Annotated in this window: 25 protein-coding genes, 1 tRNA gene and 2 pseudogenes (1 of these 28 running past the window's edge); 5 read left to right on the top strand and 23 right to left on the bottom strand. The window is 40.2% G+C overall.

Annotation, left to right across the window (positions count from 1 at the left end):
* Window positions 1–379: the 3' portion of a TetR/AcrR family transcriptional regulator gene (locus tag DVJ99_RS11995; RefSeq protein ID WP_114604410.1), read on the top strand. 191 nt of this gene lie to the left of the window's left edge; 379 of the gene's 570 nt are visible here — the last part of the coding sequence; its start codon lies off the left edge, out of view; its stop codon occupies window positions 377–379.
* Window positions 380–454: 75 nt separating this feature from the next.
* Here the strand turns inward: DVJ99_RS11995 and DVJ99_RS13190 are convergent, their stop codons facing one another.
* The gene (locus DVJ99_RS13190) at window positions 455–2,023 is read right to left on the bottom strand and encodes a DUF6056 family protein (protein WP_114604409.1); all 1,569 of its coding nucleotides are present in this window, start codon (window positions 2,021–2,023) and stop codon (window positions 455–457) included.
* Between the two features lie 163 nt (window positions 2,024–2,186).
* On the opposite strand from DVJ99_RS13190, the gene DVJ99_RS11985 reads away from it, so the two are divergent.
* Window positions 2,187–2,909: a hypothetical protein gene (locus tag DVJ99_RS11985; RefSeq protein ID WP_114604408.1), complete on the top strand. Its 723-nt coding sequence runs from the start codon at window positions 2,187–2,189 to the stop codon at window positions 2,907–2,909.
* A 91-nt stretch (window positions 2,910–3,000) separates the two neighbouring features.
* Here the strand turns inward: DVJ99_RS11985 and DVJ99_RS11980 are convergent, their stop codons facing one another.
* The 14 genes and pseudogenes from DVJ99_RS11980 to betB all read right to left on the bottom strand — a co-directional run bounded on the left by DVJ99_RS11980 (window position 3,001) and on the right by betB (window position 36,255).
* On the bottom strand, window positions 3,001–4,536 hold the full coding sequence (locus DVJ99_RS11980; RefSeq protein ID WP_114604407.1) for an oligosaccharide flippase family protein: 1,536 nt from the start codon (window positions 4,534–4,536) through the stop codon (window positions 3,001–3,003).
* Window positions 4,537–4,538: 2 nt separating this feature from the next.
* Window positions 4,539–5,996, bottom strand: a complete 1,458-nt coding sequence (locus tag DVJ99_RS11975) for an O-antigen polysaccharide polymerase Wzy family protein (protein WP_114604406.1) — start codon at window positions 5,994–5,996, stop codon at window positions 4,539–4,541.
* 173 nt (window positions 5,997–6,169) lie between these two features.
* Window positions 6,170–7,426, bottom strand: a complete 1,257-nt coding sequence (locus DVJ99_RS11970; protein WP_114604405.1) for a glycosyltransferase — start codon at window positions 7,424–7,426, stop codon at window positions 6,170–6,172.
* Between the two features lie 16 nt (window positions 7,427–7,442).
* Window positions 7,443–8,033, bottom strand: coding sequence for a sugar transferase (locus DVJ99_RS11965; RefSeq protein WP_114604404.1), 591 nt, complete (start codon window positions 8,031–8,033; stop codon window positions 7,443–7,445).
* Window positions 8,011–8,913 carry an NAD-dependent epimerase/dehydratase family protein gene (locus DVJ99_RS11960; RefSeq protein WP_114604403.1) on the bottom strand — a complete coding sequence of 301 codons (903 nt, stop codon included), beginning with the start codon at window positions 8,911–8,913 and terminating at the stop codon, window positions 8,011–8,013. Before DVJ99_RS11960 ends, DVJ99_RS11965 begins: the two co-directional genes overlap by 23 nt.
* Entirely contained in the window at window positions 8,914–10,023 is a 1,110-nt protein-coding gene (locus DVJ99_RS11955; RefSeq protein WP_114604402.1) for an ATP-grasp domain-containing protein, read from the bottom strand.
* Complete coding sequence (locus tag DVJ99_RS11950) at window positions 10,020–11,225, bottom strand: DegT/DnrJ/EryC1/StrS family aminotransferase (protein WP_105994099.1); 1,206 nt, start codon at window positions 11,223–11,225, stop codon at window positions 10,020–10,022. The genes DVJ99_RS11955 and DVJ99_RS11950 overlap by 4 nt, the downstream gene beginning before the upstream one ends.
* A 451-nt stretch (window positions 11,226–11,676) precedes the next feature.
* Window positions 11,677–25,086, bottom strand: a complete 13,410-nt coding sequence (locus DVJ99_RS11945; RefSeq protein ID WP_481900536.1) for a G5 domain-containing protein — start codon at window positions 25,084–25,086, stop codon at window positions 11,677–11,679.
* Between the two features lie 915 nt (window positions 25,087–26,001).
* A pseudogene (locus DVJ99_RS13510) lies at window positions 26,002–26,310 on the bottom strand (pectate lyase-like adhesive domain-containing protein); the annotation flags it as partial.
* A 962-nt stretch (window positions 26,311–27,272) separates the two neighbouring features.
* A pseudogene (locus DVJ99_RS13505) lies at window positions 27,273–27,408 on the bottom strand (YSIRK-type signal peptide-containing protein); the annotation flags it as partial.
* Between the two features lie 376 nt (window positions 27,409–27,784).
* Complete coding sequence (locus DVJ99_RS11940) at window positions 27,785–31,267, bottom strand: G5 domain-containing protein (protein ID WP_114604400.1); 3,483 nt, start codon at window positions 31,265–31,267, stop codon at window positions 27,785–27,787.
* Window positions 31,222–32,508, bottom strand: a complete 1,287-nt coding sequence (locus DVJ99_RS11935) for a YSIRK-type signal peptide-containing protein (RefSeq protein WP_114604399.1) — start codon at window positions 32,506–32,508, stop codon at window positions 31,222–31,224. Before DVJ99_RS11935 ends, DVJ99_RS11940 begins: the two co-directional genes overlap by 46 nt.
* 459 nt (window positions 32,509–32,967) lie before the next feature.
* On the bottom strand, window positions 32,968–34,653 hold the full coding sequence (betA, locus tag DVJ99_RS11930) for a choline dehydrogenase (RefSeq protein ID WP_114604398.1): 1,686 nt from the start codon (window positions 34,651–34,653) through the stop codon (window positions 32,968–32,970).
* A gap of 111 nt (window positions 34,654–34,764) precedes the next feature.
* Window positions 34,765–36,255: a betaine-aldehyde dehydrogenase gene (gene betB / locus DVJ99_RS11925; protein ID WP_114604397.1), complete on the bottom strand. Its 1,491-nt coding sequence runs from the start codon at window positions 36,253–36,255 to the stop codon at window positions 34,765–34,767.
* 244 nt (window positions 36,256–36,499) lie between these two features.
* On the opposite strand from betB, the gene cudC reads away from it, so the two are divergent.
* A complete protein-coding gene (cudC, locus tag DVJ99_RS11920; protein ID WP_114604396.1) occupies window positions 36,500–37,057 on the top strand; it encodes a choline uptake/conversion transcriptional regulator CudC in 558 nt (185 codons plus the stop codon).
* Window positions 37,058–37,152: 95 nt separating this feature from the next.
* On the opposite strand, the gene DVJ99_RS11915 is transcribed toward cudC, so the two are convergent.
* The 3 genes from DVJ99_RS11915 to DVJ99_RS11900 form a co-directional block, all read right to left on the bottom strand.
* Entirely contained in the window at window positions 37,153–38,772 is a 1,620-nt protein-coding gene (locus tag DVJ99_RS11915) for a BCCT family transporter (protein WP_114604501.1), read from the bottom strand.
* A gap of 493 nt (window positions 38,773–39,265) precedes the next feature.
* Window positions 39,266–40,909 carry an alpha-keto acid decarboxylase family protein gene (locus DVJ99_RS11905; protein WP_114604394.1) on the bottom strand — a complete coding sequence of 548 codons (1,644 nt, stop codon included), beginning with the start codon at window positions 40,907–40,909 and terminating at the stop codon, window positions 39,266–39,268.
* A 349-nt stretch (window positions 40,910–41,258) separates the two neighbouring features.
* Window positions 41,259–41,714, bottom strand: a complete 456-nt coding sequence (locus tag DVJ99_RS11900; protein WP_114604393.1) for a MarR family winged helix-turn-helix transcriptional regulator — start codon at window positions 41,712–41,714, stop codon at window positions 41,259–41,261.
* 430 nt (window positions 41,715–42,144) lie between these two features.
* On the opposite strand from DVJ99_RS11900, the gene DVJ99_RS11890 reads away from it, so the two are divergent.
* A complete protein-coding gene (locus tag DVJ99_RS11890) occupies window positions 42,145–43,263 on the top strand; it encodes a DsrE/DsrF/DrsH-like family protein (RefSeq protein WP_114604391.1) in 1,119 nt (372 codons plus the stop codon).
* A gap of 548 nt (window positions 43,264–43,811) precedes the next feature.
* Here the strand turns inward: DVJ99_RS11890 and DVJ99_RS11885 are convergent.
* The 3 genes from DVJ99_RS11885 to DVJ99_RS11875 all read right to left on the bottom strand — a co-directional run bounded on the left by DVJ99_RS11885 (window position 43,812) and on the right by DVJ99_RS11875 (window position 47,137).
* On the bottom strand, window positions 43,812–44,768 hold the full coding sequence (locus DVJ99_RS11885) for a carbohydrate kinase family protein (protein ID WP_114604390.1): 957 nt from the start codon (window positions 44,766–44,768) through the stop codon (window positions 43,812–43,814).
* 244 nt (window positions 44,769–45,012) lie between these two features.
* Window positions 45,013–46,080 carry a hypothetical protein gene (locus DVJ99_RS11880; RefSeq protein WP_114604389.1) on the bottom strand — a complete coding sequence of 356 codons (1,068 nt, stop codon included), beginning with the start codon at window positions 46,078–46,080 and terminating at the stop codon, window positions 45,013–45,015.
* Window positions 46,081–46,306: 226 nt separating this feature from the next.
* Window positions 46,307–47,137 (bottom strand): helix-turn-helix domain-containing protein, encoded by an 831-nt coding sequence (locus DVJ99_RS11875; RefSeq protein WP_114604388.1) that lies wholly within the window; start codon window positions 47,135–47,137, stop codon window positions 46,307–46,309.
* 368 nt (window positions 47,138–47,505) lie between these two features.
* Here DVJ99_RS11875 and DVJ99_RS11870 point away from each other — a divergent pair.
* Window positions 47,506–47,595, top strand: a tRNA-Ser gene (locus tag DVJ99_RS11870).
* Between the two features lie 172 nt (window positions 47,596–47,767).
* Here the strand turns inward: DVJ99_RS11870 and DVJ99_RS11865 are convergent.
* A complete protein-coding gene (locus DVJ99_RS11865) occupies window positions 47,768–57,058 on the bottom strand; it encodes a GA-like domain-containing protein (protein ID WP_114604387.1) in 9,291 nt (3,096 codons plus the stop codon).
* Between the two features lie 206 nt (window positions 57,059–57,264).
* Entirely contained in the window at window positions 57,265–57,591 is a 327-nt protein-coding gene (locus DVJ99_RS11860) for a helix-turn-helix domain-containing protein (protein ID WP_276118013.1), read from the bottom strand.
* Window positions 57,592–57,671: the final 80 nt, after the last annotated feature.

The following is a 57,671-nucleotide window of genomic DNA, read 5'->3' as shown; positions in this document are numbered from 1 at the left end:
TATTACACAAGACTACTTTGAAACAGACATCAGAGAACGTATCAGACAGCCTTTCCAATCACTCAATATTTTCATGAGCCACCCTGTAGACAAAATCGACATCAAACAGCGTCATGACAAAGAATTCTTTGAAACGGTCACATCTTTATTTATTCAAAAATTGCGCCAAGATATTATCGATAACGAAGATAAAATCGATATTCCGAATGAAGTCCCGATTGAACTTGTCGCACGCGTCTTCGATTCAGTGATTACAGCTATCGGAGAATGGAATTATCAAAGCGATTTCGATGAAAACTGCAGCTTATTTTTTATGGAGTATCCAGAAAAACTCGATAAAATCTTTAACCAACTCGTCAATATCAAGTTAAAACAATAAAAAAATCAGAACGCACATTATGACATTGTTCATCATCATGCGTTCTGATTTTTCTCTTTATTTCATTTTCTTTTTTTATTCTGCCTTCTTTTCTTGTTCGGCTTTCTTTTGTTCTTTTGCTTTCTTTATCTTTTCTTCTTTCTCTTGTTTGTACGTTTCACCGTAAGTTACAAACTTCAATTGAACCGTATTTGGAATGTGCCAATATTGTTTAAAGACACGCTGTGTTTCTTCAGACCATGGCGAAGTATGCTGCGTATATGCTTCAAAGGGCAAGTTTTCGACAGTAATGACTTGTCCTTTTTGTGCATGTGCCGCTTCATCTTTCAGCTTTTCAATACGTTGATGATTCGTATAGGTCATAAATGAAAAGACGCTTAAGAATAAGAGACTCGAAACCAATGCGATACTGCCGAAAATCACAGTGGTTCTTCGCATCGGCAGATGTATTTGTTTCAACAATGTCAGTAAGACAATCAGCCATAATAAATAGACAAAATAAAAGCTTCTTGGTCCGACCGGAGAAACGACAAATAACGGCAGTTCCACTATAACAATCGAGGCGAAACAAAAATACACCGTCAATAATGCCGGTCTCGGCAAACCGACAAAATAAACACCGATTGCCATTGCACAAAAGTAAATCAAACATACACTGCTGTTCAACAAAGCAATCCATGGCACATGTACCATGTCAGCCAGTTTAAAGCCGTCATAAACAATGTATTTATAAACCGTAAAACATACAATTCCAAGTGTCAGTATGATTTTATAGCGTGCTGCCAAATTCATAAACTTCGGACTATGGTAAAGGACATAAAGCAATACCAAAGCTAGTACCGTTAAGAAGACTGCACTCGTGAAATAGCCATGATACGGAATCGTTCTCAGCATCGTTTCTATCACTTTATCAGACAGCGACGTCGCAGCCCCTACTTTTTGATAAGACGTATTGCCGCTTAACATGTTTAAATAATTCGGATTACTGAACATGATGACTGATCCAATACAAGCAAAGCCTAATCCTATTAATAACTTGGTATTGATTTTACGATACATCATCCAATATACAATTAATCCCACACCGATAATCGCCATATTATAAAGTGTCACTGATTCCATTAATAACTGCCCTGCAAGACAAGCGAGATAAAACAAAATAAGTTCAGTCTGTTGATAATGCTTAGGCTGCTGGCCGCGATAGGTCACAATTTGAATCACCATGCCTAAAATTACTAAAGCAGATAATGCACTGGTCACATAGTTATTGAATCCGGCAAACCAAGCGTATGTTTGTTTGAAAATCGGATTCGGCATCAATAATAACGCTGTAAAGGTCATGACTAAAAAAGCACGGCTGTTCTCTTTATGTATCAGCCGCAAAATCATCCATAATACCAGCATTGAGACGACTGTATACACAACCATCCGCAGCAATAAATTTCTGACGACTATAATTTCTAATATATTACCGATATAGCGGCCGTTCAAATCTTCAAAATGACGATTGAACCATTGATCAAATCCCGTCACATACCATTCCCAATCGTCTTGTGCTAATGGAATCACTGACGCAAATACAAAATAAAAAGCTGCAATTAAAATAATGATGACATATTGTTTTTGCTGTTTTAAAAAATTCATGATGCCATGCTCCTTGTTGTTTTAATAAAATCAAATACTGAAGTGAAATTCATACTGGGAACACTTCCTTACTGACAATTTTTGTTTTTAATAGTAAAATTATTTATTATCAATAGAGTCAACTAAAAAACATCATTTTCAACCTATAAGGAGCCAACACATCATGATTATACAAATCAGTTTATATCTCTTCATCGGCCTTATCTTTACTATTTTGGATTTATACTTCATCCGGCGCGAAACGCGTATTGTGAAATGGATAACTGCCTTTTTATTTTATACTGTGCTGATCAACACAGTGTTATTAGGGACACTGATACTGTTATTACATAAACCTAATGCCTTATTGCCGAAACTCTATCATAGTTTCTTTGCGTTAGAATATAGCGCAGCAGCCTGTGCCATCGGATGCCTGCTTTGTCTGATTCAGCTCCTTTTGACACAGCGTCTCGTTTTGAAAGCATCCGCTGTCAAACGTCCATGGGCTGATTTTGTCATCCGTCTGGTGATTGTACTTTCTGCTTTTATCGGATGCTTTGCGATTTTCTTTGTGGATTGGTGGCTGGAAAGTTTCGGTCAAACAAATCCGGATGCCTTCTTGCATCAGCTGCATAACTTGATAACAGGCCAGCAAAAAGATGCTTTGAAAGGCTTGTTGCTGAGTCCTATGTTTAGAGCACTGTATGTCACAATGCCTTTCTTGTTCATTGTGTACTTCAACCGCTTCAACATTAATTGGAACGGCCGTACCCGCTGTTTCACTTTAATTCCAAGCAAATGGATTCAAAACGGTTTAGCCGCCATCGCATTTGCCTTATGCATCTCAGGTATCTGGTATATCTGTTATGCACTTCACTTCATACAAGTTCTGAAAAGCATGTTCTGATGAATCGGTTTTCCAGGTCGCAAAAGGTCGTTGCAGTACTTTACTTACAACGACCTTTTTCATTTGTCATAACAGCTATGAAATTAATAAATTATGCTTGTTTGCGTTTAAAACGCTTCAAGATATTCTTTGCGATCTGCTGCTCGCTTTGATTCATAATCACCAGCCATAAGACTGCTGAATACAGCATAGAATATATAATGATATTGATACCTAAAATTACTAAGCCTTTGCCTAAAGCTTCCGCTATCCATTGATAAATGAAATAATATACCGCTGTCACAATTAACATCGGCAGCCATATTTTACCCATCTCAAACCAGAAGCGATACATATTCAAACCGATTTTATAGTGATAATACCAGTTCATAATCAGCGTATAACCGATAAAACTGAAACCAGCAATCGAAATCGATACACCGTAACCGCTGTATTTCGGTGCTAATAATGCGGCGGCACCCATCGCTAAAACAAGTGTGACCGCAAGTGCAATGAATCGAAATGTTTGGCGGTTATGTGCTTGAATAATACTGACAGCCGGCAGTTGCGAAAGTTGGAACGTAATCGTAAACATTAAGAGTACTGTCATAATATAGGCCGGACGAAAATCAGGTCCTGCCCAAATGACAATGAAATTCTCACCGAAAATCACAAATCCAGATAAAATAAAGGATAGAACGATTAACTGAATCCGGCTGATTCTGACCATTTGTTTCAATAAGCGATCATTATCTGCACCTTCTACGACCAGCATTGAAAATCCTGGAAACGTGACGTTATTGATAGAAGTTGCGAACTGTTGGAAGATCTTAACAAACTGTACGGCAATTACATATATTGCAACTGCGACAGTACCATTAATCGCACCTAAAATCATTTGTCCTGAATTCAGTGTTAATTGCTCGATAGCAATTGAAAACAATACTAAACCTAAATACAGATTCAATTGTTTCTGCTGGCTTAAGTGCGAGATAGAGAGTGCGCCTTTCCAATCAAAGCGGATAGCGACTTTGCGTTTGCATAAAATCATACCTAAGAAGATACATGCAAAGTTCACGATTAAAGTGATTAAAATAATCGTAACGGCACCATAGCCCATCAATAAGAAAGGTGTCGCTAAAATCGATGGTGTCACGACACGAATCAGCAGCATACTCTTTGCGATTACGAAGTATTCATATGCTTGCAAGATACCGTTAAAGATACCCGGATAAAATGAAATCATAATATTGATGATAATAAAGATTAACATCAGTTTTAATTCAGAGAGCTGCTTAGGTGCTAAAGCATTGCCGAAGACTGCCTCTGCATTAAAGTACAGCACGATACCCATTAATCCGACTATTAATGAACACAAGAAATAGATATTCAAGATATTACCAAGAATACGTGCTTCTTGTGCTTTCGAGCCTTTCACTCGATTTTGCGATAGGAATTTCGCAATGGTATTACCAAAAGCCAAGTCCATAATATTCAAATAGACTAAGAAAGATAATACTAAGTTATACAATCCATATTCCGAAGTACCGAGTGTTCTGATAAAGAAAGGTGTATACAGTACTGCGACTAAAATATTTCCGAATATAGATATGTAGGATAAAACCGCTCCAGCTCTTCTTTGATTCATACTCATAACTCCTGTTTACGGTGATTGCGGCGTCGATTGAGATACGGACGCAAGACACGTTCTAAACCAAAGATGACAATCACTGTGAAAATGTTCGCGGGTGAAAAAGTATCAATAATAAATGCGATAGTACTCGCACGCGGAATGAATAACATCATACGCGCCATGATCAGTGCTGCCGCAATAAACATAATATGTTTAGCAGTAAGCATGCGTGTAAATAAAGCGATGAGAATCCCGATTATCAAACTCGCAAACATCATGCCGACATAACCGAAATCATGATACGTTTCCGCAACGAAACTTGAACCATAGCCTACACCCTTTAAATACAAATCCTTCATAATGACATAGGAAATAGTATGAGAATATTGGTAGCCGTCTAAAGCACGTTCAACAGATTGGCCTGACCAACCGCCTTGGCCGCCCGTCAAATTGCCCCAAATATTAAACACCGCATATTCTGTCAAAGGACCGATGGAATAAATCTTATCTGGAATTTCTTTAGCTTTTTCAATCGTATAACCGATAACATTCACACTGATACCTTGTGAGAAGAAGAATGACAGCAATGCATCAAAGAAACCGCCTTCTGTTTTAGTACCGCCGCGATTGTTTCCGACAAAGTTCATAACCGCAAGCAAAATCGGTGCCAATACGACGCCAGTAATAATCGTCTTCTTGCCGAACCATTTGTCCGTCTGTGTATCTTTAGCTAAACGGTTGCGGTAACAGAAATAGATAAAGAGTATCAGCACATCCAGCATAAAGTCAGATCTTGAACCTGTCATAACGGATAAACCATCTACAAGCAAAAAGGCCGCAATCGCAAGCCATGCTTTCTTCTTTGCCGGTAAAGTCGCAAGATAGATAAAGAATGCGACCGGGAACATTCTGCTGATTAATACAAATGCGCCTGGCAAATTAGACTTAAAGTTAGAAAAGAATGCATAGTACCCTTGTGCTTGCGATGCTTGAATAGCTTCAGCTAAATAAACCAATTTGAAGACAATCGCAACCGCAAACACAAACAAGCTGATGGTTCTGATATTTTGTTTGTACTTTGTCTCTATCGGTTGGAACTGATCGAATCCGCGATGTACTTCGCGATCTAACAGTGCATAGCCTAAGAAGAGACAAAACAGACTTAAACTCAACATGATTAAAATATTGAAGATAATGGATTGATCTGTAAAATATGTTCCCAGCAACTTAAAGTCTTTCTCATGATAATGGAAGAGTTTGCTTACGACCATTCTTCCCATTAAGAAGACAAAGAAGGTCACATTAAACATAAAGAAGATGACCCGCTGGTTGAAGGATTCCAATCCATATATGATATTGTTCAGAAAAAATAATAAGAGCGCACTGAATAACAGCGTAATATTCGAGAAAATAATGCCCAAGGCGAGCATAATTACCGCAATGCCCAGTATGCTCCATCTTAATAATCTGGCCAAACTTCCACCTACTCACTCATTCATTACTTATTTGTGATTGATTACCTCATTAAAGTCTTGCCTCTCGTTGTGTCATAGGTGTAGTTCTGATACATCTCACAAAAATGCATAGACTTCTTTCCACCAATTATCCCAACCTGCCTCTCCAAGTACTGTATCGCCGTACTTTCGCGTTACCTTTGTGCCAATGCATGTGCAAACGCTGTATATAATGTTTCAGAATCACTGAGTGTCTGCCATGATTGATACGCACCTTGTGCATAATTGTAATATGCTTCATCTGAAAGGTTGATGAAATATTCAATTGCTTCAGCCGCATCATCTGGATTTAAAGCGTCGCTGATCAACAAACCATTTTGTTCAGGTTTTACAATTTCTGATGTACCGCCTACATCTGACGCAACGACAGGAATCGCATTCGCCATCGCTTCCATCACAGACACCGGCACACCTTCAGATTCAGACGTGTTTAAGAACAGTGTCGGGTTTTGGTCATGATACCATTTTCTGACTTCAGTGTTAGGCAAACGCCCGATTAATTCATATTGTTCAGGCTTTAATTTTTCCTTTGCCAGTTCCGCAATCTTATCTGCATCAGGGCCGTCTCCGATATGTACCCACTTAAAGTCGTAACCATTTTCGCTTAATTGTGCGAGTGCATCAATAATGACATCTAAGCGTTTCAGTTTGCGGATTGTGGAACAGCTGACAAACAAGTTAGGCTTGCGTTCTGAGACTTGGAAATCCCCTTCTCCGACTCCTAACCGTCTTGTTTCGATTTTATCCGCATACTTCGGAAACTTTTCTCTCAAGTAGCGTGTGCTCGTATCTGAAACAGGAAAGAGTGCATCGACACGTGCCAGCATGCTTTGGCGCATCGGCAAGAAGCTGAAAGGTTTAATATAATCATTAACATCATAGCCGTGGCCTCTGGAAACAAACGGAATCGATGCATCGCCGTAATAATCATGTTTCAGCTTCGCACCTAAATTGGCTGTAATGTAAAACCAGTAACTATAAATATACAACTGCGTAGTGCCGTTATTTTCAGGCAGCAGATGCGAACGTACTAAATCTTGATAGATAGCATCTGTTCTCGCTTCGAAATAAAGATTGTACGTCCACTTATAGGGATTTAAAGACCCAGCATTTTCACCGATGCCTAACACACGATGATGTTTCAGCAGAATATTCGGTGCTGTTTTGAAAAAATTGACCGCTTTATCTTTTAAACCTTGCGGGAAAGGCAAGTCTAATACCGTTGCCTCATCCGGCACCTCGCGTGTTAACTTCATCTTAGGGCTGACCATTGTGGGAATAATAATAATATGATCAAATGCTTCAGCAAGATAATCTATTTCTTCTTCTAAATACTCCTCGCCTTTATAATACGGGAAGTAATTGGTTAACAGAATCAATTCTTTTCGCATGGGTTCTATTCCTTTCTTACTTCTGATTAATATTCTTTTGAAGCAGCACAGTTGAAATCGTCTTGTAAATCACAAACGCATCCATTGTAAAGCTGATATTCGCGGCATAAAAAGCATCTAAACGCATGCGTTCTTCCATTGATGCACTATTGCGCAGTAACGCTTGTGTTAAGCCAGTAATACCGGGTTTCACATGAAACTTTGTCTTATAGTAATCCGGGTAGCGGTGTTCATTGCCTAACGGACTTGGACGCGGGCCGACAAAGCTCATGTCGCCTTTTAACACATTCAATAATTGCGGTAATTCATCAATACTTGATTTGCGCAAGAATTGTCCAATCTTTGTGACACGCGGATCTTGGTCGCTGTTGAACGTACTGCCGTCTGCGTTTCTGATATCTTCAGCGTTTTCTTTCATCGTTCTGAATTTATGCATCTTAAACGGCAGCATCCCTACCCCCAGACGTTGCCCGTTATATAAAATACTGCCTTTATCTTCTTTCTTAATCGCAAGACTGACAGGCAATGCGACAACAATCAGAATCGGCAATAACGCAATAAACAAAGCTACATCCAGGATTCTTTTAATATTTTTCTGGTAACTCATCGCTTAGTCGCTCCATTTCTTGATAAATTTCTTGCTGCGCCTGTAAGAAACTATATTGCGGCACAAAGCTGATTTCAGCTTGTGCTTTTGTCCCATCCATATAAGACGGTGTAAAGAAATCAGGCACATCTTCATCTTTACGTTCTATGCCGGCTGGATTATGAAAGGCTTCATTAATCTGCTGGGCTGCTTCTAAGTTGGTTAAAGCTTCGCTGCCTTTGACATTAAGGACTAAGGATGACGGCGGTTGTACTGCAGTCTGCCAAATGGCTTGTGCAGCATCTTTTGCATATAAGAATCCACGCGGCACTGTACTTTCTCCCATCACTGTCAATGGTTTGTCTAAACAAGCCAAGCGCATAAAATAATTAATCATATAATTATTCTTTTCATTCGCACCGAATAAATGCGAGAAACGCAGACAAGTCGTATTGAGCTGCTTACGTTCTCTATAGTACGCCGCAAGTGCCTCAACATACCCCTTGTTTAAACCATACAATGATTTAGGCACATCTTGTTTCGCATCTGACTCTTTCCACGGCAGTGTTGTTTCATCTGCGTACACTGAAATCGAAGATGCGACAATAACGTGCCGGCATTTTTTAGCTATTGCGGCTTCAAAAATATTCTGTGCCATTTGAAGTTCAGATGTATACGTGCTGATTTCAGCGGTCGGTCCTCTGTTTCCGGCTAAATGTACAATGACATCGCCTTCTTGAAAGACCATTTCAAGCGAACCTTTTGAATAGTCTGTTTGAATACGCTGTGCATCATCATTGCCTTGGCGAGACAATACTGTATAGTCTTCGCCTTTTTCTTCAAGCAATGTTGTGAAGTATCTGCCTAATAAACCTGTCCCGCCTGTAATTCTGAATGCCATTTAATTGTCCTCCTTTTTAAGAGGATAGATATAAAAACCTACCTTGTCATAAACGCCATTGACCGGTCGGATGTGGTCGCCTTGATGATAATAGCGATAACTTTCTAATGTCCCATCCGGTGTGGTGAATTGGTCGTAATCAATCGCTTGATTCGGCGTTTCGCACATGAATTCCAGCACAATCGGCTGTACCGTATCCGGCGTTGTAAATTTTGGTGTCTCTCCATCCAGCAAATGTTTGAATGTCTTTTCCAGCAATTCGTCTTGATTATAGTATTGAATTAATTTATGCATATGGCAACCATCAAAGCGCGGTGTGATTTCAATAATGAATGCTTCATCATCCATGACTTTCACTTGCGCATAGACGGGTCCATTATCTATTTTCAAAGTTTCAAGATGCGCTTGGATAGCTTGTTGAATAGAATCCAGCGGATAATCATAATCCGGATCAATAATATGCTTATGAATCAATCCTGGATGCTGCGGCCAAGTTTCGCGCATAGATACTAATGTAAATTCCAGCTTTCCATTAACAACATAACCATTGACGGAAATTTCATACCCATCAATATAACGTTCGATAATTGCCGCACCTTCTCTTGAATGCTCCACCGCAAATTGAATCGCATCCAGTAAATCTGATGGCTGTTCAACAAGAGTAATACCGCGTTGGCCTTGACCATCTGTCGGTTTGACGAACACGGGATAGTCTATTTGTGTTTGATGTTTTGTATCTGTAGTAATTTCAAAAGGTACAGACCCTTTGATTCCCTTTGTCTGCGCACGCATTTCATCTTTATGGTTACAAGCATAAGCTGTTTCATAGCTTACAAAATGCGGTAAATCCAATGCTTCAGATAATTGATTAGCGACAGGCATTGCTAAATCAGAACCGACAGAATATACTGCATCGATACCATGTTCAGTGATATACGCTTTGACTGCTGGCTGATCAATGATATTAATTTCGCTGAAGTAATCTGCTTGATCTGCACCTGGGCCATCTTTCTTCATCGCAATCGCATGTGTTTCATAACCTAAGTCATTCAGCTTTTCAATCGCTTCTGCTTGTACAGGTGCCACACCTAAAATTAAGACCTTCTTCATACTAATACCCCGCCGACTGCTTCATTGACTTGCTGAACGATAAATTCTACTTGTTCATCTGTCAGCTGCGGATATAATGGCAGCGTCAATTCGTTAACATAGTGCGCATAAGCATTCGGATAGTCTTCAATATTGAAGCCATAGGCTTGATACGCTGAAAACATCGGTAAAGGTTTGTAGTGTACATTCGTTGCGATACCTTGTTCTGCCAAACGCTGAATAATATCATTGCGCTGTGCTTCAGTTGCGCCTTTAATCCAAGTGATATAAAGGTGGCAGCTGGACTCTTTATCATTATCAAAATGCTTTAATGTCTGAATAAATTCAGGATTCAAATGCGCTTCATACAAACGTACGATTTCTTTACGGCGGGATAAATTATCCTCGTATTTGCTCAACTGGTCCAATCCGATTGCCGCATTAATATCTGTCATATTGAATTTATAGCCAAGTTCAGTAATATCATATTCCCAGTTGCCTTTTTGCATTTTAGATAACGCATCTTTGCTTTGACCGTGCAGAATAGATGTTTTGAACAATTTAGGCAGATTGTAGCCATCTGCTTCATAATCTCTCGTCCAAGTCACGGCACCGCCTTCAGCTGTTGTCAGGTTCTTCACCGCATGGAATGAAAACGTAGTGAAGTCCGCAAAACTGCCGCTGCATCTTGTGCCTTTTCTCGCGCCGAATGAATGTGCACCGTCATCAATAATCGCAATGCGGTTTAATAAAGCATGTACAGGATTTTCAGTGCTGAACAAGTCTTGTTTGCGTTGTACAATTTCAAAAATTTTATCATAATCGCACAATTGTCCTGCAATATCTACAGGAATAATGGCTTTTGTACGCGAAGTGATTTTAGATGCTAACTGCTCATAGTCCATTTCTAATGAGTCTTCTTGCGTATCGACTAATACAATCTTCGCACCAACATGCGCAATGATAGATGCTGAAGCTGTATACGTATACGCTGATGTAATCACCTCATCACCCGCTCCGATGCCTAACAAACGTAACGTGACTTCTAAAGCTGCTGTCGCAGAATTCATTGCGACTGTACCTGATGTTCCCATGTAGTCAGTCAAAGCCTCTTCAAATGCTTGTGTCTTAGGACCCGTTGTGATCCATCCGCTTCTTAATGTTTCAACGACACTTTCAATTGCCTCTTCAGAAATTTGTGGCGGGCTAAATGGTATTTGCATATCTATCTTCTCCTTTATCCTCTAACTATTATCTCTTGCAAACAATAAGAAGAAATAATACTCCGAACATTTGCCAATGAGGTGCTTCATATCTATGTACATATATCAGCGACTGTTTTCAAATCTGTCTCTTTTATTAAGATTTGTACTCATTTTCGTAATAACTCCGCAAATATTCTGATTAGATATTATGTTCCAATTTAGTAACAGTATAATCCACCAACTAAAAAGTATTCAATCAATATTCGTAATCAAAATTATTATTTAACAATCCTAAATTTAGAATTACATGACATTAATAAACTAATTATAAAATCAATATTCACTTAACAAACTTTACATGCAATTAACAAAACCGCACAACATTTTCCAGTATCATAAAACCAAAAGAAGACGCCCTTTGAATACAAAGGACGCCTCGGCTTATTTATTCGATTTTACTACTATTATCTTACTGATCTTTATTATCTTTCTTGCGGCGTTTGCCTAATAACAACCAAGCACCTAGTCCTGCAAATAATGTTCCGAATAATGTTTTCTTCACATCATCTTGACCAGTATCAGGCAATACCTTATCTTTCGCTTTCTCGATTACACTGCCTGCACCCTTAGATTGTGCTTTACGATCACCTTTTGAAGGTGTGTCTTCTTTTTCAACATGACCTTCTTGCACCTCTGTCTGTTGCTCAGTTGTTTGAGGTTCAGTTGGTACTTTAGGTGTATCGATAGTGCCTTCGCTTTCACTTGGCGGTGTCACACTTGGTGCAGATGGCTGCTCTGGTGTACTTGGTACTTCTGGTTGTTGTGGTATACCCGGCTCTTCCGGTTGTTCTGGTGTGCCCGGCTCTTCTGGTTGTTGTGGTGTACCTGGCTCTTCCGGTTGTTCCGGTGTACTTGGCTCTTCTGGTTGCTCTGGCGTACCCGGTTCCTCCGGTTGTTGTGGTGTACCCGGCTCCTCTGGTTGTTGTGGTGTACCTGGTTCTTCTGGTTCTTCTGGTTGTTCTGGCGTACCCGGTTCTTCTGGTTGTTCTGGTGTGCCTGGTTCTTCTGGTTGTTCAGGTACTGCACCTGTACCGCGTTCAATAATTCTGTCTGTTTTCTCAATCACGATAATAGATGTTGTATCCGGATTGATCAGTTCTCCAGTCTTAGGATCTACACCGTAAACTGTTGTTGTTTGTTTTTGACCTGTCTTACCGATTTGAACTTCGTATTCTGTGCCGACCGGCAAGTTCGGATTATCTCTGTAGATTGTTTCAAATGGTATATCTTCTACGACTACCACTTTTGTTCCGACACTGATAACTCTGTCTTTAGGCAGGTTGTTCGGATCATTCGGGTCGCCTGGTGTGCCTTCTTCTATAACTTGTGTTTCGCCTACTGGTAAATCAGGGTTCGGTTTATAAGTTACAGAAGGTGCGACAGGGCCGTATTCTACAATGCGATTCACCGGTGCTTGTGTGATTGTTTCTTTCGTTGTCGGATTGATTAATGCACCTGTAGTTGGATTGACTTCGTACGTTGTCGTTGTTTGACTTGTACCAGTTTGGCCTTCTTGTGCAACATGGTTCACTGTGCCGACAGGCAAGTTTGGATTGTATCGAACTTCCGTTTCAAATGGAATCGCTGTCGTTGTCTGTTCAACATTATTGATACCAATAACTTCATTAACCGGCGGTGTAGTGATTTCGGTAACCGCTTCTTTGCCAGGTGCTTTCGTTGTTGTTTCAATACCTGGCTGTCCTGGTGTTGTCACTGTTTGTGTACCAATCGGTTGTGATAGGTCTGGTTTCGGTTCGTAAGTTGTTTCTGGCGGGATTTCTGTTGTGACTGTAGATGTCGTTCCTACACCGATTTCGATAATTCTGTTTTGTGCTGGTATGCGTGTTGTTGTATTTGAAACAGGATTTTCTAATATGCCCGTTTCAGGATTTACTGTATACGTTGTTGTTGTTTCTGTTTGTCCTGTCACACCTGCTTGTATTTCATTTTGTGCACCTTGCGGCAAGTCTGGATTTTCAACATAAATCGTTTCAAATGGTACATCATTCATTGTTGTTTGTGTTGTACCTTTTGCGATAACTTGTGTCGTCGGTGCGTTTGTTGATGTTTGTGTTGTCGGATTAATGAGTGCACCGGTTACTGGGTCGACTTCGTACGTTGTTGTCGTTGTCGTCGTTCCATCTTGTCCTGGTGTCACTACATTTTCATATCCGATTTGTGCATCTGTACCGATATATTCTGTGTCATAAGGTACGGCTGTTGTATCTGTCGCAACATTGCCGACATGAACAATCGTATCTGTCGGCGGATTGTTCGGATCATTCGGATCGCCTGGTGTCCCTTCTGTTGTCGTTGTTTGTCCGACCGGCAAGCTTGGATCTGGTTGATATACCACATCGCCGGCAACTGGTCCATATTCTACAATGCGCTGTACTGGGTCTTTCGTTGTTGTTTGTGTCGTCGGATTAATAAGCGCGCCTGTTTCTGGATCGACTTCGTACGTTGTTGTCGTTGTCGTCGAACCATTTTGTCCATCTTGTGCGACATGATTTGTCGTACCGACAGGCAAGTTCGGATTATAGCGTTCAATCGTGTCATATGGTACAGCTGTCGTTGTCTGCTCGACATTATTCACACCAATGACTTCATCTACTGCAGGTGTTGTCACCTCAGTCACAGCATCTTGTCCTGGTACTTTCGTTGTTGTTTCAATACCCGGCTGTCCTGGAGTTGTGACTGTTTGTGTGCCTAGTGGCTGTGATGGGTCTGGATGTGCTTCATACGTTGTGTCTGGCGCAATCGGTGATGTTGTTGAAGTAGTTGTACCGACACCGACTTCAATAATACGATCTTGCTTTGCGATATCTGTCGTAGTGACTTCTGTCGGATTTTCTAATGCGCCAGTTTGACTGTTGATGACGTATGTCACTGTTGTTGTAGTTTGTCCTGTAACACCTGCTTGAATTTCATTTTGCGTACCTTGCGGCAAGTCAGGATTTTCTCTGTAAATCGTTTCGAAAGGCACATCATTCGTTGTTGTTTGTGTTGTACCTTTTTCGACCACTTGAGTGACTGGCGGTACTTTAGATGATGTGACATCTGGATTGATTAAAGCACCTGTAACCGGATCGACTTCATACGTTGTTGTTGTCGTCAATGTACCGTCTTGTCCTGGCGTTACCACATTTTCATAACCGACAGCTTGGTCAGAAGGTACATATTGTGTGTCGTAAGCAATCGGTTCAGATTCAGTCGCCATATTGCCCACTTTCACAATTGTTTCTGTCGGCGGATTATTCAGATCATTCGGATCCCCTGGTGTACCTGGAATCGTTTCAGTTTCGCCATATGGCAGGCTTGTATCTGGTTGATACACTGTGCCGCCTGCGACTGGTCCGTATTCCACAATACGCTGTGTCGGATTCACAGTTGTTGTCTCAGATTGCGGATTGCTTAAAGCGCCTGTTTCTGGGTCGACTTCATACGTTGTTGTCGTAGTGATTATGCCGTTTTGGCCTTCTTGCGCCACATGTTCTGTAGTGCCGACCGGCAGATTAGGGTTGTATCTGACAATTGTGTCATATGGAACTGTTTGTGTTGTCGTATCCACATTGTCGACACCGATAACTTCATTCACTGCTGGCGTTGTGATTTCAGTGACTGCAGTTTTGCCAGGTTCTTTCGTTGTAGTTGAGACGCCTGGTACACCTGGTGTCACCACATTAGTCTCTCCTGTTCCGGCATTCGGATCTGGGTTTGCGACATATGTTATCTCAGGCGGAATTTCAGTTGTTGTTGTCGCTGTTGTGCCGACACCGATTTCAATGATTTGGTCTTGTGTTTCTGTTAAGACTTTATCTGTTGTGATCGGGTGTTCTAATTCTCCTGTTTGCGGATTCACTGTGTAAGTCGTTGTTGTTTCTGTCAATCCTGCAATACCTGGTTGAATTTCATTTTGTGTACCGACAGGCAAGTCAGGATTTTCACGGTAAATCACATTGTATGGGTTATCTGTTGTTGCGACTTGGATTGTACCTTTTTCAACCACTTCATTCACAGGCGGTGTTGTTGTCGTTGTGATTTGCGGATTGCTTAACGCACCTGTTGACGGATTTACTGTATACGTTGTTGTCGTTGTAGTTGTACCTGTTTGACCAGGTGTTTGTACATTTGTATACGTTGTCAGCTGTGCAACACCTGTATAAGTTGTACCATAAGGTACTTGTTCAGTATCTGTTGTGACGTTGCCGACTTTCACAATCGTATCTGTCGGCAAGTTATCCGGGTCGTTCGGATCGCCTGGTTGTCCAGGTACTGTCGTAGTTTGACCTGCTGGTAATGTCGCATCAGGCTGGTAAACAATACCGCCTGCGACTGGTCCGTATTCCACAATACGATTCACCGCATCAATCGTTGTCGTTTGTGTTGTCGGATTCAATAATGCGCCTGTTTCAGGATCTACTTCATACGTTGTTGTCGTTGTGACTGTACCGTTTTGACCTTCTTGTGCCACATAATCTGTTGTGCCGACAGTCAGGCTCGGATTGTAGCGGATAATTGTATCATACGGTACTTCTGTTTCTGAACGTTCAACGTTATTGACACCGATGATTTCATTTACCACCGGAAGCGTCACTTCTGTCACTGCTTCTTGACCTGGTACTTTCGTCGTCGTTGTTTCTCCTGCTTGTCCAGGTACTGTAACCGTTTGTTCGCCGATAGGCTGCGTAACATCTGGATTCGCTTCATATGAGGTTGTCGGCGCAATCGGAGTTTTCGTAGATGTTGTGACACCTGTTCCGACCTCGATAATACGTTGTTTCGCTTCTTGTGTTGTTACGGTTGTTGAAGTTGGATTTTCAAGTGCACCTGTATCTTGATTCAACTTGTAAACCGTTGTTGTTTGTGTTGTTCCGACACTGCCTGCTTGAAGTTCATTTTGCGTACCTTCAGGCAAGTTCGGATTTTCTACATAAACTGTTTCATACGGTAAATCAGATGTAGCGACTTGTGTCGTACCTTTTTCAACGACTTGTGTCACTGCAGGTGTCGTATTCGTTGTGACAATCGGATTCAATAATGCACCTGTTTGCGGATCGACATCATAAACTGTTGTCGTTGTTGTCGTACCCTCTTGGCCTGCGACTTTCACATTTTCATAACCGACCGCTTCAGTAACCGGAACATATTGTGTATCAAACGGCAATACGCTGCTTTCAGTCATCTGATTACCGACTTTCACTACTGTTTCTGTCGGCGGATTATTCGGGTCGTTCGGGTCGCCAGGTATTCCTGGAATTGTTTCAGTCTCACCATACGGCAGGCTAGTATCCGGCTGGTAAACTACCGTACCTTCAACCGGACCGTATTCAATAATACGGTTCACTGGCGCTGTTGTACTTTCAGTTGTCTGCGGATTGTACAGTGTACCTGTTGTTGCATCAACTTCATACGTTGTCGTGATAGTCGTTGTACCGTTTTGGCCTTCTTGAACCACTTGATTCACTGTACCGACTGGTAAATCCGGATTATAGCGCACAATTGTGTCATAAGGATGTGTCGTTGTTTGTGTATCTACATTATCGACACCAATCACTTCATCTACTGCAGGTGTTGTGACTTCAGTAACCGGATCATGACCTGGTGCTTTCGTTGTTGTTGATTCGCCTGCCACACCTGGTGTTAATACTGTGTGGTCGCCAGTGCCTGGGTCAGTATTTGGATTTGCGACATAATTCGTGCTAGGCGGAATTTCATTTGTTGTAGTCGTTGTCGTACCGACACCTACTTCGATAATTCTTGTTTGCGCACTCTGCAAGACTGTTGTTTCAGATGTCGGATTCTCTAATGCGCCGGTACCTGCATTCACTTGATATGTCGTTGTTGTTTGTGTTGTTCCGACAATACCTGCTTGAATTTCGTTTTGCGTACCGACTGGTAAATCTGGATTTTCTCTGTAAACCGTGTCATACGCAATATCTGTTGTCGCAATTTGAATTGTACCTTTTTCAATCACTTGTGTTGTTGCTGGTGATGTTGTCGTTGTAGTGACTGGATTTTGCAGTGCACCTGTTTTTGAATCTACTTCATACGTTGTCGTTGTTGTTGTCGAACCATTAACGCCTGGTGTTTGTACATTCGTATAAGTTGTCGGCTGATCCACTGCTACATATTGTGTGTTATATGGTACTGGACTTGTTTCTGTTGTCACATTACCTACTTTAACTACTGTATCTGTCGGCAAGTTATTCGGATCATTCGGGTCGCCTGGTGTTCCTGGCACTGTTGAAGTTTGTCCTGCCGGCAACGTTGAATCAGGTTGATAAATCGTACCGCCTGCGACTGGACCGTATTCCACAATTTGTGTCACTGGGTCAATCGTATGCGTTTGTGTTGTCGGATTAGATAACGCACCTGTATTTTGATCGACTTCATATGTTGTTGTCTCAACTGTTGAACCGTTTTGACCTGCTTGTGCAATATAATTTGTTGTACCTGTCGGCAAGTTCGGGTTATAACGTTCAATCGTATCGTACGCAATTTCTGTTTCTGTTTGCGTCACGTTATTGACACCGATGACTTCATTAACCGGTTGTGTTGTTACCACAGTTTCTGCAGGTTGTCCTGGTGCTTTCGTTGTTGTCGATTTGCCCGGTACACCTTGAGTAATCACTGTTTGTTCGCCAATCGGCTGTGTTACATCCGGCTGCGGCTGATAGCTTGTTGTCGGCGCAATCGGTGTTGTTGTAGATGTTGTCACACCTGTACCGACTTCGATAATACGATTTTGAGCTTCTTTTGTTGTGACAGTGTTCGTTGTCGGATTAGATAATACACCTGTTTCAGGATTGACTGTATAAGTCGTTGTTGTTTGTGTTTGTCCGACAATGCCTGCTTGTACTTCATTTTGTGTACCTTGCGGCAAGTCTGGATTCTCTACATAAATCGTTTCGAAATTCACTTCATCTGTCGTCACTTGCGTTGTACCGACTTCAATGACTTGTGTTGTACCTGGTGTATTGGATGTCGCAGTTTGCGGATTCACCAATTCGCCGGTATCTGGGTTAACCTCATAAGTGGTTGTCGTTGTAGTGGTACCATCTTGTCCCGGCGTTAATACATTTTCATAGCCGACCGCTTCATTGACACCTACATAACGTGTATCGAACGGCACTGTTGTTGTATTGATATCCACATTATCGACACCCACTACTTGATCGACTGCAGGTGTTGTTTGTGTCACAGGTGCTTGACCTGGTTCTGTCGTTACAGTTTGAGAACCAGCTTGACCTGGTGTCAGTACAGTTGTACCGCCAATACCTGCATCACTGTCAGGATCAGCAACGTATACTGTTTTCGGCGGAATTTCTGTTGTTTCTGTCGTTGTCACACCTGTACCGCGTTCAATAATACGGTCTTGTTTTTCAACTAATGTTGTCGTTACAGATACACCGTTTTCTAATAATCCAGTTGTCGGATTCACGCTGTACGTTGTTGTCACTTCTTCATGTCCAACCACACCTGCTTGGACTTCATTCTCAGTTCCTACAGGCAAGTTCGGGTTATCTCTGTAAATCGTATCGTACTGAATATCATTCACTGTGACTTGTTTCGTACCGATTTCAATCACTTGTGTCACAGGTTCAGTTGTTGCTGTGGTTGTCGTTGGATAAATCAACGCACCTGTATTCGGATCCACTTGATATGTCGTTGTCGTCGTTGTTGTACCATTTTGACCTGTTGTCGCAACGTTTTCATATCCAATCGGCTGATCTACTGCTACATATTGTGTATCGAATGGTAATGTTGTTGTTTGTGTATCGACATTATCGACACCAATTACTTCATTAACCGGCGGTGTTGTTACAGTTGTGACTGCGTCTTGTCCTGGTTCTTTGACTGTCGTAGACTCTCCTGCAGCACCTGGTGTGATGACTGTCGTATCTCCTGCGCCTGGGTCAGGGTTCGGTGCTGCTTCATATACTGTTTGCGGCGGAATCACTGTTGTTTCTGTCACCGTCACACCTGTTCCTACTTCGACAATTCTGTCTTGTTTCTCTGTTAAAGTCACTGTATTTGCGATTGGATTATACAATGCGCCCGTTTCAGGATTCACAGAATAAGTCGTTGTCGTTTGTGTTTGGCCGATGATACCCGCTTGGATTTCATTTTGTGTACCTTGTGCTAAATCCGGGTTCTCTCTATAGATTGTCGTATAAGGAACATCTGATGTTGTCACTTGTTGTGTACCGATTTCAACCACTTCTGTCACAGGTTCAGTTGTTGTTGATGCCGCAACTGGATTGCTTAAAGTTCCTGTTGCTGGATCTACTGTATACGTTGTTGTTGTCGTCGTTGCACCATCTATACCTGCTGTTTGTACATTAGTATAGCCGGTTGGTTGAGTAACACCGACATATTGTGTGTCATGCGGTAATACTGTTGTTGCTGTATCCACATTACCAACGTTAACAATCGTATCTGTAGGCAAGTTGTTCGGGTCATTCGGGTCGCCTGGTGTACCTTCTGTTGTCGTAGTTTGTCCGATTGGAAGGCTTGGATCTGGCTGATAAATAATTTCTCCTGCGACAGGACCGTATTCAATGATTCGGTCAGTCGGTGCTGTTTGCGTCGTTTCAACAACAGGATTCAACAATGCCCCTGTATTCGGATCGACTTCATATGTTGTCGTTGTTGTTATGACACCGTTTTGTCCTTCTTGTGCGACTGCGTTGGTTGTACCGACAGGCAAATTCGGATTATAACGTTCAATCGTATTGAAAGGAATCGGCTGTTCAGCTACATCCACGTTATCGACACCAATCACTTCTGTCACTGGTTCTGTCGTTGTTGTAGTAACCGCTGGTTGACCTGGTTCTTTCACAGTTGTAGAAACGCCCGGTTGTCCTTGTGTCACAATTGTTTGATCGCCTACACCAGCATCTGTATCAGGATTGGCTTGATATGTTGTAGACGGAGGTATCGGCGTCGTCGTAGATGTTGTAACACCTGTACCGACTTCAATAATCTGATCTTGTTTTTCAACAAGCGTTGCTTTGGTATCGACTGGATTTTCAAGTGCACCTGTTTCAGCGTTCACAGTATAAGTTGTAGTCGTTTGTGTTTGTCCGACAATACCTGCTTGAATTTCATTTTGCGTACCGACAGGCAAGTCTGGGTTTTCTTTATAAACCGTTTCATAAGGGACGTCAGTTGTCGCAACTTGAACTGTTCCTTTTTCAATGACTTGTGTCACTGGCGGAATTGTTGTCACCGCTTCAACCGGATTCGATAATGCGCCTGTTTCAGAATCTACTTGATACGTTATAGTTGTGATTGTTGTACCGTCTTGACCTTGCGTTTGTACATTCGTATATGTTGTCGGTTCATTTACTCCAACATACGTTGTGTCATACGGTTGTTGTGTCACATCTGTTTGTACATTACCGACTTTAATAATTGTATCTGTCGGCAAGTTATTCGGATCATTCGGGTCGCCTGGTGTACCTTCAACCGTTTGTGTTTGATTGTAAGGAACATTAGCATCCGGCTGATAAACCGTACCGCCTGCGACTGGCCCGTATTCTACAATTTGGCTGACTGGCGGTGCCGTCGTTGTGGAAACTTGAGGATTCGATAATTGTCCTGTATTCGGATCCACATCATAAACTGTTGTCGTCGTTGTCACACCATCTTGGCCTTGCTGCACAATCACATTGGTACTGCCGACTGGTAAATTCGGATTATAACGTGTGATAGTGTCAAAGCTTTGCGTACTTGTTGTTGTGTCCACATTATCGACACCAATCACTTCATTCACCGGTTCAGTCGTTGTTGTCGTTACTGCTTCTTTGCCCGGTTCTTTTACCGTTGTCGCAACCCCTTCTTGTCCTGGTACCAAGACTGTTAAATCGCCTGTACCCGCATCTGCATCTGGGTTAGCTTGATAAATAGTTTCAGGCAATATTGGTGATGTCGTACTTGTTGTGACACCTGTACCGACTTCAATGATTTGATCTTGTTTGTATTGCGTTGTCACTGTATCAGATGTCGGATTTTCCAACGCACCTGTTTCAGGGTTGACTGTATAAGTTGTTGTCGTTTGTGTTTGTCCTGTCACACCTTGTTGTACAACATTTTGCGTACCTTCAGGCAAATCAGGGTTCTCTTTATAAATCGTGTCATAAGCTACCATATCAGTCGTAACTTGAACTGTACCTTTTTCAACGACTTGTGTAATCGGCGGTACTGTTTGAAGCGTTGTGACTGGATTAGATAAGGCACCTGTATTCGGGTCGACATCATACGTCGTTGTTGTCGCAGTTGAACCTGCTTGTCCTTCTGTTCTGACATTCGTATAATCTGTCGGCTGACTGACACCGACATATTCAACATCATATGGAATCGGCGCAACCTCATGTGTTGTGTTGCCGACTTTAATAATGGTATCAGTAGGCAAGTTATTCGGGTCGTTCGGATCTCCTGGTGTACCTTCAATCGTCGTCGTTTGATTATAAGGCAAGCTTGGGTCTGCTTGATAGACCGTATCTCCTGCGACTGGACCGTATTCCACAATTTGTGTTACTGGCGGTGTTGTTTGTGTTGAAATTTGCGGATTCGATAATTGACCAGTATTCGGATCTACATCGTATGTTGTTGTCGTCGTTGTTACGCCGTCTTGACCTTGTTGTGCAATCACATTGGTACTGCCGACTGGTAAATTCGGATTATAACGTGTGATAGTGTCAAAGCTTTGTGTACTTGTTGCTGTGTCTACATTATCGACACTGATCACTTCATTTACCGGCGGTGTTGTCACTTCTGTGACTGGGTCTTGACCTGGTTCTTTTGTCGTTGTAGCTTCACCTGGCGTACCCGGTGTGACTACTGTTTGATCCCCTGCACCAGCATCTGGATTCGGGTCAGCTACATAGCTTGTTGTCGGCGCAATCGGTGCTGTTGTAACTACTGTTGTACCTGTACCTACTTCCACAATACGATCTTGTTTTGCGATAGTAGTCGTCTCTGCAGATGTCGGATTTTCTAACGCACCTGTCTCAGGATTAACTGTATACGTAGTCGTTGTTGTCGTTTCCCCCGTAATCCCTGCTTGCAATTCATTTTGAACGCCTACTGGCAAGTCAGGATTTTCTTGATAAATCGTGTCATAAGCAACAGGTGCTGTCGTGACTTGAACTGTACCTTTTTCAATGACTTCTGTTACCGGCGGTGTTGTTTGTGTCGCAACTTGCGGATTGATTAACGTTCCTGTATTCGGATCCACTTCATATGTGGTTGTCGTTGTTGTTGTGCCGTTTTGACCCGTTGTTTGAACATTTGTATAATCAACAGGCTGATTTACACCCACATATTGTGTGTCATACGGCAGTGTTTGATCAGAAGTACTGACATTGCCGACATAAATGATGGTATCCGTCGGTAAATTATTCGGGTCATTCGGATCTCCCGGTGTACCTGGTACTGTCGTTGTTTGATTATAAGGCAGATTCGGATCTGCTTGATACACGGTATCACCAGCAACTGGTCCGTATTCCACAATACGCGGTGTGGCTGGAGACACTTCTTCTGTCGTCACAGGATTAGATAAAGCACCTGTATTCGGATCTACTTCATACGTTTTGATTGTTGTCGCTGTGCCGTTTTGCCCTTCTTGAACTACTACATTTTCAGAGCCTACAGGCAATGTCGGATTATATCTGTTAATCGTTTCGTAAGGAATCGGTGCAGTTGCGGAATCCACATTATCTACGCCGATGACTTCATTCACTGGCGGTGTTGTCGTTACAGTAACCGCATCTTGTCCTGGTTCTTTCGTTGTTGTCGCAACACCATCTTGTCCTTGGACAATGACAATTTGGTCACCCGTGCCGGAATCTTTATCCGGGTTCGGCTGATACGTTGTTGTCGGCGGAATCGGTGTGGTTGTGACAGAAGTTGTACCTGTACCGACTTCAATAATACGGTCTTGTTCTTGTACTAATGTAATCGTATTTGAAGTCGGATTTTCCAATTCACCTGTACTGCTGTTAATTGTGTATGTTGTTGTCGTTTGTGTTTCTCCCGCAATACCTTGTTGAATGACATTTTCTGTGCCTTGCGGTAAATCAGGATTTTCTTGGTAAACCGTGTTATAAGGCACATCATTCGTTGTGACCTGAACTGTACCTTTTTCAATGACACGTGTCTCAGCCGGCACAGTTGTTTTGCTTGTTTGCGGATTAATCAATTCTCCTGTTGCTGGGTCTACATCATATGTTGTCGTTGTTGTGATTAAGCCGTCGCTGCCTTCAGACACAACATTACGATACGTTGTCGATTCGTTCACACCGATATATTCTGTGTTATGAATAATCGGCGTTTCTGTTGTACTGACATTACCTACATAAATGATGGTATCTGTCGGCTGATTATTCGGATCATTCGGATCTCCTGGTGTACCTGGTACAGTTGTTGTTTGACCTGCAGGCAGATTTGGATCTGCTTGATACACTGTATCGCCTGCGACCGGACCATATTCATATACTTGATCAACTGGGTTGATGGTACTTGTCACACTTTGCGGATTCGATAATCCTCCTGTTGTACTATCAACATCATAAGTCGTTGTCACCGTTGTTGAACCATTTTGGCCTTCTTGTACTAATGTACTTGGCGTACCGACTGCCAAATCAGGATTATAACGATAAACCGTATTGTATGGCACTGATGTCACGTGAGTATCCACGTTATCGACCGCAATTACTTCGTTGACCGGCGGAGTTGTCACAGTCGTGACCGCATCTTGTCCTGGTTCTTTCACAGTCGTTGATTCACCTGGTACACCTGGTGTTGCGATAGTTTGATCGCCCACACCTGCATCAGGGTTAGGGTCAGCCACATAACTTGTTGTCGGCGGGATCGGTGATGTTGTAGATGTTGTTACACCTGAACCTACTTCAATAATCTGATCTTGTTTTTGCGTTAATGTTGTCGTTGTTGAAGTCGGGTTCTCTAAAGCACCTGTTGTTGCGTTCACTGTATAAGTCGTTGTTGTTTGTGTTTCGCCTAAGACACCTTGCTGAACAATATTTTGTGTACCCGTAGGCAAATCAGGATTTTCCACATAAATCGTGTTATACGGTACATCATCCGTTGTGACTTGAACTGTACCTTTTTCAATGACTTGCGTTACAGGTTGCGTCGTTTGCGTTGTTGTCACAGGATTAGATAATTGTCCTGTTGTCGGATCAACTGTATACGTTGTTGTCGTTGTTGTGGAACCGGCTTGACCTTGTGTACGCACATTAGTATAGTCTGTAGGCTCATTGACACCTACATATTGTGTAGTATATGGAATCGTCGTTGTCGTTGCTTGAACGTTATTGACACCGACAACCTCATTCGTCGCAGGTTGTGTCACATTGATAATTGTATCTTTACCTGGTTCTGTCGTAACTGTTTGAGAACCTGGCACACCTTGTACGACAATCGTTTCTGTACCTAAAGGTTGTGTCGCATCAGGATTAGCTTGATAACTCGTTGTCGGTTGAATTGTTTCTACCGTTGTTTGTGCCGGAACCGCTTCAGGGTTGACTGAGTTATTACTGATTAAAACAATACGTTGAATCGTATTAAGGTTTAATGTACTTAAATCTTTACTGCTGGTACCTGAAGGTGTAGAACTTGCACTTGTCGATTCTGCTGTATTATAGGTAGGCGCCCCTGTTGAGAATCCTTTTTGTGCTGCCTGCAAGTCTACAACATCTGACCAAACCGTATCTGCGTCTGCACTTTGGTTCGGATCACTAAAGTGTGTCGCATTCCATGTCTTCACAATATAAGAACCATTCCACTGCATATAACCTGGTGAGTTCGGGTCCATGTAAATCAAGTTCGGTTTACTTCCGTTGACACTTTGACCGCTAGTCACAATGCTGTTCTTTTGGAAGTTGATATAGTTGGCATTATCAAAGATAAATTGACGATTCTGACTTGTACCGCCTAATGGAATAGACAGAACTTCCGCATAATAGTCTCTGTTGTCTGTTCTTAAGTCTAAAGTGGCGTTGTCTTTGACCCATAACAATGCACTTTGTGTACCTGTCGCATTGATATTTACCAAGTCATTATAAGCACCGACTTGCGTTTTAGTATCTGGATTCCATTGGTGGTTCTTCGCATCTAAGAATAACGTCGCATATTCATCGATTAAGATTTGCGAGTTGCCGTCTAATCCGATTAAGTTGTTCGTTGAATAGTCGCCGGCACGATGGCCATCTGAATAAGCAATAAACTTAGAGTATTGTCCTACTTCAAATGTACTGCCGGTACCCATATTGACAATATTTCCGTTGCCTTTTTGCGATACATTAATTGTAGAATTCGCACCGGTATAGAAAGTACCATCATTGCCGAAATTGAAAATATTTTGACCTGTAATATTAAATGTCGAGCCATCCCCAACAATTAATGAACCGCCATTGCCGACTTGGAAGGCTGTTGTGCCGTTCGTTGTTCCCCAAGGGTTAGACGGAGAGACATTCATCGTCACTTTAGAATTCATACCTGTTTGAATCTTGCCGCCATCAGAAACTTGCAGTGCACTGCCTAGACCTGTACGTGTCATCGTCACAGTCGCATTCGGCGCGATATTAATATTTTTTGCACCGATATTGGCACGTGTAGTTGCACTATCGCTGCTGATAGAACTGAAATTACCGTTAATATTCACCGTAACATTTTGGTTTGCGGCTGTATTATTAATCAAGTTGCTGCCGGTATGCGTCACATTTTCAAACGTGATTGTATTGGCAGTTGTCGTACTTGCTCCGAATGTAATCAAACCATTGGTATTGTTCGTATTAATCGTCGCGTTTTTGACCGTTAAATCCCAGCTGCCTGAAGTTGCCGGAGCATTAATAATATAGTTGCCTGAATTTAAAGTATAACCGCCGCCATCAATAGTCACACTGCGCCCTGTAGACGTTTGAAGTGTCGGCGAACTTGTACCGGTAATATTACTTGTAAGCTGAATATTCGATACTGTTTTGTCATTTAATGCCGCAACTAATTGATCCCAAGTGCTGACTTGCGTTGCGGGTGCTGGTGCTGCGAAAGCCGCAAATGACATCATTCGGAATGTCGGCGATACAGTTGTTGAACTTACCGTCGTCGGTGCAGTAGATGTAGTAGTCATTGGTGTTTCGCCGATAGGATCGCTGCCTGGCGCATTCGATGTATTAATCAAGTAAGATGTTAATAATGCCCCAGCAATTTCTTCATTCGTCGCATCATTAACATCTACAGCCATGCCGTCAACGACTTGTTGGGCTGTATCAGGTGATAAATTATCTTGTGTTGCTAAATAATCTGTTAAAGCAGCTTCTTTATCCGTACTGCTCTCTAATGTTTGCGATAAATCTTGAGAAAGTGTCGGTGCTGGTGTTGCTGTTGGTGTAATCGCTGCCTCGCTGGTTTGGCTTTGCGATGTTGTACCCTCACTGCTTGTTGGTGCTTCTGCAACATTTGAAAGTGATGATGTATCTAAAGATGAAGTCGTGTTGGTTGGACTGGATGTACCTGGCTCTGCAGGTTCAGATGAAGATTGTGAAGTATCGTTGGATGTGGATGGTGCTGTCGTATTTGAATTTGTTTCTGTTGCTGGTGTTTTTGTCGTTGTTGAATTTGATTCTTGCGTTGGTGCCGCCGTATCAGGTGCAGGTTCAGATGTGCCTGCCGAACTTCCACCAGCTGGTACTTCTGTTGCCGGTGTCTGCTCAGCCGGTGTTGTCTCTGTACCAGTCGATGGCGCAGTTTCAGTCGTCGGTGTTTCAGTTGCTGGTGCCTCTGGTGCAGGTGCTTCTGTTGTTGGCTGGCTCTCTGCAGCTGGTTGGCTTTCTACCGATACTGTTGTATCTGATGGCGCAGTTTGCGTCTTTGGTGCAGGTGTTGATGTACTGTCTGTTGTTGGCGTTGCGGTCGGATCAGTTGAACCTTCACTGCCGCTGCCAGTACTTGAATCACTGCCTGATGAACTAGAACTGCTTGTTTCCGCAGCTTTTGCTTCATCATTCGTGCCTAAAATCAACATTGTTCCTAATAGTATCGAAGCCGTACCCACCGTAAATTTACGAATGGAGTATTTATTACGTCTATTAGGAAGAAAATCTAATTTTTTCATAGAAAAAATTCCTCCTCATGATTAAAAAACCTTAACTATATCCCTTTGTTTTAAAAAACTATGTTGCCCTTGAATTTTTGTTAATTGTAATAATTATACCTGTTACTCAATAAATGTCTATAACTATATGTTGCATTTAGCAATGTTGAACAAAATCTTAATAATTGGCAAACAGGTTGTACTTATCCTTATATCTTCTTTTATCACACACTAATAAAACTAAACATACAAATTAATGACAAATAATTGAAGAAACTTCCTTATTAAACATCAAAAAAACGTCCCTCATTTAAGAGGGACGCCAGTAACAATTTCATATTTCTATAGGAGTTTTGAAATTTCTTTTACATTTTTTTGACAGTAAGCTGTTTGGGACTTATTTATTGTCTTTGCGGCGACGGTTCTTGCCAAGTAAGAACAATGCGCCTAATCCAGCGAATAGTGAGCCGAATAATGCACCTTTGTTTTCATTTTGACCTGTATCAGGTAAAGCTTCTTTATCTGATTTAGCAGCTTGACGTTCTTGAGATTGAGTTGGGACAGACTCATCTTGAGCTACGTCATTGCTAGGTGCTTGTGTTGCTGGTGCTTGCGGCTGTGCTGGAGTCTCAGCTGGTGCTTTTGGTTGTGCCGGTGTCTCAGCTGGTGCTTCTGGTTGTGCCGGTGTTTCAGCTGGTGCTTCTGGTTGTTCTGGTGTTTCAACTGGTGCTTCTGGTTGTTCTGGTGTTTCAACTGGTGCTTCTGGTTGTTCTGGTGTCTCACCAGGAACTTCTGGTTGGTTAGGTGTTTCACCAGGTTGTTCAGGTGCTGGTTGACCTGTACCTCTTTCAATAATGCGATCTTGTTTATCTGTCACAGTTACTGTTTCAGTACGCGGGTTAATCAATTCACCTGTCTTAGGATCCACATCGTAAGTTGTTACTGTTTGAGTTTTGCCAGTAATACCTGGTTGAATTTCTCTTTCAGTTCCAACTGGTAAGTTTGGATTATCTTGATAGATTGTTTCATATGGTACATCATTTTCTTCTACTACTTTATTACCAACGTGAATCACTGTGTCTGTCGGCGGGTTGTTCGGATCATTTGGATTACCTGGCTTACCTGGTGTTGTGCTTGTTTCGCCAACTGGTAAGTTTGGATCCGGTTTGTAAACTGTGCCGCCTTCGACTGGACCGTATTCTGTGATGCGGTCAACTGCTGGTGTTGTTGAAGTTTCTGTACGTGGGTTGATTAATTCGCCAGTCTTAGGATCTACATCGTAAGTTGTTGTTGTCGTTGTAGAACCGTTTTGACCTTCTTGAACCACTACATCTTTCGCACCTACAGGTAATTCTGGGTTATAACGGTCGATTGTGTTGTAAGGAATCGGTGTTGTTTCTGTTGTTTTATTGCCGACATGTACGATTGTATCTGTTGGCGGGTTGTTAGGATCGTTCGGATCTCCTGGCTTACCTGGTGTTGTGCTTGTTTCGCCAACTGGTAAGTTTGGATCTGGTTGATATACTGTGCCGCCTTCAACCGGACCGTATTCTGTAATGCGGTCTACCGGTGGTGTTGTAGTCGTTGAAGTTTGAGGGTTCGTCAACTCTCCTGTCTTAGGATCTACATCGTAAGTCGTTGTAGTAGTTGTTGAACCATCTTTACCTTCTTGAACTAACACATCCTTAGAACCAACTGGTAAATCAGGGTTGTAACGGTTGATTTCTTTGTGCGGAATCGGTGTTGTAACTGTGCTTTCGTTATCTACACCAACGACTTCTGTTACTGGTGGTGTTGTCACTTCAGTTACAGGGTCTTTACCTGGTTCAGCTGTTACTGTTTCTTCACCTGGTTGACCTGGTGTGATAACAGTTGTTGTGCCTGTTTCAGGGTTCGGATCTGGATTTGGCTGGTACGTTGTTTCTGGCGGAATCGGATTCGTCACTACAGAAGTAGTACCTGCACCTACTTCAATAATGCGGTCTTGTTTTTCAACTTTAGTTACCGTATTTGAAGTTGGGTTTTCCAGTGCACCTGTTTCAGGGTTCACTGTATAAGTTGTTGTTGTTTCATTTTCGCCTGTGATACCAGGTTGTACTTCAACTTGAGTACCTGCTGGCAAGTCAGGGTTTTCTCTTGTGATTGTTGTATATGGTACTTGTTCAGTTGTAACTTGCTTAGTACCTACTTCATTCACTTGTGTTACTGGATCTACAGTTGTTGTATCTGTAACTGGGTTAGTTAATTCGCCAGTCTTAGGATCCACTTCATAAGTTGTTGTAGTAGTTGTTGAACCATCTTTACCAGGTGTTTGTACATTTGTATAGCCCACTTTTTCTTCTACACCTACATACGTTGTGTCATGCGGAATCGGTGTTTTCGCAACTTCTTGGTTATTTACACCTACTACTTCATCTTTTGGCGGAGTTGTTACGACTACAACTGGTTCTTTACCTGGTTCAGTTGTAACAGTTTGTTCGCCTGGCGTACCTGGTGTAATAACTGTTTCAGTTCCGATTGGTTGTGTCGGATCTGGATTTGGCTGATAAGTTGTTCCCGGAGGAATCACTTCTGTTGTTGTTTCTGGCGGAACAGCTTCAGGGTTTGTTGAGTTGTTACTGATTAATACTAAACGTTGTGCATAGTTTAAGTTTAATTCAGATAATGGTGTACCTGTAGTACTTGTTAATGTAGACTCTTGCTCATTATAAGTCGGAACACCTGTAGAGAAACCTTGTTGTTCTGCTCTTAAGTCAACAACATCTTCCCATACGTTATCTGCATCAGCGTGTTGGTTAGGATCGCTGAAGTGTAATGGGTCCCAAGTCTTCGCAATGTATGAACCGTTCCATTGGAAGTAACCTGGTGAACCTGGATCCATAAAGATTAAGTTTGGTTTTTCACCATTCGCACTTTGACCGCTTGTGACTTTGCTTGTTTTTTGCAAGTTCACATAGTATGCATCATCAAAGATATATCTGCGGTCTGGGTTTGTACCGCCTAGAGGAATTGAAATAACCTCTGCATAGTAGTTGCGGTTATCCGTACGCAAATCTAATGTTGCGTTATCTTTAACGTGTAGTAATGCTGTTTCATCACCTACTGCGTTAATGTTCACTAAGTCGTTGTAAGCGCCGACTTGTGTTTGCGTATCAGGGTTCCATTGATGGTTTTTCGCATCTAAGAACAATGTCGCATTTTCATCAACTAAGATTTGTGAGTTGCCGTCTAAACCGATTAAGTTGTCTTGCTCCCAGTTACCGATACGGTGTCCGTCAGAGTATGCGATGAATTTAGAGTCTTGTGCAACTTCAAATGTACTGTTTTTGCCCATGTTCACAATGTTGCCGTTACCTTTTTGGTCAACGTTCACTGTTGAACCGATACCTGTATTTAAAGTACCGCCGTTGCCGAAGTCAAAGATATTTTGACCAGTAACGTTTGTAGTTGAGCCGTCACCTAATTGAACAGTGACATTGTTGCCTGATTTGAATGCAGTGTTGCCGTTTGAAACGCCCCATGGATTTGAAGCTGAAACATCAACGTTTACTGTTGAACCTGTACCTGTAGTGATTGAACCGTTATCTGATGCTTGGAAAGCACTTCCTAAGCCAGTACGTGTCATATCTACAGTCGCGTTTGGTGCAATGTTGATATTTTTCGCACCGATTGTCGCATTCGCAACCACATTATCTGTACTTGTAGATGTTACATTGCCTTCAAGGTTGACTGTCACATTATTATTAATATTCGTGTCATTAATAATGTTCTTACCAGTGTGTGTCACATCTCTTAAAGTTAATGTATGTTGTGTTGTTGTGCTTGGCGCAAAGTTTACAAATCCTTCTGCATTATTCGTTTTAAGATTTGTATTTTGCAATGTGATATCCCAGTTTCCGCTGCTAATGAACGGAACATTGTTGTACCTGTTGGTGAAGTTTGTGAACTTTGAGCTGGTGCTTGCAATGTTGAAGCATCTGCTAAAGGTTCGCTTCCAGGCGCATTTTGTGAATTAAGCAAGTATGATGAAATCAATGCATTTGAGATTTCTTCGTTAGATGCATTCGCTAAATCAACATTCATACCATCCACAACTTGTTGTGCTGTTTCTGGTGATAAGTTGTTTTCAGTCGCTAAGTAATCAGTTAACGCTTTTGTTTGATCTGTGCTGCCTTCTAATGCAGACGTCACATCTTGCGCTAATGGCGCTGAAGTTACAGTGCTTGTATCAGGTGCTGTTGTTTGACCAGATTCTGGTGCTGATAACGTAGTTTGTGTGCCTGATGTCGGCGTATTGTCAGCTGTACCTGATTGTTGTTGTGTTGTATTGCTTTCAGATGTTGGTGCTTCTGGTGCTTGTGTTTCTGACGTTGTATTGTCAGTAGTACCAGTCGGTGCATCTGCTTTTGGTGCATCTGTTTTTGGCGCTTCAGTTGTTTGAGATGCTGTAGTTGAGTCGCCTGATGGTGCTTGTGCATCTGCTTTTGGTGCTTCAGTTGTGCCTGAAGTTGTACCTGAAGCTGAATCAGGTGCTGTTGTATTAGATGTATCATTTTGACCTGACGGTTGGTCGGCTGATGGTTGAGCTGTATCCGCTGATGATCCTGAATCAGTTTGTGTTTTTGATGTATCAGCTGCAGTGTCGCCTGCCGACTGGTTGTTAGTTGCGTCCGCTTTAGTTTCTGGTGCCGGCGCAGCATCAGGTGCTTGTGCAGCTGATGTTGAATTGTCAGTTGTTTGTGTACTATCAGCTGTCGGTGCATCTGATGTTTTCGGTGCAGTTGTAGAATCTGCTGTACCTGAAGTACTTGATGATGGTGCTTGTGTTTCTGTAGAAGACGATGCTTCTTTCGAACTATCGGTAGGTTGAGTGTTTGACTCAGTTTGTGTATTTGTCGTTTGTGCCCCAGTATCTGCAGCTTGTGTGCTTGAAGTGTCAGTTGATCCGGTAGTGTCAGAAGTTGATGTTTGGCTGCCTGTATCTGTTGTTTCAGCAGCTTTTGCTTCTTCAGTTGCCCCGGAAATCAAGATTGTTCCTAATAAGATAGACGCAGTACCTACCGTGAATTTACGGATAGAATACTTGTTTTGTCTATTAGGTAAAAAATCCAATTTCTTCATGAAATTTCCCCCTATTTACTTTTAAATAAAACGGTTACTGTCAATTCTGCTAAATCAAAATCATTACACAAAGCCAAGTTGCTTTCTATCGAATTAAGTATAATTGATTTTATTTAGTTTTATTTTCTTTTCGCAATTAGTAACCATGAACCAATTATACAACATTCTAAATCAATGTCTACTAGATTTATTTGACACGTCTAAAATTTCTGAATAATTATTGCATAAATAGAACAAACTTTTCATAATTATTAGGTTTTACTAAAGCAAATTTACAATAACTTAATATTTGTACAAACGTGTAATTATAAACACTATTTCTGTAAATTTAGAAATGACAAGGCATTCAACGATTTTTTACCAAACATTTGTTAGATTACTTTAAAATCTGAAAAAAAGTTTTTATAAATTTAAAAAAAGAGGTTCTCTAAAAAGCAGAAAACCTCTAAATGAGTAATATTATACTGTGCCCGCATTTTTGTCATGCTTGCCATGTTGATAGTAATCCATATATTCAGGTTCCATTGGTGTGTTGCCTAAAATGATATCTGCAGCTTTCTCAGCAATCATTAATACTGGCGCATGAATGTTGCCGTTTGTTGTTGTAGGCATTACTGATGCATCCACAACACGCAAGTTTTCCATGCCGTGTACTTTCATTGTTAACGGATCGACAACTGCCATAGGATCTGATGAAGGTCCCATTTTCGCACTGCATGACGGATGCAATGCTGTTTCTGCGTCGCGGCGTACCCAATCTAAAATCTCTTCATCTGTTTGTACCTCTGGTCCAGGTGAGATTTCTCCTGCATTATAAGGTGCTAATGCTGGTTGAGATAAGATATTTCTCGCAACGCGGATGGCTTCTACCCACTCGCGTTCGTCTTCTTTAGTTGATAAGTAATTGAAGACAAAGTCTGGATGTTCAAACGGATCTTTTGATTTAATCTTCAAGCTGCCGCGTGAGTTAGAATACATTGGTCCGACGTGTACTTGGAAACCGTGTTGTGTTTCTGCTTTTTGTCCATCATAACGTACAGCTAACGGCAAGAAGTGGAACATCAAGTTTGGATATTTCACGTCATCATTAGAACGTACGAAACCTCCGCCTTCAAAGTGGTTAGTTGCGGCTGGGCCTGTACGGCTGAAGATCCATTGCAGACCAATCCAAGGCATCTTCAACGGATTCAAGCTCGGTTGTTCTGAAACTGGTTGAGACGCTGCGTGCTGAATGTACACTTCTAAGTGGTCTTCAAAGTTTTCGCCGACACCTGGCAAGTGGATACGCGGTTCAATACCTAATGATTTCAAGTGTTCTGAATCACCGATACCTGACAATTGAAGGATTTGCGGTGTATTAAATGCGCCGCCTGATAAAATCACTTCTTTTGCTGTAACGGTATGAAGTTTGCCGTTGCGTTTGAAAGTAACGCCTGTTACTTTGTTGCCGTCAAAGTTCAGTTTTGTAACGAATGCACGTGTTTTTACATGCAGGTTTTTACGTTTCATTACCGGATGCAAGTAAGCACGTGAAGCTGAAACACGGCGGCCGTTATGCACTTGGCTGTCGAAAGGTCCGAAACCTTCTTGGCGGAAACCATTTACATCAGGTGTTTTATTGTAGCCTGCTTGTACCCCAGCATCGAAGAATGCTTGGAATAATGGATTCTTAGCCGGCCCGCGTTTTAATTTGATGGGACCATGATGGCCGCGGTATTTGTCATCTTTCTTAGAACCGAATGTTGTTTCTAAACGTTTGAAATATGGTAAGCAATGCGCAAAGTCCCATGTTTCCATACCTTTTGGCGCACCCCATTTTTCATAGTCCATAGGATTGCCGCGCTGATAAATCATGCCGTTGATTGAACTTGATCCGCCCAATACTTTACCGCGGGCGTGTGCAACTTGGCGTCCGCCCATATGCGGTTCGTTGTTTGTCGCATAAATCCAGTCATAGAAACGATTCCCTGACGGATACATCAACGCTGCCGGCATTTGAATAAACAAATCCCAGAAATAGTCGCTGCGTCCTGCTTCTAATACCAATACTTCATTGTTCTTGTTCACACTTAAACGATTGCCTAATACTGAACCGGCACTGCCTCCGCCGATAATAATATAATCATAATCATACGATTTCGTCATAGCTCTTTCTCCTTTTTATCCATGATTTGTCATAAAAATGGCGAGAATAGAGGGGCAAATATGAGGGCTTGTACCTCTGCTTTGCCTGTATTCTCGCTTTATTTAAAATTATTATCCTTTAAACCAATTCACTGGTTCTGGTTGATAGTTCGTTAATACATGTTTTGAAACCAAGTACTCTTCTAAACCTTCTTTGCCAAGTTCACGGCCGATACCTGATTGTTTATAGCCGCCCCATGGTGCTTGTGCAAAGTAAGGATGGAAATCGTTAATCCAAACTGTTCCCATACGTAAACGGTTCGCAACACGTTGTGCTTTACCGATGTCTTGAGAGAACACTGCACCTGCTAAACCGTAGATAGAATCATTCGCAAGACGCACAGCCTCTGCTTCATCTTCGAATCCTTCTACTGTCACAACCGGTCCGAATACTTCTTCTTGTACAATACGCATTGACGTATCGCAATTTGTAATCACTGTCGGTTCAAAGAAGAAACCGTCTTTCAAGTCTTCTCTTGTTGGACGTTTGCCCCCTGTCGCAATTGTTGCGCCGTCTTCTTTTGCAACATCCATATAGCCTTCTACTTTAGCCAGATGTTCAGCTGAAATTAACGGGCCGACTTCTGTTGTGTCGTCAAAGCCGTTGCCTAAACGGATTTTTTCAACACGTTCTACTAATGCTTTTTCGAATTTCTCTTTAATTGAATTTTGAACAATGATGCGTGAACCTGCAGAACAAACTTGTCCGGCATGGAAGTAGCCGCCATTTAGTGCTTGGTCCACTGCCAAATCAAAGTCTGCATCTTCGAATATCACATTAGGGTTCTTGCCGCCAAGTTCTAATGCAACATTCGTAACATGGTTTGCTGCTTGTTTCATAATGTGTTTACCAGTTTGAATTCCGCCGGTAAATGATACTAGGTCGACTTCAGGAGAACCTGATAATACGTCGCCAACAACTGATCCGGCACCTAATACTAAATTGATAACACCTTTAGGGAAACCGACTTCTTCCATTAATTCAAAGACACGAATTGTTGTTAGTGGTGTGATTTCGCTTGGCTTCATCACTAATGAACAACCTGTCGCAAGTGCCGGTGCGATTTTCCATGAAGCTTGCAATAACGGATAGTTCCAAGGTGTAATTTGTGCAACCACCCCAACTGCTTCTTTCACAATTTTACTTTCAGTTCCTGGAATCGGTGAATTGATGATTTCACCGCCGTCTTTATCTGCTAAACCTGCAAAGTACATGAAAACATTATGAATGTCATCCATATCTGCTAAGGATTCTTCGTAAGTTTTGCCTGTATCCAATGTTTCAAGTTTTGCTAATTCTTCTCTATTTTCTTTAATTTTATCAGCGACTGCTCTGACTTTTTGTCCTTTGACTTCACTTGTTTCATTCGCATAGTCACCTTGATCGAAAGCACGTCTCGCAGCTTTCACTGCACGTTCTGCATCTTCTGGTGCGGCTTCTGAGACTTCAAAGATTACTTCTTGATTATAAGGATTGATTATTTCTCTTGTGGCTTTATTTGCACTGTCTACCCATTCACCATCAATAAATTGCTGGCGAGATAAACGTTCTACAAGTTCCATCATTTCGACCTCCGTTAACTTTGTTAAATTTTTATTTAACGAATTTTACAAAGTTTATGTTAGCATGGAATAAGAGAACATGTCAAACTATGAAATTATGTATAATTGCGAATGCAAACTAAGCATTGTGCGCAAATAGCAGTAACATGATAATTCAGCTGTCTACGTATCAATTATCAATATTGGACGAATCAGCGAATTAACTCTAAAATGAATATAAATGTAGTGGACGGAGGTTTAAGTTATGACAGGTTCAAATCAATATGAACACGCCATCGAAGAAGCTAAAGTTTTAGTGATCAGCGCGATTGGCGAAACGATGGATTTATACGGCATTAATCGCAGTGTCGGCAACCTTTACGGGACTATGGTCTTTGAAGATAATATGACATTAGATCAAATGCGTGAGAAATTGCAGATGAGCAAGCCTAGTATGAGTACAGGGGTCAAAAGGCTTCAAGAATATGATTTAGTGAAGCAGCAGTTTACACGCGGCAGCCGCAAACAGCACTTTGTGGCAGAGAAAGATTTCTTTGTGTTCTTCAGACATTTCTTTGATGTAAAGTTCTCGCGAGAAATCAATGTCAATATGGCTTCGCTTGATGAAGCTGAGAAAATTATTCACGACGTATTAAATGCTGATGATATTGATGAAGAGACAAGAGCTTATGCACAACAGGTATGCGACCAGCTTGAGCACTCTCGTATTTATTACGAATGGTTATCTCAAATCAACGAAGCAATTCGTACAGGTGAAATCTTTAAATATTTCCCAATTCCCGATTCTAAAAATTTATCATAATTGTTCTGAGACAACTTGCAGAATATAAAACGGCATGTACGCAAAAATCCAATGCGTACATGCCGTTTTAATTTTATGCTGAATATCTCATCAGTCTATTCTTTACTGTTTGTCGATTGTGCCTCTTCTCGCTCTTCTGCGATTTGATTGATTTTCAGTAAACGATGTTCTGCTTTTCTTAATCGTTCTGCCCTTAATTGCAGCTTAATCCGATCTCGCGACAAGGTGATGATAAAGGAAATCATCATAAAGACGAAGATTACTATCAGCGGCACACTGGCAAGTATAGATGCTGTTTTTAAGACATCCAGTGCACGCTGTCCGCCGACTAACATTAATGAGAATGGTAATAAACATAAAGCAAATGCCCAGAATAAGCGGTTTGCACGTAATGGTTCGCCGATCACTTTCTTTTGAGAAGCAGATGCTAAGATGTATGAACCAGAATCAAATGTTGTAGCCAAGAATAAGAAGGCTGAAATTAAGAACAGCACTACAATAATATTATGGAATGGCAGTTGATGCATGACTTCAATGATTGTCGCTTCAGTACCGTTAGTGTTTAAGAATTGAATGACATCGAATTGATGTGTAATTTGCAAGTACACTGCATAGTTTCCGAAAATACCGAAGAATAATACGCAGCCTAAAGTACCATAAATGATTGTTCCTAAAACCACTTCTTTTAATGTGCGGCCTTTAGAAATACGAGCAATGAATAATCCGATAAACGGTGCGTAAACTACCCACCATGACCAATAGAAAATTGTCCATTGCTGCGGGAAGTTGGTTTCCTTGCGACCGTCAATACCGCCGAATGGTTCTAACCATGTTGCCATTTGGAAGAAGTTTTTCAACATATTCCCAAAGCCTGTTACTGTCGTTTCCATAATGAATACTGTCGGTCCGACAATAAAGACAAAGGCTAAGAGTAAGAATGACAACCATACATTGACGTCACTTAAGTATTGAATCCCTTTTTTCAATCCTGTATAAGAACTGACCGCAAAAATTAATGTAATTGTTACTAAGATTGCTGAACGCAGCACCATATTTTGTCCATCAATACCAGTTAAGCGTTCAATTCCTGCAGAAATCATCGGAACACCTAACCCTAATGATGTTGCGGCACCGCCAAGCAGACCGAAGATAAAGAGAATATCTACAATTTTACCCGGCAGCTTTTCTGTCTGTCCTTTTAAGATAGGACGGCATGCCTGACTGATTTTATAAACAGGCTTTTTCTTAACGAATACCAAGTAACCGATCGGCAATGCTGGTAACACATAAATTGCCCACGCGATCGGGCCCCAGTGGAACATGCCGTACATCGTCGCATATTCTAACGCAGAATCTGTCATACCTTTTCCGCCGTGCGGCGGTACTTGATAATAGAATGCCCATTCAATGACACCCCAATATAAAATATCTGAACCAATGCCGGCACAAAACAGCATCGCAGCCCAAGTAAAGTTTCCGAACTCCGGTTTATCGCTGGCTCTCCCCAAAGTTACATTGCCGTATTTTCCGAAGGCAATATACAGCACGAACCCTAATACAACTAAACCTAGAGATAAGTAAACCGCACCTAATGAATCTGAAACTGCGGCGTTAATGTCTGTAATTACTTTTTGACTGGCTTTTGGAAAAGCCATCATTGGAACAACTGCTAAAAGCAAAATAAAGACTGTACCATAAAACGTCGTCCAGTCCATAATCTGGGACTTTTTAGCTTTGCTTTGTTTTTTAGCTTTTTGCACTAGTCTTGCACTCCCTATTTAATTTATTGAAGTTGATGCACTTGATCATTAACCACCATTTTACAATCAATTCACTCGAACTTCTTTTCGAACGTTACATAAAAACAGTAACGAATAATTTATAAAAATGCAAATTCATGCAGGTAAATATTTGGATTATAATGAATAAATATATATTTCACACAAGTGAGACATGCATCAGTAGCGTCAATCATGCACTGTTAAGTTAGAATTTAACGAATTGAATGAACTTAATATACCAAAACAATGCATAAATATTCTTTTTAAAAAGTTCGATATTATTGAAGAACAGACCGAAATCCTCTCAAAAAGTACAACGTTTCTGTCTGATTCATTGAAAACAGACAAAAAAATCCCCGACTCTCTAATGAGCCGAGGAAAAATGCTGTGTATTGATGCTTTAATCAATATTAAATTTGTGAGTTGATCAGCTGTTTTGTTTTGCGAAAGCTTTACCGATTGCTTCTAATTTGTGCGGTGCATCATGCATACCCATTTTCACTTCCACAAAGTGCATCATATCTGGATAAGCATTAATCGCTTCAAATGCTTTTTTCAATTCTTCGCTTGTTGAAACATCATGGATTTTCACTTCATCTTTAGCACCGAAGACTGCTGGCAGTGCTTTGTAATCCCACATAAAGATGTCGTTATAAGGTTCGTTTTCACCATGAATTTTACGTTCAACTGTATAACCATCGTTATTGATGACGAACAATACAGGTTTGATTTGTTCGCGAATCATTGTTGAAATACTTTGTACTGTTAATTGTAATGAACCATCACCGATGAGTAATAAGTTGCGGCGGTTTTGATCCGCAATTTGCGTACCTAATGTTGCCGGCAGTGTATAGCCGATTGAGCCCCATAATGGTTGGCCTACGAACATATTGTTTTTATACAATGCTAAGTCATAAGCACCGAAGAATGAAGTGCCTTGTTCAGCTAAAATCACATCATCCGGCGCAATAAAGTCTTGCATCATCTTGAAGTAAGTTTCTTGTGTTAATGGTTCATTTGATAATGTGTAGTTGCCTTCTTCTGGACGTACATATTTCGGATAATCTGCTTTATTCACATATTCCATTTCTAATAAGCCGTCTAATAAATCAGGCAATGTTACATCACTAGCTTCTGTATCATTCATTTTGAAGTTGTGTTGATTTAACATCACTACATCATCGATATCGAATTTGTATGAGAAGCCTGCAGTTGCTGAATCGGTAATTTTCGCACCGATATTTAAGATTGCGTCACTGTTATCTACATAGTCTCTGATGTTTTCTTCTGCGATAGAACCATCGTAAATACCCATGTAATACGGATTTTCTTCGTTGAAAGCACCTTTGCCGAGCGACAATTGTGCAACTGGAATTTGTGTTTGGTTCACGAATTTTTCTAGTTTTTCATGCAGTTTGAAACTATTGATTTCATGTCCTGCAATAATCACAGGTTGTGATGCACTGTTTAATTTATCTTTGACCATATCAATATATTTTGAGACATCTTCTGATTGGCGTTTTGGTAATTCATATGCTGCTTCAACCTCGATTTCACTCATTGCCACATCAATCGGCAAGTGCAAGTGTACAGGTCGTTTTTCAGCTAATGCCGCATCGATTAAGCGCGGAATTTCTGTTTGTGCATTTTCAGGTGTAATGTAGCCTTGTGTTGTCGTAATTTCTTTGAACATTTTGCGATAGTTGTCGAACTCGCCTTCGCCAAGTGAATGGTGGACATATTTGCCCGCTTCTTCAACTGCACGTGTCGGTGCACCTGTAATTGCGATCACTGGCACACGTTCTGCATAAGAACCTGCAACACCATTCACTGCAGATAATTCACCTACACCAAATGTTGTGACCATTGCACTTAAACCGTTCATACGTGCATAACCGTCAGCCGCATAACTTGCGTTTAATTCGTTTGTATTACCAATCCATTCAATATCTTTTCTGCTGATAATATCATCTAAGAATGCTAAGTTGAAATCGCCAGGAACGCCGAATACTTTATCTACTCCAGCGGCGCTCAAGCAGTCCATTAAATACTCCCCTACACGTTTTTTCATCATTCATTCCACCTTTGTCTCTATTTCTAATACACTACTAGAATAACTTATTTACATTAATTTGGTCAATAAAGTTGACTTATATAAGTCGCAATTTTCAATCTAATACGTTGAAATATAACCAAACGGCCAAATAAAAAGCCTTGCGAAATCGCAAGACATTTAAAGTATTCTATAAACTTGTATCGATGTTAAAAAACTTCTTTGCCGACTACGCCGCCAAAGTCTATTGCTTTTTCATAATATAATCCGCCTTCTTGATAAAAAAGTGCGGATTTTGTTTTTAATGATGTATCCTTTTTAACGAAAGTAACCGCATATCATACAGATACTTCCCTTTATATCGACGTTATTCTTCTAAATCCCCTTTTAAATACTTTACTTCTTGGAAGCCGGGACGTTTGCTTGCGAGTTCTTCCATCATCGCATTCCAGTTATTACCGACTTTACCTTTAATACTTTGAAGCAAATCATTTTGAGCTTGGTTGATTTCAGTAACTAAGTGATGACCTTTATCAGTCACAAAAAGTTCTTTGACTCTGCCGTCTGTTTGAGATTTCTTTTCGATGACTAAGCCTTCATCTTTTAGTTTTTTTAGTGTTTGGTGGCTGCCTTGTTTAGAAATTTCCATGCTTTTAAGCAAATCTTTGATGGTAATCCCTGGTACTTTGTCGATGAAGAATAAGAAGCGATGATGCTGGCGGCTCATACCTTTCTTCTCTATGATTTCATCCGCAGTATGGATAAATGTTTTGTAGGCAAAATAAAACAGCAGGTGTTCGTAATCGTTATTATACGTGGACATTCTATACATTCCTTTACTTCATATTCTTCTCATTATGTATTTTCTGACAATTAACTTCATTATAGCAAGAGTTCAATCAGAGCTAAAGCACACCCGAATAACCCAATGATAATAATCGCCAATGCAAATTTGTTTTTGCGCCTGCTGTAAAAGAGTGTGCCGATCAACACTATCACGAGATCACTCAACAGATTAGATAATGCATTTTTAATAGTAATAAATTTGAACAAGTCTAATAGCTGAATTGATATGAGTACTACGGTGAGGACTGCCAAGCTGTTTAAAATTAATATTTTATGTTTTTTCATATGCATCACTTCCCATAGTATAATATTGCTCATTATACCACAGAGTTTTAGGCATGTTGTTGTGAATTTTCATCTATTCTTTGTACAATGACATCAACACGAACTTAAAGGGAGATGCTAGGATGGTACGATTTAAGACGGTTCAAATCACCGATTTGACAGATGAAGATTTACAAGCAATGGGTGCTCAAGGACAACTCATAGATGTAAGGGAAACAGATGAATACGAAACAGGTCATATTGAAGATGCGTTAAACTATCCGCTATCGACATTGAATACAAAATTTCCGTTAGACCAAGGCAAAACTTATTATATTTACTGCCAAGCCGGCAAACGCAGCCAGCAAGCCAGCCAAATGTTAAGCGACAGCGGTTTTGAAGTCGTGAATCTAAACGGCGGTTACCAAGCATACAGCGAACAACAAGAAGCCAAACACACACCTGACAACACTAATACAGATGAGACAGATACGCCTCAACAAGAAGTATCTGAAGAAACAAAGACTGTACAGCCTGATCGCAAGCAAGTGAATTACAGCGGCTTGCAATGTCCTGGTCCGATTATGAATTTAAGCAGAGAAATCAAACAGCTGAACCCAGGTCAGCAAATCGAAGCGACAGTAACAGACCCTGGTTTTGCCAGTGATATTCAAAGCTGGGTCAAACAAACAGGCCATCATCTGATTGACTTAAACACTGACAATGAAAAAGTAACAGCTGTAATTGAAAAAGGCGAAGAGAAATCTAAAGACATGACTGTCCATGAATCAGACAACGGCACAACAATTGTATTATTCAGCGGAGAACTAGATAAAGCATTAGCTGCACTAATTATTGCTAACGGTGCACGTGCTGCAGGCAGAGATGTCTCTATCTTCTTCACTTTCTGGGGATTAAATGCTTTAAAACGCACAGACGCACCTAAAGTGAAGAAACAAGGCTTAGAAAAGCTCTTTGATATGATGCTGCCGAAAGGTCCAGAAAGCATGCCTTTATCTAAAATGAATATGTTCGGTCTCGGCCGCTTCATGATGAAATTACTCATGAAACAAAAGAATGTAGATTCTCTGCCGTCACTCATCGATAAAGCCATCGAAAATGATATTAAACTGATCGCATGTACAATGAGTATGGATGTGATGGGCATCAAACGTGAAGAATTGCGTCCTGAAGTTCAAATCGGCGGTGTCGGTACGTACATCGGAGATACAGAACAATCCAAACATAATCTGTTTATTTAAGCCAAATCATTAAAATATACTGCTCTGCACTGCATCAGTCTCTGTTCAAAAAAAGGACAGAGACTTTTCTTATCACTTGGCAGACACTGAACTAATGTGCTAAGATTTATATCGAACATTTGTTCGTATTTTCTTTGAAAACGTGTTCGTAAAATGCTAAAATAAGTTTATGAGTAAAGGTCGCCTTACTTTATTGTGAGTACCTCACGTGCCTTGAATTGGTAATGAAAGTGAGGTGATGTGGATGGAGATTATTATCCATGAGCTCACAATTAATTTCTCCTCAATTGTTCAAATTGCAGTGTTAACAACGGCTATCAAATTCCTTATCAGCAAAAAGAACAACAAAAAAGACTAGCTATGCGGCAACATAACTAGTCTCCTATAAGGTTCGTTTGGTAATCACAATCGTGCGTTGTGAGCCTTTACTCTAGCCTTCAGTCCTACATGACTGGGGGCTATTTTATTACAAGTAAATCTTACCAAATTTTATGATCGATTTCAATTAAATTGCGGTTTATCTGAAACACGGTTGCGAACAATGGTGTTTAGTGTTCATCTAAAAATGCATTTACTTTTGATAATTCCGGCAAGCTTCCTATCGCACCATAATGCATTGTCGTCAATGCACCGACTGCATTAGCAAACTTGATGAAATCATATGCTGATTCCACTAAATCTTCACGGTTGTTTCCAAGCAATTGGTATAATATCGCACCGATAAAAGCATCGCCTGCACCAGTTGTGTCTTTGACCTCAGCTTTAAAACCTGGATGTTCAGCAGCTTTTCCTGCATTGGTATATAAGGATGCGCCGTCTTTGCCTTGTGTCACAATCACAATTTCCACATTACCTTCAAATAAAGATTGTACGGCTGCTTCTTGATCAGTTATACCGGTAATAAATTCAAGTTCATCATCCGCAATTTTTAAAACATGCGCTTTCGGTATAAAGGCACGAACAGTATGTTTCAATTCTTCTTTTGAATCCCAAAGCGGGAAACGTAAATTCGGATCAAATACTATTGTACCTTGTGCTTCTATCATTTTCTCGATAATCGCTTCATGCGTTGTCTTCATTGCACTCGGTACAAGGTCAACAGAACAGAAATGCAAGATGTCTGTTTTATCGAAATGGATATCTTGTACTTGTTCTGCTCTTAGAAGCATATCCGCTGAAGGCTTACGGTAAAAGGCAAAATCACGTTCTCCTGTTTGAGTTAAACTCACAAAAGCTAAAGCGGTATTTGCTTGGCTGGTTTGAAGGATATAACGTGTATCGACGCCTACTTCAGTTAAAGTATCGATAATCTTTTCGCCGAAAGCATCCTCTCCTACTTGTGTAATGAGCGAAGCATGTCGTCCTAATTTAGCAACACAGCTTGCGACATTCGCAGGTGCTCCGCCGACTTGCGGTCCAAATTGCGTCACTTCTTTTAATTTGGCATCTCTTTCTTTAGGAATGAAATCAATCAAGGCTTCTCCTATGGCATAAAGTTGATGCATGATATCCCTCCTTCATACTTATTCTATATATTATCAGATGCAATCAAGCGCAGCGGTCCATTAAAGGAAAGCTTCGCGATATATGCGATCAATGTATCTACATCTACTCTCTGTTCATCTTGAACCCAATGTTTGAATAGCGCAAGCAATCCGAAAAAGACAAAATCACTGTCTAACCATTCAATGCATTAAAAATATCCGCTTTCAAGCATGTACTTGAAGGCGGATATTCTTATTGTATGGCTTACTTTTTCTTCTTACTGCCTTTTTTCTTGTTATCTTTTTTCTTTTTGTCCTTTTTCTTATCTTCTTTCTTGTTGTCTTTTTTATCTTTCTTTTTGTTTTTATCTTTGCTGTCTTTGTCTTTTTTCTTCTTGTTCTTGCTGTCTGATTTCTTATCTTCTTTTTTGTCTTTCTTTTTCTTATCTGATTTCTCTTTTGTTTCTTCTTTTGGTGCTTCTTGTGCCTCTTCTTTTTGTTCAGCTGTGTCTGCTTGTGTGTTTTCTTCTTTCGCTTCATCTGTCGTCACAATATTACCTGCTTCATCTGCAGTAATTGTTTCAATCTCTTTGACTGGTTCAGGCTCTTCTTCATCAAGATACTGACCTATTTCAAACACTTGCAAGTAAACTGCGACTTTAAAGTCGCTGTAATGACCTACATAGAGTGTACGGATGTCGCCTTTTCTGATTTGAAGTTCTGTGTGTTCAGTTAAGATAGGTTCAAAGACTTCGTTTTGAAGCGGTGCGTCTACGATTTCTTCAATCGAATGATCGCGTTCGTGCACATGATTTTGAATACTCTTATAAACTAAATCTGCGGCTTTTAATTCTGGGTATTGTTTTAAGAATGCGGCTTTAGTTTCCGGTAATTCAAAGTTTTTATCAGCTTGTACATCGACATAAACTGCCGCGTAATGCAGCTTCGCTTTTTCAGCTACAGTATATGTCCATGATTTCGGCGGATTGACTAATTTATTAAGGTTATCTTTTAAATCCCGTTGAATCTGTTGAACAGCCGGCGATACTTGTGCATTAGTATTCGGTTCGAAATCATGCGCAAAGACTGATTTTAATTTAATAATGTCTGTCAGTTCATTTTGATCTAAGACAGCTAAATCTAATCTTGCGATTTCTCTTGCGACTGTTTCTGTTTTCGCATTACGCAAAGTTTGAATCGCCAATAAATCTTTCAAAGCATTATCACTGCGTGTTGTTAAAGTTAAATACGCCATATCGTCACCGTAATTTTTAAAGTTGCTTTCTAGTTTAGATAAGCGCTTTGTTAAAAAATCTGCTACATTTACTTTCATAACTATTCCCCCATTTGGTTAGTTCTCGCATTTCATTAGTAACTTATACCCTATCACTCACCAAATAAAATTAAGATTTTATTTAATTTAACTCTAATTGCGATAGAACTATAAGACCCCTTATCCATAAGCATAGCACGTGTACCTTGCTTGTTTACTAATTATTTTAAATAAAAGGCAAAAATAAAAAGCGGTACATTATGTACACACTTTTTAATAAGCACTGCTAATCTATAAATTTCATAATTTCTCGATAGACCTTGTTTGTAAGTTCTTGATCTTTAAGTCGTTTTTCACGTGCTTTGATATAAAATTCTTCAGGTGCCAGTTTAAACTGATTGATAAAGTGGCCAAGATAAGCTCTTTGACTGGCAAAAGCATATTTTTCCCACATCGTTTCCAGCATCGATATGGCATCAGTATTCAATGCTAAATACTCTGCCGCATTATAGAGTTTCACTTTGTTCACATACTCTTGATAAGTCATATGCAATTCTTGTTTGAATTTACGCGAAAGATAACTATGGTTGACATGAAACCTTGCGGACATACTAGACAGCTTTAATGGTTCATGGAAATTATTATTGACGTAGCGAATCACTTTATTAATGGTTGAGTGTTTCGTAATGCCGTAGAGACAGTTATCAAAATTTTCCACATAGACGCGCAAGTATTTAATCAATCTTAATATGACAGTATTGGCCTTCACCATTTTCTTATCATATACCAATCGTAATGCATCAATGTAGTCGCGTTTAATGAAGTTATAAACTTCAAAATTGCTTTCGACTTTCGGTACATCTTTTAAGTAGACTTGTCCAAAGTAGACTTTATGAATAGATAAGCATGCGACTTTTCCTTTCTTGACCTCAATTTCGGGAGATGTGAAGTTAGGTGCCTGAATAAAGATATCCCCAGCTCTGTAATGAAATACATGATTGAGTTTGTTTACGATAACTTTACCAGATAAAACAAAGTAGATATTAAAGTATTCGTCATAACGTGCGCAGTCTTTTATACATATCGGCGCCGTAAAAACATAATAGTTGTAATCCAATGATGTTCCTCCTATCAATATGTGTTTTGGATAGTTTTAAATCAAAAGGAAAAGCTGAAAGTGAATCGAGTGAGAGAAATGAAGTTTCAACCACTATTTTTAGAGGGATAAAATAGCTTTTAAACATAATTGTTTCAGTTTGTGCTTCACTCTATAATAATAAACTAAATCTTCAGATAATTGAATGGTTTTTATGTTAATTTGACTGTTTTTTTACAACTTTTTCCAAAACGTTCATGCATTTTCTTCTATTTTCCTTTACATGAAAACTAGATTAACAGGGTTTCAATTTTTTGTAAGGATTATTAAAAAAATTATTGACGCTCTCCCTATTCTGCTATATAATAAATCTTGTGTTAAAAATGTATGGAGAAATACCCAAGTCCGGCTGAAGGGATCGGTCTTGAAAACCGACAGGGGCTTAACGGCTCGCGGGGGTTCGAATCCCTCTTTCTCCGCTACTTATAGAAGTCGAGATACTTAATTGTATCTCGGCTTTTTTGTTTTATCCTTTTCTTTCACTATACGAACACCTTCATAAACTTAAAATAACCATTACCTTTAATACATTACCTACATAAAAAGCCGCACTCATAAAGAGTACGACTTCCACTTGCTTATTAAATCCACTTATTCATTTGTACTGCGGCGATTTCTTAATACGAATGCAGCACCGATTAATGCGACAATACCGCCTAATAATAAACCATTAGAAGCTGTGCTTCCTGTTTTCGGCAATGTTTGTTTTGATTGAGATGATGCTGGTTTTACAACTTTTGTTGCTTTCTCTGTTGTGTGAGTGCTGTTGTTTTGTACTTCTTGATGTGTGCTTTCAGCAGCAGTATTCACAACACGATCATTGTTTCCTGCTTGAATACTATCTTTTTCTATATTTTTATCTAAGTTCAACTGAGTTGATTGTTCAGCTTTCACTTGTTCCTGTACCGCTGCAGCTTCATTGTTGTCAGTTTCAACTTGAACAAGTTCTTTTGCGAGTGTTTCCTCATTTGTATCAGTGTCTTTGCTTAATTGATTCACATGAGTATTTTCGCTTTGATTATGAACCTCAGATGTTTCACTTGGTGTATGATGATTGTCTGTATTCAAAACTTCATCTGTATTTACTGATGCTGCATCATGGTTCTCTTCTGATGAAACTTCAGATGATGGTTCTGATACATGATGTTCACTTACGTCTGGGATAACAATACCTGTAAGTTGTGCTAACTCGCCTTCTAAGCTGCCTTTTAACTCTGTAGGCAATGCGTCGACTTTGTTTTGGGCTAATGCTTTTGTGTTTTTGGCATTAGCTTGTTGCGCTTTCAATGTTGCTTGTTCTTCTGGTGTAACTAAGTTGTCTGAGATCGCTTCGTTGTAGTATTCTTTCGCTGTTTGATCTGCAACTTTAGCAGCGTTGACTGCTTCTATTGCATCATTCAACCATTGATCTTGGATGTCGTTTGTGCCATTTGCGTTCGCATCATTGATTTCCGGTACATCTATACCTGTAAGTTGCGCTAACTCTTCTTCTAAGCTGCCTTTTAACTCTGTAGGCAATGCGTCGACTTTGTTTTGGGCTAATGCTTTTGTAGTTTGAGCGTTGGCTTGTTGTACTTTCAATGTTGCTTGTTCTTCTGGTGTAACTAAGTTGTCTGTAACTACTTCGTTATAGTGTGCTTTCGCTGTTTGATCTGCAACTTTAGCAGCGTTAATTGCTTTTATTGCATCATTCAACCATTGGTCTTGGATGTCGTTTGTGCCATTTGCGTTCGCATCATTGATTTCTGGTACATCTATACCTGTAAGTTGCGCTAACTCTTCTTCTAAGCTGCCTTTTAACTCTGTTGGCAATGCGTCAACTTTGTTTTGGGCTAATGCTTTTGTGTTTTTGGCATTAGCTTGTTGCTCTTTCAATGTTGCTTGCTCTTCTGGTGTAACTAAGTTGTCTGATACTGCTTCGTTGAAAGCTGCTTTTGCGGCCTTATCCGCTGCTTTAGCTGCCTCTAACGCAACATTTGCTTCATTGATGTTTTGATCTGTTGCATCATCAATATCATTATGATTTTTGTCATTCACTTGAGGTAAAGCAATACCTTTTAATGATGCTAAAATTGCTGGTAAATCACCTTTTAGTGTTGCTGGTAATTGACTGACTTTAGCTGCTGCTTGTTCTTTAACATCTTCATAAATTGCATTGAGTTGTGCTAATTGACCGTATTCTTCTGGGGTGATTAATGCATCTGATGTTAAAGCCTTTAATTTTTCTTGTAATTTCGTATCCATTAATTGAGCAACTTTAACAAATTCTTCAGCCTCTGCTCGTGCGGCATCATCTGAATCTTTGATGTTGTTGCTGTTTTGATCGTTGATATCTGGGATGTTGATGCCGTGAAGCGGATTTAAGCGCGCTTCGAATTGTGATTGATATGCTTTTGGTAATTGAGCAACCCATTGTTCTGCTGCAGCTTTTGCACCTTCAAATAATACTTGTTGTTGTGTTAATGCTTGATGTTCGGATGGTGTTATTAATTGGTCAACTTCTGCTTTTGCCAATTCATTTTGTGCTGCTTCATTCAATGCTTCTGCCTTTTTCACTAATTCCTCAGCTTCGGCTAATTGTGCATCTACATCATCAGCAATCTTGTTGTTGTTTGCGTCATTGACTTTCGGTACATCAATGTTGTCTAATTGTGCCAATACCTCTAGCAATTCTGCTTTAACTGTTTCTGGAATATGGCTTTCTTTAACTGCCGCAACTGCTTCTTCTTTAGTAGTATCAGCTTTTGTTTGATCTGAAACTAATGCTTCATGTTCTTTTGGTGTTATTAAGCTGTCTGTATTCGCTTCTGCTAAATGTATATGCGCATCTTGATTTGCATCTTCTGCTTTTTGAATCAATGCCTGCAGTGCTGCATCTAAAGCATCATCAACGCCGTTATGATTTTTGTCATTGACTTCAGGTACAGTGATACCGTGTAATTGCTCTAATGTGCTTGGCATATCGCCTTTTAATGCATCCTCGACTAAATCTACTTTTTCTTGTGCAATTGCTTTCTTAGCTGCGAAATCTTTTTGAAGTGCATCTAAAATGTTTTGTTCGCTATCAGTAATTACTTCATTGTCTAATGCAGCGTTTAATCCGATTTGAGCTGCTGCTTCTGCATCTTGTGCTGCTTTAATTGCTTTTTGCGCATCTTCAATCAATCGGTCTTGTACATCATCAATGCCATTTGAATTTTGGTCATTAATGTTTGCCACTTCAACTGGAACTAATGCATCTAATTGCGTTTGGAATTCAGGTCTCAATGTTTCTGAAATCATATCTACAGCTCTTTGTGCTAATTGTTTTGCTTCTGCTGCATAACGCGCTTTATCTTTTAATTGTGCTTGTTCCAAAGGTGTTACCAAGTTATCTTTTTCGATTTCTGATTTTTCTTGATGTGCAGCTTGATTTGCGGCTTTTGCTTCATCTACTAAGGCTTGAACTGCAGCTTTAAGTTCATCAGTATGGTCATCGATTTGATTCGCATCTTTATCGTTGACTTCAGGTAATGCAATTGTGTTGATTTGATCCAATTGTGCTTGCAACGGTGCTTGATATTGTTGAGGCAAGCTGTTGACTTTAGCTTGTGCTGCTTGTTTATTCGCTTCCGCTAAATTCTTAATACCTGTAAGTGCTTCTAGTTCTTTAGGATTAATTAATTGATCTGCTTTAGCTTCGTTGAGTTTGTCTTGTGCTTGGTTTGCCATCTCTTTCGCTGCATCAATTGATTTTTGTGCATCTGCTAACAAGCTGTCTATGCTGTCTTCAATACCGTTTGAATTCTCATCATTGACTGAAGGCACATTAATACCGTTTAAAGCTGCAAGTTGTTCTGGTAAATCTTTGCGATATTTTTCATCAATCGCATTCACTTTTTCTTCTGCTGCTTGTTTCTTAGTTGTGAAGTCATTTTGCAATCCGTCTAAGTTGTCATGTTCTGTTGGATTAATGACCTGGTCTGCTTGTGCTTTTGTTAATTCTGAGTTGGCTGAAGCATCCGCTTCTTGTACCTCTTTAATTGATACTTCTGCTGCTTTGATTAATTCGTCTTGATCATCTGGAATATTATTGTTGTTCTCATCGTTGATACTTGGTACTTGGATGTTATGAAGCTGATTCAATCTTTCAAGCAATGGTCCTTGTACTGCTTCTGGTAATGCTTTAACTGCTTCATCAGCTGCTGATTTTGTTGTTGCCGCATTATCTTTGGCTGCTGTTAAACTTGTATGCTCTTCTGGTGTAATTAAGTCGTTCGCACTTGCTGATTGAAGTTGATCTTGTGCTGTTTTGTCTGCTTGTTCTGCTTTCTCTACTAATTCTGTTGCTGCTTGTAATGCATCTTGAAGTTCTTGTGCTTCTGCTGCATCAAGTTTGCCATTGCTGTCAGCATCGTTCACTTCTGGAACATCAATACCTGTTAATGCTGCTAATTTCCCAGGTAATACTCCGCGTAATACTTCGTTAATTGCATTGACTGCTTGCTCTGCTGCTGCTTTCTTTTGAACAAAGTCTGCTTGCAAATCTGAAAGTTGTTGATGTTCTTCTGGTGTGATAGCTTGGTTTTCATCAGCTTTATTCAATGCTGTTTTTGCAAAAGCATCTGCTGCTTCGGCTGCTTGGATAGCTGCTTTTGCTGCTTCAATCAATGCATCTTGATCATCTGGGATTTGATTTGTATTTTTATCATTGATACTAGGGATAGTGATACCGTTAAGTTGATCTAATTCTGCTTGAAGCGGTGCTCGTAATGTTTCTGGTAATGCATTGATTTTGTCTGCTGCTTCTGACTTCGCAGTTGCTGCTGTCGTTTTCGCTGTTTCTAAACCTTCGTGTTCAACAGGATTAATCACTTGATCTTGTTCCGCTTCGCTTAATTGTGCTTTCGCCGCTTGATCTGCTGCTTTAGCTTTCTCTAGTGCTGCCTTTGCATCTGCAAGTAATGTATCGAGTGCTGCTTGTTCCGCATCATCAGGTTGGCCATTATTATTTGCATCATTCACTTTTGGCACTGTTATGCCTGTTAATGCTGCAAGTTGTTCTGGTAAATCTCTGCGATACTTTTCATCAATCGCACTCACTTTATCTGTTGCTGCTTGTTTCTTAGTAGTAAAATCATTTTGTAATTCATCTAAGTTGTTATGCTCTGTTGGATTAATTACTTGATCTGCCTGTGCTGTCGCAAGTTCTGATTTGGCTAAGGCATCTGCATTTTGTGCCTCTTTAATTGAAACTTCTGCTGCTTTGATTAACTCATCTTGATTATCTGGAATATTGTTACTGTTCTTATCATTGACACTAGGCACTTCAATACCATGTAATTTGTTCAGACGCTCTAATAATGATTCTTGTACATCTTGAGGTAATGCTTTAACTGCTTCATTTGCTGCTGATTTTGTTGTTGCTGCGCTATCTTTAGCTGCTGTTAAATTTGTATGCTCTTCTGGTGTAATTAAGTTATTGTCATTTGCTGTTTTAAGTTGATCTTGTGCTGCTCTATCTGCTGCTTCTGCTTTCTCTACTAAATCTGTTGCTGCTTGTAATGCTTTGTCTTGTTGTGCTCTTTGCTCTTGTTGTTCTTGGCTATCAAGCTTGCCGTTGCTATTAGCATCATTCACTTCCGGTACTGTTACGCCTATTAATGCTGCAACTTTTTCCGGCAATTCACCACGATACTTTTCATCTATTGCATTAACCTTTGATTCTGCCTCTGCTTTCTTTTGACCGAATGCATCTTGTAATGCACCCACCATTGTGTGTTCCTCAGGATTAATCACACTGTCTGCTTGTGCTTTGGCAAGTTCTGTTTTTACGATGTCTTCTCCTGCTTTTGCGTATTCATAAGCTTTCGTCGCCTCTTTAATTAACGCATCTTGATCGTCTGGAATACTGTTACTATTCTTATCATTGATACTAGGCACTTCAATACCATGTAATTTATTTAGACGATTTAATAATGGTTCTTGTACATCTTGAGGTAATGCTTTAACTGCTTCATCTGCTGCTGATTTTGTTGTTGATGCGCTATCTTTAGCTGTTGTTAAACTTGCAGACTCTTCTGGTGTAATTAAATCATTTGTATTCGCTGATTTAAGTTGTTCTTGGGCTGCTCTATCTGCTTGTTCTGCTTTCTCTACTAAATCTGTTGCTGCTTGCAATGCTGCATTTTCTTGCTCTTGTTGTTCTTCGCTGTCAGGTTTGCCGTTGTTATTTTTATCATTCACTTCTGGTACTCTTATACCTGTTAATGCTTGAAGTTGTTCTGGTAAATCTTTGCGATATTTTGGATCAATTGCATTCACTTTATCTGTGGCTGCTTGTTTCTTAGTAGTAAAATCATTTTGCAATCTTTCTAAGTTGCTATGTTCTGTTGGATTAATCAATTGATCTGATTGTGCTGTCGCAAGTTCTGCTTTAGCTAAATCATTCGCATCTTTTGCTTCTTTAATTGAAACTTCTGCTGCTTTGATTAATTCATCTTGAGTGTCTGGAATATTGTTATTGTCAAAATCATTGATACCAGGAATTTCTATACCGTTTAATGCATTCACTTCTTCTAAAAACGGTGCTTGCAAGTTCTCTGGAAGTTGTTCTATTAAGCGTCTTGCTTCAGCTGCTGTATTGTCTGCATTATCTTCTACAGTATAGAGTCCATCTAATTCTGCTTGTGATACTACATCATCTTGTTTAACTTCCTTCAATTTTTCTTGTGCTGCTTGATCAGCATTTTTCGCTGCTTCTATTGCTGCTCTTATTTCATCCAGCAATCTGCTGTTATCTTCTTCTTCAGCACTGTCAGGTTTTCCGTTATTATTTTCATCATTAACTGTTGGAACATCGATGCCGTTCAATGCAGCTAATTGATTCAATAAATCACTGTTGTATTTGCTGTCGATTGCATTCACTTTATCAGTCGCCGCTTGTTTCTTAGCTGTAAAATCATTTTGCAATCTGTCTAAGTTATCATGTTCAGTTGGATTAATCGCTTGATCTGATTGTGCTGTCGCAAGTTCTGATTTCGCTGTTGCATCTGCATCTTGCACTTCTTTAATTGAAAGTTTTGCTGCTTCTATCAATTCATCTTGAGTGTCTGGAATATCATTTTTATTTTTATCGTTAATGCTAGGTACTTCAATACCATGTAATTTACTCAAACGGTCTAATAATGACTTTTGCATATCTTGAGGTAACGCATTTACCGCTTCTTCTGCTTTTGTCTTTGTCGCTGCTGCATTATCTTTTTCTGAAATTAAGTCTGTACTTTCTTCAGGTGTGATTAAATTATTATCAATCGCTGATTGAAGTTTTGTTTGAGCTGTTTTGTCTGCTTCTTCCGCTTTAGCTACCAAATCAGCTGCTGCGTTAAGCAAATCTGTATTTTTCTGCTCTTGAGCATCTAAGTCATCCGGTTTTCCGTTACCATCTCTGTCATTAACCTCTGGTACATTAATACCTAAGAGTTTGTTTAGCTTTTCAGTTAATGGACCTTGATGCGGCTGTTGAATAGATGCGATTTTATCTTTTGCTGCTTGTTTTTTCTCTGTAAAGTCATTTTGCAATTGAGTAAGCTGAGTATTGTCTTCTGGTGAAATCGCGTTATCTGCATTTAATTGATTTAATGCTGATTTTGCTGCTTCTTCCGCTTTAGATGCATCCGCAATCAACGCTTCCGCTTGTGCAATCAGCTCATCTTGTTCATCGCTGATATTGTTATTGTTTTTATCATTGATATCCGGTACTGCAATTGGAGTAAGTTGATCTAATTCTGCTTGTAACTGTGTTTTTAAACGTTCTGGCAGCTGATTCACTTTTTCTTGTGCAATTGATTTTTTATCTGTTGCTGATTGAATACTTGTTTGAAGTTCTGTTGCTTCATTGCTGTTCACTAATTGATCTGAAACAATCGCTTGTGCCTTTTCTTTAGCTTGTGCATGTGCAGTCTTCGCTTCTTCAACTGAAGCTGTTGCTTCTGCCATAATTTGTTTGTCGATTTCTCTTTTTAATTCATCTGAAAGTTTTAACGGTACTGTTGAATGGTCTGTTGTAAGGTTATCCCACTGTTTATCACCATTATCAAATGACCATTTCACAGGAACATTTAAAACATCGCCATCGTAATATTCTTTTAATTTCAACCACTTTTCTGAATTTGAACTGATATCATTAACTGTTAATTCATGTTTTAAAGTGATTGGAAGCACATAAGTGTGGTCATAAAAACTTGGTTTAGATAAGGCTTGTGTAGTGCTGGTTAAGACCACTTTATTCGTACCATTCTGCGAAGCTGCGAAATCACTTGTGTTCGGCTGTGCCGTTGCACTAATACCTTGTGGAAACTCTGCTGAAATTTCTACTTTTGATGGTAAAGTAGCAGGTTGAGACACTTCTCTTGTCGGGATATACTGAGTAACTGTAACTTTTCCATCTGTTCCGTTAACCGGATTAACGACTTGAGTTGTATAAGGTTGAATCGGAACTAACAAAATTCCTTTAACATGAAAAGCAGTCCCTGATGCATTTCTTCCTGTCATACTGTATGTCAGTTCACTCTTGTCTTGGAATGTGGCTGTTACTCGGTTAGGATATTCTTCTACTCCGCCTCTTGGCTGCTCTCCTGTAGAGATAATTACTTTCCCATCTTTCAACTCTAAATTAGCTGTAGCAGGAAATGGTTGTTGATTACTTACATAAAGTTCATTAATTTCATTGCGATTGAATGTTACAGATTTTCTAACATCAACTGCTTTGTTTCTATCATAATCATCTAAATCATAAATATTAAGTAACCCGCTGACTGGATGTGCTTCGCTATTCAATGCATTTAAACCATCAACCACTGAAGAAATCGATGTTCCATTTTGAATTGTATTGTAAAATTCATCAAGTCTTGCTTTGTCAATGTTTTGCAAGAACTTAATATTTGCTGTTGTGCCTCCTCCGTCTTGAGAAGTCATAGACAACATATCACGTCCTGAAGTGAAGAAATATCTAATATCAGTCGGAAAATTTGTTGAAGCCTGATCTCTTGTAACATGAACTAATGCATCTACTTTATGGCCATCTGCTATACCCACATTATTGATATATACATAAGCTTCTGGGCTTGTGTTATTTAAAGTAATGTAATCACCTAAATAAGCATGAATAGCTCCATCATTTGTATTCGTAAGCTTCTTACTTGTTACGTTTGTTCCATTTGTTAAGAACGAGTATGATTTACTATCATAGTTTGTAAATTTAGGAGAAAAGTTGATGTAATCCGGAGCAACGGTTTTTCCTGGATTTTCTACTTTTTGAACTAAATCGCCAGTGTAATCAATAATTTTCCCGTTATATGTTTCATTGTTTACAGGTGCAGGGATACTTTCAAATGTATCTGCAGTTTCTAAAGCACGTCTTGTACGCGGTTTAGCGATTGTTTCTGAAGTTGGTTGCTGTTCGACAACTGGTGTTGATTCTGATGATGTTGTTTGTGAAGCGGTTGTTGTTTGAGTTGAAACTTTATTCGTTTCTGATGTTGGAGCTTTTTGTTGTGAAGTTGATTCTTGTGATGTAGTTGGTGTTGCATTTGGATTTGTTGGTGCAGCTGTTTCAGAAGCAGGGGCCTCTGTTGTTACGGGCGGTGTAACGGCTGCTGTATCAGATGTCTCTTGGGATGGTTGAGACGCTGATTCATTGTTTGAATGTGTATTTACAGATTGAGATTGTACTGTAACGTCATTTGGTGTTTGTTCTTCTGCTGCTTGCGCCTCATGGCTAAGTCCAAACAAGAATGTTGCTCCTACGAGGATAGAAGCGGTTCCTACCGTAAATTTACGGATTGAATACTTGTTTTGCTTATTCGGCAGAAAATCAAGTCTTCTCTTTGATTGTTGTTTCATTGATGGTTCCTCCGTTGTATCTTTGTCTATATGCTGAAAATGATGACTTTATTTTCATCCCTTAACTGTTGCTCGTTAAGAGAACAAAATTTATATTAACGTATTTTTGACAAAAAAAGATGAACATCAAATGAATAGTAAAAATAGTGTATGTCTAAAGTAAAAAAAGTGTAATCAACTAGAATGTGTTTATCATTTAGTTTTATTTATTCTTTTAAATATTCTAAAGCTTGTTTGTAAATGTTTTCAGTTACTGTTTTTTCTTTGATTTTGCATTGTTTTGATTGCAATATAAACTCTGTCGGTGTCATGTTGAATTGCGACTTAAAGTTCTTCAAAAAGGTACGGTAACTAGCAAAATGATAAGTTTTCCACAGTTCTTTTTCATTACCGCTGACCAGCAAGTCTTCTGCGAAACGATAGAGTTTGATGCGTCTGACATATTCACTAAATCCCATGCGCATTTCAGCTTTAAACTTTCTCGAAAGAAAGCTGCTGTTCACAAATAAACATTGTGCAACATTGTACTGCACCCCAAAAGTTGAACCTACAAAATTCAACTTTTGGGGTGTTTAATTATGAATAAAAGTTATAGTTTAGATTTCAAACTTAA

This window comes from Staphylococcus sp. EZ-P03, assembly GCF_003344575.1.
Lineage (GTDB): Bacteria > Bacillota > Bacilli > Staphylococcales > Staphylococcaceae > Staphylococcus > Staphylococcus simulans_B.
The sequence above is the reverse complement of the archived record's forward strand: the minus strand, read 5'-3'. Positions and strand labels throughout refer to the sequence as shown.

What these genes read in the sequence shown, in the direction of transcription:
- betB (WP_114604397.1), bottom strand. Translation starts at nt 36,255, where the DNA reads ATGGAACTTGTAGAACGTTTATCTCGCCAGCAATTTATTGATGGTGAA.
- cudC (WP_114604396.1), top strand. Translation starts at nt 36,500, where the DNA reads ATGACAGGTTCAAATCAATATGAACACGCCATCGAAGAAGCTAAAGTT.
- DVJ99_RS11955 (WP_114604402.1), bottom strand. Translation starts at nt 10,023, where the DNA reads ATGAAGAAGGTCTTAATTTTAGGTGTGGCACCTGTACAAGCAGAAGCG.
- DVJ99_RS11985 (WP_114604408.1), top strand. Translation starts at nt 2,187, where the DNA reads ATGATTATACAAATCAGTTTATATCTCTTCATCGGCCTTATCTTTACT.
- DVJ99_RS11945 (WP_481900536.1), bottom strand. Translation starts at nt 25,086, where the DNA reads ATGCAGTGGAATGGTTCTTATATTGTGAAGACATGGAATGCGACACAC.
- DVJ99_RS11885 (WP_114604390.1), bottom strand. Translation starts at nt 44,768, where the DNA reads ATGCATCAACTTTATGCCATAGGAGAAGCCTTGATTGATTTCATTCCT.
- DVJ99_RS11900 (WP_114604393.1), bottom strand. Translation starts at nt 41,714, where the DNA reads ATGTCCACGTATAATAACGATTACGAACACCTGCTGTTTTATTTTGCC.
- DVJ99_RS11935 (WP_114604399.1), bottom strand. Translation starts at nt 32,508, where the DNA reads ATGAAGAAATTGGATTTTTTACCTAATAGACAAAACAAGTATTCTATC.
- DVJ99_RS11960 (WP_114604403.1), bottom strand. Translation starts at nt 8,913, where the DNA reads ATGGCATTCAGAATTACAGGCGGGACAGGTTTATTAGGCAGATACTTC.
- DVJ99_RS11880 (WP_114604389.1), bottom strand. Translation starts at nt 46,080, where the DNA reads ATGAAAGTAAATGTAGCAGATTTTTTAACAAAGCGCTTATCTAAACTA.
- DVJ99_RS11950 (WP_105994099.1), bottom strand. Translation starts at nt 11,225, where the DNA reads ATGCAAATACCATTTAGCCCGCCACAAATTTCTGAAGAGGCAATTGAA.
- DVJ99_RS11970 (WP_114604405.1), bottom strand. Translation starts at nt 7,426, where the DNA reads ATGCGAAAAGAATTGATTCTGTTAACCAATTACTTCCCGTATTATAAA.
- DVJ99_RS11890 (WP_114604391.1), top strand. Translation starts at nt 42,145, where the DNA reads ATGGTACGATTTAAGACGGTTCAAATCACCGATTTGACAGATGAAGAT.
- DVJ99_RS11865 (WP_114604387.1), bottom strand. Translation starts at nt 57,058, where the DNA reads ATGAAACAACAATCAAAGAGAAGACTTGATTTTCTGCCGAATAAGCAA.
- DVJ99_RS11965 (WP_114604404.1), bottom strand. Translation starts at nt 8,033, where the DNA reads ATGAGTTACCAGAAAAATATTAAAAGAATCCTGGATGTAGCTTTGTTT.
- DVJ99_RS11980 (WP_114604407.1), bottom strand. Translation starts at nt 4,536, where the DNA reads ATGAATCAAAGAAGAGCTGGAGCGGTTTTATCCTACATATCTATATTC.
- DVJ99_RS11915 (WP_114604501.1), bottom strand. Translation starts at nt 38,772, where the DNA reads ATGGACTGGACGACGTTTTATGGTACAGTCTTTATTTTGCTTTTAGCA.
- DVJ99_RS13190 (WP_114604409.1), bottom strand. Translation starts at nt 2,023, where the DNA reads ATGAATTTTTTAAAACAGCAAAAACAATATGTCATCATTATTTTAATT.
- betA (WP_114604398.1), bottom strand. Translation starts at nt 34,653, where the DNA reads ATGACGAAATCGTATGATTATGATTATATTATTATCGGCGGAGGCAGT.
- DVJ99_RS11905 (WP_114604394.1), bottom strand. Translation starts at nt 40,909, where the DNA reads ATGAAAAAACGTGTAGGGGAGTATTTAATGGACTGCTTGAGCGCCGCT.